Below are 57,671 nucleotides of genomic sequence, written 5' to 3'. Positions count from 1 at the left end.
TAGAAGAAATTCCTGTGGAGCGCAACTTGGCTCAATTAACTGGTTGGACAGAAGGCGCCCCTGTTTGGCGCTTAGTCCGGCAACGGGAGATTGAAGGGGAAGTCGATATTTTAGATATTGACTACTTGATTAAAGAGATTGTCCCAGAACTGCCGAAGCACCGTGCCGAAGATTCGATTTTCGATTATCTGGAAAACGACCTTGGCTTGGCGATTAGTTATGCTCAGAAAGAAATTACCGTGGAACCGCTCACAGAGATGGACAAGCAGCTGATTGGTGAAGTCGAAGGCAATCATGTCGTGGTGGTCCGCAGTATCATGAACTTGGAAGATACGCGCTGTTTTGGCTATACGGAATCCCGTCACCGCTTAAACAAATTTAAGTTTGTGGAATTCGCCCGTCGTCGCAAGTTGTAAGTCTTGGCGACTAGCAAATGCAAAAATGGCTGTCATTAAATGGAAATTGACGATTTTTTCGCCGAAATCGCGGATAAATTTATAAGATTTTAAAAGAAAACGTCAAAAAGTAAGAGTCGAACCCTTACTTTTTGACGTTTTCTTGCTGTTTATTAATCGATTTTGCCGTGAAAATCATTAAATAACACTTTCGAATGTCGAAAAGTGTTGAAATTTATGTTTAAAACTAAGGGATATCGTTGATATCAAAAGAATTGTTGATTTTTTCTATGCACGGTTAAATATTTAAAATCACAGACACAGGGGAATCTTGTATAATTAAGACCATAGCTTCAGAAAGGCATTCTGGAAATTCTTGAACAAAGGAGGCATACATAGATGAAAAAGAAATTATTTGCAAGCTTACTCGTTGGTAGTGCAGTCGTTGGGGCAAACTTGGTGCCTCTTTCGGCACAGGCTGTCGCAACAGGAAATACACCAGTCCAAGTAGAATTTGATGGGGGGAAATTAGCAGATCAGGGAGATAATACTGGCGCAATCGTAGATCCCGATCCGACGAAACCGAATACGAATTTTGACTTATTAGCCATTCCGAAAATTTTTGATTTTTCTCCAGTAAAAATTGGCGAAGATTTAACCGCCATTAAGCCCATTTCAACTAAGCCAAAATCGATCATGGTGGGTGATGTCCGCGGAACCAAAGAAGGTTGGCATGTCACTGGCGAAGTAGTGAGCATGAGCAATGGCACAGATACATTAGATGGACAGATTACTTTTGGGATGACACCATACTATGCCATATTCAATGAAAGTACGAGTTCTTACGGGGGCTTCAACACTCTGAATGGCATGAATATCGCTAATGATCCAACGGCCCCAAACTTTGACGGTGCGAGCCTTAAGATTGGTGGCGGCGCTACGGCTTTAATTAACGCCCCTCTAGGAAAAGGGCAAGGGACTTGGTCAGGTCGTTTAGATAACTTAACGTTAAATGTAACGACACCAATGCAACAACTGAAAAAAGGCGCGTATACAGGCAATGTCACTTGGAACCTTGTGGCAGGACCAGCAATTTAAACGTAAACAGAGGTAAACAATAGCGGACGGAAGAGCTGTTTAAATGGTCTTCCGTCCGTTATTAAACAATCAATAAAAAAAGAGAGGTATGTAAAATGAAAAAGAAATTACTCGCAAGTTTGTTGGTAAGTAGCGCAGTGGTTGGTGCTAGTTTAGCACCGCTTTCGGCACAGGCTGTGACCACTGGGAATACACCAGTGCAGGTGGAGTTTGGTGGGGGAACGTTGCCAGATGGGGACTCCGATGGGGAAAATACAGTAAGACCTGACCCGGGTGCTACAAATACTGATTTTGATTTGCTTTATATTCCTGAAAAGATTTCATTTGCTAAAACGGCTATCTCTGATGACCTATCTGCCATTTCTTCTGAAGACATTACCCGCTATGGAGTAGGTGATTTAAGAGGGACGAAAGAGGGCTGGCATGTTACTGCCACAATTCCTGAAATGACTAACGGTGAAGAGACCTTGACAGGCACATTCTCTTTTACTCAAACAGGCTATGCTTTAACTTATAATGAAGTATCAAATAAATTTTCTGTATTAAAAGAGGAAATTTTCACGAATGATCCTTCTGCTCCTGAATTTCTAGCTACCAGTAGTATTACGATTGGCGGTGGTGCCGCATTAGTGGGGAATGCAGTGAGTGGAAAAGGCCAAGGAATGTGGAATTCTTATTTGACCGAAAAATATTTAAACATCACGACCCCTTATCAACAAATTAAAGCAGGTACCTATACAGGTAACATCACTTGGAACCTCGTGGCAGGACCATCAATTTAAACATAAACAGTTAAACAATAGCGGACGGAAGAGCTGTTTAGATAGTCTTCCGTCCGTTATTAAACAATCAATAAAAAAAGAGAGGTATGTAAAATGAAAAAGAAATTACTCGCAAGCTTGTTGGTAAGTAGCGCAGTGGTTGGTGCTAGTTTAGCACCGCTTTCGGCACAGGCTGTGACGACTGGGAATACGCCAGTGCAGGTGGAGCTTGGTGGGGGAACGTTGCCAGATGGTGGCGGGATTCCGAATACAGTAAGACCTGATCCAGATGCTACAAATAGCAACTTTGATTTACTATTTATTCCTAGAGAATTTGATTTTGGCAAATTATCGATTTCGGATGATTTAACTAAACCGATTCCTAATAAAGCAGATAAAGAGAGTAGCGGAACTATATATACAGAAAGCGTGGGTGTAGGCGATATACGAGGAACCAAAGAAGGTTGGCACCTGACTGCTCAATCCACGGGCATGAAGCTAGGTAATGAGAATTTAGAAGGCAGTATCACAACTAGTGGAATTAATTTGTATCCATTAATTTATAATGAGGAAACTAAAACGTATGATGCTCAATCCTCTAGTCTTGTCGACCCAGTGTCCAAACCTGAAATTGTGAATGCAAAATCTTTTTCAATTCCTTTAGGCGGAGATGCCGCACTTTTTGCGAATGCCACGGCAGGAAAAGGGCAAGGCTTGTGGCATTTTTCAATGTTTGAGACAGCTTTAAACATCACAACTACAGCTTACAATATCAAAGCCGGGAACTACACAGGTAACATCACCTGGAACCTCGTCGCAGGACCATCTATCTAAGACCAAACAAAAAAGTCATCCCTTCAGGATGACTTTTTGCTTATTTCTCTGTGAAGGTGCTATCTGTTTTGACAGTTTCAGCAGGCGGTGTTTGCGCCGCTAATAAGTCGCGAATTTCTTTTAAGTAATCTTCGCTCGTTGGTACCACTTCTTCTTCTGCCGCTTCTTCTTTTTTGCCACGGTTTTTCATTTTGTTGGCCGCTTTGACAATCAAGAAGAGGACGAAGGCCGTAATTAAAAATGTAATAAGTGCACTAATCACGCTACCAATATTGAATTCAACGCCTTCGACTTTATAAACAAGGGCACCCAATGCATCGTCGGCACTCTTTTTCCCAGTCGTCAAGACAAAAATTAGACTAATTAACGGGGTAATCAAGCCTTCCACCACTTGTGTCACAATCGCTGTAAACGCGCTACCAATGACAACACCAACGGCTAGGTCTAAGACACTCCCGCGCATGATAAACTCTTTAAATTCTTTAATCATTCTTTTTTCCCTCCTCACTTTAAAAACAGTATACCGAATCTTCTTGAAAATTTGAACTGAAAAACTCTTATCATTCAGAAAGCACCTGAAGCTGTGTTATAATGGAGCTATTGGAAAAAACATTAAAAAATGCTTTAGAATTTACACGATACATATATTTCACAGCATTCTTTAGGTAAGATGAAGCAAATGAAGGAGCGATGCGGCAATGTCTGTTCAATTAGTTAAAGGCGTGAATTTACACGTCATTCCTACAGAAAAATATAAAACGGTGCGTCTTTTAGTCCGCTTTAATACACGATTAAATCATGAAACCATTACAAAAAGAACGCTGTTGTCCAGTTTAATGGAAACCAACAGCTTGAATTACCCGAATCAAGTCAAGTTAAGTGAGCGTTTGGCGGAACTTTACGGCGCCAGCTTTGGGATTGGCGTTTCCAAAAAAGGCAATCAACACTGGTTTAATATTTCTATGAACATTGTCAATGATCATTATTTACAGGATAGTCAGGTGCTTGCCGAAGCGGTGGACTTTTTGAAGGAAATTATTTTTGCCCCCAATATTCAAGCGGGCCAATTTGAGGCGGAAACCTTCCAACGGGAGAAAGAGAACTTGAAAGCGTACTTGGAAAGTATTGTGGAGGATAAGCAAACCTATGCCTCTTTGGCGCTTCAAAGTGTCTATTTCAATCAATCGGAGGATCAAAAAATCCCTAGTTTCGGGACCGTTGCGGCGTTAGCTGAGGAAACGGCGGCGTCATTAGCGGCATATTATCAAAAAATGCTGGCGGAAGATCAAGTGGATATTTTTGTTTTAGGCGATGTCAATGAGGCGGAGCTAGTGCCGTTATTCAAGCAATTACCGTTTACGCCTCGTGAAGAAGGCAAAGCCGCGATTTTCTACAATCAATCGATTCGCAACGTGATTGAAGAGCGGACCGAGCGTGAGGTGTTAGCCCAATCGAAATTAAACTTGGCTTACAACACGGATATTTATTATGGCGATAGCTATTATTTTGCGTTGCAAGTGTTTAATGGAATTTTTGGCGGTTTCCCGCATTCTAAATTATTTATGAATGTCCGTGAAAAAGAGCATTTAGCGTATTATGCTTCTAGTAGTATCGACACCTTCCGTGGCTTCATGACGGTTCAAACAGGGATCGATGGCAAAAATCGGAATCAGGTCTTGCGTTTGATTTCGACAGAATTGGAAAATATTCGCTTAGGTAAGATTAGCGAATTAGAAATTGAACAAACGAAAGCAATGCTAAAAAATCAGTATATCTTAGCGTTAGATAATGCAGGCGCGTGGCTGGAAAAAGAATACTTGAACGAATTAATGCCGCAGACGATGCTGACGGCGGAGGAATGGATTGCGCGGATCAATGCCGTGACCATTTCAGAAATCCAAGAAGTAGCCAAGCGCTTGGAACTTCAAGCGATCTTCTTTTTGGAAGGAGAAACGGAAAATGATTAAAAAAGACTATGCACAAATTAAAGAAACATTGTATACAGAAACACTGGCGAATGGGTTAAAGGTTTACCTATTACCGAAAAATGATTTCCAAAAAACGTATGGCTTGTTTACGACCGATTATGGTTCAATTGACAACACGTTCGTGCCAATTGGTCAAGAGGAAATGATTGAAGTGCCTGACGGAATCGCCCACTTTTTAGAACATAAAATGTTTGAAAAAGAAGATGGCGATGTCTTCCAAAAATTTGGGCAACAAGGGGCTTCAGCGAATGCCTTTACCAGTTTTACGAAAACGAGTTATTTGTTTTCAACGACGGATCAAGTGACACAAAATCTAGAAACGTTGCTTGATTTTGTGCAATCGCCGTATTTCACGAAGGAAACGGTCGAAAAAGAAAAAGGCATCATCGGACAAGAAATTCAAATGTATTTAGATGATCCTAACTGGCGCTTGTTCTTTGGGATTTTAGGCAACCTTTATCCGAAACATCCATTGCACATTGATATTGCCGGCACAGTGGCAAGTATTGCGGAGATTACCGCAGAGGATTTGTATACATGTTACAATACGTTTTATCATCCAAGTAATATGACCTTATTCGTGGTAGGGAAAATGGACCCTGAAGCGTTAATGGCCTTCATTCGTGAAAACCAAGCGGCGAAAGAGTTTCCTGCCGCCCAACCTATTCGTCGGCATTTTCCTGAAGAAACAGCTGCTGACATTGTCAAAGAGAGCGCCATTGAAATGGCGGTCACACGGGCAAAAGTGCTTGTTGGTTTGAAAGGCTTAGATGAAGTGCCAACAACGGGTCGTGACTTAATGAAATATCAAGTCACCGTGAATTTGTTGTTACAATTATTGTTTGGTAATACCTCTCAAAACTATTTGGCTCTTTATGATGAAGGCTTGTTAGATGATAGTTTTAGTTATGACTTTAATTTAGATCGCAGTTTCCATTTTGCGGATATTGGCGGCGATAGTGAGCAACCAGAAGTCTTAGCAGAACGAATTGAAGCTATTTTATTATCTGCCACAACAAGTCCAGAATTAACGGAAGAAAATTTGTCCTTATTGAAGAAAAAAATGATTGGTAAATATTTCCAATCCTTAAACTCTTTAGAGTATATCGCCAACCAATTTTCACAATCATTGTTTGGGGAAACCACGCTGTTTGATAAGATTGAAGTCATTGAAAGCATTCAATTAGCCGACGTCCGCCAAGTAGCAGAGACCTTTATTCGTGAAGAAGGATTGAGCCGTTTCTACATGTATCCTAAAGGAGAAACCGAGCAATAAACCAACTGTTTAAGAAAAAGAAAAATCTTTGAAATCTTTCAATTTTGTTATCCTCAGTTGGCTTCTTTTGTGGTATTCTTAAAGGACGGGAATGTTTTCCTTGGCAATTGAAAAAGACTGATGAGACAATCGATAAATTAACAAAATAGACTGGAGAAGATGGACGAGTGGCCAGCGTAAATATTGGAGAAACACTAAAAGAAGCAAGATTGCAGAAGAACATCTCAATTGATGAACTGCAACAAATGACAAAAATTCAAAAAAGATATTTAGAAATTATTGAACAAAACGATTTTGAGTCCTTACCAGGCACCTTTTATGTGCGGGCGTTTATCCGCCAATATGCAAGTGCGGTCGGCTTAGATGGCAATCAATTGGTAGATATCTATGATGGCAAAGAGCCAGCAATTGTCGAAGAACCCAAGCCAGTGTATGAAGAGCTTGAAGGATCACGTAAGCAATTGCATGACGAAGAAAAGCAATCCAGTTGGTTACTGCGGAACTTACCAGCCATTGCCTTTTCGTTAATTGGTTTAGCCATTGCGGTCGTAGTGCTGTACATTATGTGGCAAGATCAAAAAGCCGAACCGATTATTCAAACACCGGCAACTAGTGCCAGTGTAGAAAAAACCAAAGAATCAAGTCAAGCCCCAGAAAGTAGCACACAAAGTAGTACACCGCCGTCTTCTTCAAGCGAACCAGAGAAGAAAACAGCTGTGGCTGTGGTGAGTGATGCCAACAATCAAGTAACTGCAACGGTTAAAGATGCGAATAGTCCAATCAACATTACCTTTAAAGGCACTGAAGGCTCTTGCTGGATTGGCGTGATGGTCGATGGCAACTATACGTACCAACACACCCTGCAAGCAGGAGAGACCCAAACAACAGCTTTACCTGCAAATACCGCCAACGCGACACTGATTTTAGGCGCTTCAAATAACGTCGCCATTCAAGTAGATGGCGCCGATTTAACACTGGAAAAAACGCCAGTTTTAATTCGTAAGGATGTTACATTAGGGATTACGTATCGTTAGAAGAGGATAAAAAATAGGCTCTTTGTCAAATAATGTTGGTAAAGAAAAATTGTAGAATTATGTCGAGTCCAGAGGAGAAAATCCTCTGGATTTTTCAATACATATAAAAAGGTGTTGTTAAAAATACCAGCATCAGAAAATATAGAGCCAAAAAGCGTAGCTAGCACCTTTTGAATCCTACCATGATGACGTATACAAGAGTAACATGCAATGACAGCCGACACGTTTGTCAAAAATACTGCCTTTAATAGATGATGCGATATTACGACATTCTCAACTGGACGATTTAGTGAGTTATTTATTTTGATGAAATTACCTTTAATAATATCCAAATAGCTCATTTAATATTTCTCTTTATGCTCAAACTGTTAGATGGTACAATGATGAAGATAGTTTCACAAAAATAGAACACATATAGGAGTAGATATACATGCCTAATGAAAAAACAAATGTTGATCAATGGGTCAGACGAGAGATAGAAAAACTAGACATTGATTACACTGAACAAACATCTTCCATTAAGGAAGTTAAAACCGCTCTGAAAAATGCAAGTAAGCAAGGTGGTACAGGTTCAGGAAAACCTGAATTTGTTTTTTTAGTAAACGATACATTAGTTGTTGTAGAAGATAAACCTTCTACTTCTAATCTAATCTTATTAAACGAGCAAGATGAAGTAGACTTGTCTGTCCCTAAAGCAACTGCTAACTATGCAGTAAATGGAGCTGTTCACTACGCAAAACACATCGTTGAAAAGACAACAAACTTTAAAGAAGTTATTGCAATTGGGGCAACTGGCACTTCTGATGCTAAAGGGGTACTCGTCTATCTTGTATCAAATGACGGAGAAAATACTACTATTAAAAGTGTAGGTTCACTTTCTGATTGGCAAGTTCTTTCTCCGATTAACTTTGATGAGTGGTATGGTGTAAACGTCTTAGGTAACTTATCTAAAGACCAAAAAGACGAGTTAGAATTGAAAAAAATTGCAGCACAACTTCATGAAGATTTAAGAAATTACGCTAGCTTAGAAGGAGAAAATAAAGCAACTGTTATCAGTGCTATTTTACTAGCTCTTAATGAGCCATCTTTTAATATCAACAGTCTCACAGGAAGAAAAAAACCAACAGATGGACGAATAATCTATCGGGCAATTGACGACTACATGACAAATAACGAGATTTCTCCAGAATTTAAAGTAGAAGTAGTTATGAATAAGTTTAGATTTATTCAAACAAATGTTGCATTAAATGAAAAAAGAAAAGACTTAGGAATGACTCCCCTTCGTTATTTTGCTTCAATTTTGCAAGAAGATGTACTAGATCATTTTAAAAACAATACAGAATTTGACATTTTAGGCAACTTTTATGGGGAATTTGTTAAATATGGAGATAGTGACGGAAATGGATTAGGTATTGTTTTAACGCCTAAGCATATCACTAGCCTCATGGCTGAACTCATCCAAATTGGGAGAAATGATTATGTTCTTGATCCTACAGCTGGAAGTGGTGCTTTTCTTATTAGTGCTATGAATCGAATGATGAAAGAGCCATTAGCTGAAGATTCGCTAAACACTGATGCCCATATTAAGCAACATCAATTATTCGGTATTGAAATGCAAGAAAAAATGTATACCGTTGCAACAACTAATATGATTCTTCGTGGAGACGGAAAATCTAATCTAATGTTAGCTAATATGTTCTCAAAAACAGCAGACGATTTTATCAGTGATGGAGATAAAGTACCTATTACAAAAGTATTGATGAATCCGCCTTACAGCCAAGGTTCAAAAGGTAACCCTGATTTATATGAAATCAACTTTATAAAACACGCATTAGATATAAGTGCACAAAATGGTAAGCTAGCGGTAATTGTTCCACAATCTACAATGACAGGAAAAAGTAAAATTGAAAAAGAAACAAAACAAGCTATTTTGGAGAATCACTCACTAGATGCAGTCATTACACTTAATCCAAGTACTTTTCATGGTCAACGTGCTGGTGTACAACCTGTTATTGCTTTGTTTACAGCAAAACAGCCACATCCTGAACAAAAGCAAGTTAAGTTTATTAACTTTAAAGATGATGGATGGGTTGTCAAAAAACATTTGGGATTACAAGACGATGGGACTGCTTCTCTCAAAAGAAAACAGTTAGTGGATGCCGTACTCTATGACGTGCCATCTGAAACATCTTTTATGGTGAAATCATCGGTCACATCAGAGGATGAGTGGTTACACAGCTACTTCTACTTTAACGATTCTATCCCAACACCGGAAGCATTTGAAAAAACTGTGCAAGATTATTTAGCTTTTAAATTTGATCAGACAGTTCATGGTAGAGGATACTTATTTGATGAAGAGGTAGAATCCACAAAAAAATAGATCCCACTCTGCCAAAGCTAAACGAGGTAGAGTGGGGAGAATTTACTACTCATGAAATTTTTGACATTCAAAATTCTAAACCCTATCACAAAAATGACTTAACTGAAAGTAATAATAAAGGAATTCCATATGTGACTAGGACATCCAAAAACAACGGATTAGAGTGTCTAGTTCTACCAGACAATAACTTTTTAAAATGCCCTAAAAATGTTGTCACATTCGGTGCAGAATCCGTTTGTTTTTTTTCACAACCATATGAATTCATCACTGGTAATAAAATGTATTATTGTATTAGAAAAAATAGCACTGATTTATCCATTGAACAATGTTTATTTTTACAAATAGCATTTACAAACTCTTTAAAAGGAACAGAATATGGATACGGAATGGGTTTGACTGGAACAAGATTCTCTAACCGTAAAATTTCTTTACCTTTATCAGATGACAAAACGCCTAACTGGGACTACATGGAACAATACATTATAAATATAATGAAAACCATTGAAGTTCCTGAACTAGTGCCTATCCAATCAACTAGTATGGACTTGAACTCGGTTAATTGGCTTCCAGTACAGCTTGGAGATTTATTCATACCAAGGCGAGGAAATTCTGGTCCGAAAAATAAATTGAAACCTGGAGAAACAGTTCTTATAAGTGCTAGAAAAATAGATAATGGATTTGATAGTATGGTTACTCCCCCTGAAAAATCTACTATTTATAGTGACATATTAACTGTAAATAATAACGGTGATGGTGGGGCTGGAATTGCATACTATCATCCTTATAAGTTTATTGCTACTCAGGACGTAACTCTTCTAATACCCAAATTTAAATTATCTAAGTACAGCAAACTATTTATTTCTTTAGCTATTACTAGTCAAAGAGAAGGAATGGGTTTTGGTTTTGGAAATAAATTAAATGGTTCTCGTTTAGAACGCCTTTCTATTATGCTTCCTGTAAAACTAGATAAAAGTCCAAATTGGCAATTCATGGAAGATTATGTTAAGTCTATCTCAAATTCGAGGTTACTATAATGAATATAAATATAGAAAAATATACGGTTGAAAACTTGTTTGGACGAAATCCTAACAACTCATTACTAGAAAAAAAGTATATTTTGGCAATCCCTCGTTTTCAGCGATTATACAGTTGGCAAGATGAACATTGGATTATTTTTTTAGAAGATGTATTGCGCTCTTGGAAAAAACGAGATTTAAATACTGATTTTTGGGGCTCTATCCTATTATGCAAAAAAGATAATATCTATGAAATAGTAGATGGGCAACAACGAATAATTACTCTGTTACTTTTGCAACTTTCTCTTGGGGCTGAAATTGAAGTAGATGGTAAATCTCCCTTGTTACTCTCTGATAATGAACAAAACGAGATATTTATGAAATTAGTAGAAAGAAAAAAGCTGTCTTCTACCCAAAAAAGAAATAATATGTTTAGAGCTAAACAATATTTTGACAATAAACTTAAAAACCAAGATAAACAAAGCATACTCAATTTTTTAAATAAAACCATTATTTCTGTTATTATTGTAGATGACGAAGTCGAAAGTAACCTGTTGTTTGGTCGTTTAAATACGAGAGGGCTTAAATTGAATCAAGTAGATTTAATTAAGTACTGGATTTTTTCACAGGTAGAGAAAAACGCTGGAAAACAAAATAACGATATAGCATTACAAAAGTGGGGTGCGTTACAAGAAGTATCATCTTCAATTAACTTTAGCATAGAACGTTTTATTACCATATGGTGGAAAAGTCACTATCCTTGTTCCACTAGCGATTTACTTTTTGAGAGTTTCAAAAATACAATACCTAATGACTATATTAATTTTCTAGATAAAGTACTCGATACAGCAAATAACATAAATATCCTTAAGAATAATAATGACGGAAATGATAATGGTATTGGAAGAAACTTAAAGTGGTTTTTAAAATTTGCAGATGATAGTGCTCTAGTCGTCCTAATAAGTGTATTGGATACGGCTTTCTCTAAAAAAAAGAAAAAAAAGCTAATTGAAATTCTAACAGTTTATGAATTTATGAGATCTTTAGTCACACACAATATAAATAATAGTATAAATCCTTTAAAAATAAACTTCGATTTTGAAGTAATAAATAGTGCTTACATTGCTTTTTCAAGCGCAATAGTTAATTCATCAATCGAAGCGACTATTGACCAAGCAATTAATAATTTAAAGGAAATAATGTTTAGTAATTTACCTAGTTCCGATGATTTTCAAATATTATTTACAAATTTAAGACATTGTGAAAAAAAAGATCTTTTATTTGAACGAGAAAAAATGTTAAGTACTTATGCTGTTTTTACGCTAGCTAATTGGCTGGATGACCTGACACGAGGTACAGCTACACTCGTAGAAAGAACAACTGAAGATGACGAATATAGTATAGAACATATTGTTCCAAAGTCTAGGGCATTTGACGATACTAGCAACGAGTACAAGATTGGTAACTTGATGGTTTTGGAGAAGACAATAAATAATGGTCTAGGAGATATACCTGTGAAAGATAAAATATCTAGTTACAAGAAATCCTCATACCCACAAGTAAAACAATTTTTGTACAAAAAATATAGACGAACTTCAAGATGGGGAGGGGGAAACACATGGGTCGCTATCGAATTTGATACACAAAATATTAACTTACGAGGAGAAGCTCTTGCACAGGAGTTCTATAAACATATGATTGAACTATTAAAATAATACTAAGTGAACCGTTCTTGATATAATGGCTCTTTGTTAATAAGGATTGTCTCGAGCTTAAAACCTGATAAATGTCGGGAACAGAAGCAACTTTTCCAGAAATTCCTTCTTGTTTCTAGGAGCTGAACATTTCTACCCAGATCTTCCATAATCATTAAATTTTTGTCTATTAATCTTACCCTTTGTTGATAGAGTTATTCATATAGCATATCGTCCTCTGAGTGGTTTATTTTGTCGTGATTTAATTATGCTAGTGAATGATATGTTAAAATGAAGATTGCATTGAAAGATCCACTCTGATTCATTAGTTCAATGCATTCTAGAGCTAAAAATGGCTGGTATCGTTTCTCTATTTGCTATGAAAAAGTTAAGATTACATGCTAGAAAAAGACGACAATAATAATTCAAGAGAGAAGGGGTTATCAATGCTTAAAATAGTTAATAAAAAATTTAATCTTATCACCATATTTTCAATCGCTCTGTTGGTCATGGGCTTCTTGATTGTTGGCTTACAACTGTATTTCTACTTTATCTATGGTTCTAAATTTTTAGACAGTATCACATTGATTGGAATGATTAATTTCGGTTTAGGCTATTACCAGCTCTTTCTAAAAAAAGGCAAGAATATTTCTGAATAAACGGTCAAACGGCAATTATTCCAGATTCTTTTCTTTTTTTCGTGACACTGCCAGCAAGATAACGTAAAATAGAACAGGAGAAGGAAGGGGCAATTGAAGTGAATTTACCAAATAAATTAACAGTTTTAAGAATATTTATGATTCCGATTTTTATTATTATTGTGTCAGTGCCAATGGACTGGGGAACGATTAGTTTTGGCGACACAACGTTAGCCGTTACCCAATTAGTGGGCGCGATTATTTTTGCAGTTGCTAGTTTTACAGACTGGTTGGATGGCAAAATTGCCCGTGCGCAAGGCTTGGTGACGAACTTCGGAAAATTTGCGGACCCATTAGCGGACAAAATGCTAGTGATGACCGCTTTTATCGTCTTAGTTGGTCAAGGCAAAGTACCCGCTTGGATTGTAGCAATTATTGTTTGTCGTGAATTGGCAGTAACTGGTTTACGGTTGTTATTAGTCGAACATGGCGAAGTAATGGCAGCAGCTTGGCCGGGAAAAGTAAAAACAGCTACCCAAATGGTTGCAATTATTTTACTATTCATTAACAACATTCCATTTTCAGCACTCCATCTACCACTAGATCAAATCATGCTATATGCCTGCTTGATTTTCACCATTTACTCTGGTGTTGATTATTTTGCTAAGAATAAAGATGTTTTTAAAGGTTCGATGTAAAGAGAGAATCAAAACGCTTGGCTTGTGCCAAGCGTTTTTTTAGTATTCATGATTGAATGGACAAATAAACTGTGCTTGTTTAAAGGGAACAAGGAAGGGTACACTGCTTTAATGACCGATAGCTTTTCAGCGCTATGGAATGGAACAGGAGGAGATAATTATGAAAAAAATCGGGTATCTTTGTTGTATTATTTTGTTCATATTTTTAACGGGGTGTAGTCATAATGAAAAAGAAAGCGGACATCTTTTAGATAACAATTCGTTTCCATTGATACTTACCACGATCACTGAACAGGAAGAAGACCTAACAAAAGGTTCAATTTTTTTTAATAAGGATAAAACCATGACGTTTGAAAAAGAATATTTGGTTAATCCAAATAATGAAGACACACTAAAAACAAGTAGAACAGAAAAAGAGGTGTATCAAAATATTAAAATAAAAGAAAATAGAGATAGTTATGAAATTACTGGTCAGTTGGACAAGAAAACGAACACAATAACGTTTAAAAAAGTTGATAAAGGAAAACGTCTATCTGATGCAGAAGGAAATGTGTATGGCGATTTCGGTGGTAAATAGAAAAATGGTCAGAAGTTTTAAAGGGCAAATATAATACAATTCCGTTTTAATTGAAACTAGATATTTTAACAATTGGCTGCCGCTTAATTAGTATTTCAATGTGAGATACTAGTTAAGCGGCAGCCAATTTTTGTCACCGACTTTCCTTTACGACAAATAATGCGGATCGGTCTTAGTCGTGCTAATGTTATCACGGATTTTTTTCAAGGAATCGGCATTTTGATCAAAATTGTGATACATCGTATTTGTGTATAAAATATCCATTACCGTTAAGTAACTAATCCGTGAAGCCAAGGATTCCGCACGAAACAAGCCTTCTTCGGTGACGACAATAATTGCTTCGTCGGACAAGCCTGCCAACTCTGAACCGCTGTTACCAGTTAACGTAATCATTTTTGCGTTGGTTTTTTTAACTTGTCGTGCTAGGTTGATTGATTCTTTAGTTTTGCCTGAATGGGAAAAAATAAACACACAATCTTCACTGGTTAATTTTGTGACAAAACTTAACTGCATGTGGTAATCAAAAATGTAGTTGCACCGATAGTTAGTCCGAATGAATTTATGGAAACTATCAAAAGCCACAATCGAGGAGCCGCCTTGCCCAAAAAAATGAAGCGTTTTGGCAGAGTACATCAAAGCCAACACGTTATCTAACAGCTCTTTTGTTAAGAACTGTGTGGCGTTACTGAGGGAATAAATATTGGCTTGTAAGACTTTTTTAGCAATCGTAATACTATCATCATCTGGTGAAATATCATCGGCGCCATTCACGCTATTGACGTTTTGAAAAGTCGGCTGATAATTAGAATTTCTGGCGATATCAATTTTAAATTCTTGGAACCCAGAATAGCCAATCTTTTTTACAAATTGATACACGGAAGATTGGGAGACGCCAATTTCGTTGGCAAGACTTTCTAACGTCATTTGTGTCAATAATGATTCAGAATGAACAAAGTAATCGGAAATTTTCTTTTCTGTGAGGCTCAAATTCGGTTTTTTGATCCGAATCCGTTGATCCAAATAGTGGTTTTTCATTAACACGTTCCTCCAATCTTATTTTTTTAAAATAGAATGAATGCCTTTTCATTGTTGGTATAGACTGATTATAGTGGAAAAAGAGGACAAATACAATTTCTCTTTTTCTCCACAAAAAAGAAATTCTTTAAAAAAAGCCCAAAAAAATAAATAATCTTTTTTCTGAAAAATGAAGGGGTCTTGAAAAGACTTCTCACAACTAAAGAAAGTAGCCAGTAAAAAGAACGTGATACCAAGAGATTTACTTGTGTTTTTTGTATGAAAGCTCCTTAAAAATAAAAACGTTTTACCTTTTGAGCAGGCAAGATTTTTGCTAAAAAATAAAAAATATTTTTTAATTAGTGTAATCGTTTACATTATTTTTTTTATCCTTTATGATTGAAGTATCAAAAGAGGCAGGTGAAAGAAAAATGGACATTGGCTTTATTGGACTTGGGAAAATGGGTTTGAACATGGCATTAAATGTTCACGAACAAGACTGGCCCGTTATTGGCTTTGATGTAACAAAGGAAGCAAGAGCGACTGCTAGAGAGCAGGGGCTTTCCGTTGTAGATTCGTTGTCAGAATTATTGAAAGCGCTTAACAAAAGGAAGGTGATTTTTTTAAGTACCCCCGCTGGTCAGATTACCAATCAATTAGTGGCAGAATTGGTAGAGCAATTAGCACCAGAGGATATCATTGTGGATAGTGGCAATTCAAATTTTCATGATAGTGTCGCGAATGCTCAGCTTGCTAAGGAAAAAGGAATTTATTTTATTGATTGTGGTACTTCTGGTGGCATCAAAGGAGCGCGGGAAGGAGCGTGTTTAATGGTTGGCGGTGCGCCTGAAGCTGTCAAAGTGTTAACCCCATTTTTTGAAGATTTAGCTTGTGAACAAGGATATCTTTATGCTGGGAAATCAGGAGCTGGTCACTATTTGAAAATGGTGCATAACGGGATTGAGTACGTCATGATGCAAGCCATGGGCGAAGGATTCAATTTATTAGAAGCCGCCGAATATGATTTTGCGTTGGAGAAAGTAGCCGATGTGTGGAATCACGGCTCGATTATTGAAGCTCGCTTGATGGGCTTAGCGAAAGAGGTTTTTGCAGAAAATCCTACGTTAGCCAATTTAGAAGGGAAAGTTGCAGCAAATGGCGAAGCCAAATGGATGATTGAAGAAGCATTGCGTTTGGAGATGCCCGTCCCAACGACAGCGTTGTCCTTATTTACTCGAAATGAAAGTATGCTAGCAAATCATTTTTCAAACAAAGTGGTCGCTTCTTTGCGACAAGGATTTGGCGGGCATGAAGTCGTAAAAAGTCAGTAAAGGAGTTTAGTCATGTTAAAAAAACAAAAAATTGCCATAGTGAATTCCAGTAGTTTTGGTCAAATTTTTCCTGAACACTTGACGCGCTTAGAAAAAATAGGCACCGTGAAGCATTTTACAGTCGACAGTGAAATTGGTGGCAAAGAGTTAGCGGAATGTTTACAAGGATATACGATTATTATTGCTAGCGTGACGCCATTTTTCACGAAAGAATTTTTTGAACATAAAGATGAATTATTGCTGATTTCTCGCCATGGCATTGGGTATAACAACATCGATTTAGACGCTGCAAAACAGCATGACACAATTGTTTCCATCATCCCAGCTTTAGTAGAACGAGATGCCGTGGCGGAAAACAATGTCACAAATTTACTAGCTGTTTTACGGCAAACCGTGGCTGCAGATGCCAGCGTTAAAGCAGATCAATGGGAAAAACGAGCGAATTTTGTCGGTCGGACATTATTTAACAAAACTGTGGGTGTCATTGGTGTTGGGAACACAGGAAGTTGTGTCGTTGAGACGTTACGAAACGGATTTCGCTGTGACGTGTTAGCGTATGATCCCTATAAATCCGCCACTTATCTGCAAAGTTATGGAGCCAAAAAAGTAGACTTAGATACGTTGCTAGCTTCAGCAGACATCATTTGTTTATGTGCCAATTTAACTGAAGAAAGTTATCACATGATTGGCTCGGCGGAAATTGCCAAGATGAAAGACGGCGTCTATCTTTCCAATAGCGCACGAGGCGCCTTGATTGATGAAGAAGCCATGATTGCCGGCTTAGAATCGGGCAAAATTGCTGGGCTTGGGACAGATGTTTTAGAAGAGGAACCAGGTCGGAAAAATCATCCTTATCTTGCGTTTGAAAATGTAGTAATGACGCCGCACACCTCCGCTTATACCAGGGAATGCCTGCAAGCGATGGGAGAAAAATGCGTGCAAGATGTGGAAGACGTGGTGCAAGGTATTTTACCTCAACGGGCAGTGCAAGAAGTCAGTCGTTACGTTAGTTAAGAAGGAGGAGGAGCATGTTAACTGATTTAAAAGTGAAAGTTGGACCGCAATTTTATCGTTACCACGAAGGCGCCTTAGCTTCGGTGCCGTCACTTTTCAAGGAATATCACGCCCAACGAATTTTGGTGGTGCATGGCACCGTATCCTTTGAAAAAGCTCAGCCATTTTTGCCCTTCTTGGCAGATTCAGAGTATCAATTCTTCTATCACACTTACACAGGAGAATGTAGTTATTTTGGCGCCGAACAAATTTCACAGCAAATAAAGGAACACCAGATTGACTTTCTTCTGGGAGTCGGCGGCGGTAAGTTAGCCGATTTAGTGGGCTACAGCGCCCATTTAAACAATCTGAATTTTGGCTTGGTCCCTACTTTAGCTAGTAACTGTGCGCCGTGGACACCGTTAGCTGTGATGTATCAAGAAAATGGCGCGGCCGAAGGCAAAACGGAACATTTCTTTCGCCAAGCTGCGTTTTTAATCACTGATCCTAAGTTGCTTCTTGATGCGCCCCGTGATTATTTTGTCGCTGGTTTAGCTGATACGTTAGCGAAATGGTATGAATCAGAGACCATTTTACGCCAAGCCCATTTGCAAGGGGAACCCTTTTTACAATTAGCGGGAGCGACCGCCAAGCTTTCGCAAGAAGCGATTATGCGGGACTCAAAAGCAGCCTTAGCAGCGATGGACGAGGGCAAACTCACGCCTGAATTTGTCCATCTTTCAGAAATTGTTTTCGCCGTTTCCGGATTAGTCGGCGGCTTCGGCGACAAATACGCCCGCAATGCAGCAGCACACGCCATGCATGATGCTATGAGTAAATTTTTACCAAAAAGTCATGACTATTTACATGGCGAAAAAGTAGCTTACGGCATCTTCTATCAATTAGCATTGGAAAAAAGGTGGGCCATCATAGACGCATTAATCCCCTTTTATCAAGAGCTAAACTTGCCCATGTCGTTACGACAAATGGGCCTTTACCCAGAAGAAGCAGTACTCGATGCAATGGTTCAATTTATTGATTCAAAAGAAAAGGTTCATTTAATTCCTATTGAGATTTCGGAAGAACGTTTACGTCAAGGGATTGAAGAGCTAGAAAAGTATATCCAAAACCAAGGATAAGAAGGAGGAACTATGGAAACGTTAAGTGTTTTACAAAGTTTGATAATGGCGCTTTGGGTGGCGGCAATTATGTCCAGATGGCTTGGAGGAGGAGCAACGTTAACGTTGCGTTTCTCGCCCTTAATGACAGGGTTAGTAGCAGGTTTAGTGATGGGCGATGTCCCGAAAGCGATGATTGTCACCGCAGCATTACAAATGATTTACATGGGTGTTTTTTCACCAGGTGGCTCTATGCCAGCAGAACCATCAATTGCGGCAGCGATTGCTGTGCCAGTTGCGTTGCTAGGGAATTTGAAGCCGGAAGCGGCTATCGCCGTAGCGGTTCCTGTCGGTCTTTTAGGAAGTTATTTATATCAATTCCGTTTCTTTATTAACACGTTTTTAGGGAAGTATACCGATCGTGCGGTGGCTGAACTAAATTCTAAAAAAATTGCCCGCTCAATTATCTGGTATCCAACGATTGCCTCATTTATTTTATTCGTTCCATTAGTCTTTTTTGCTCTTTATCTAGGGGCACCAGTCATTGCCGATATTATTAAAGCATTAGAAGGAACCGTTGTGATTCACGTGTTAGAAGTAGTCGGTGGTGGTTTAGCCGCAATTGGGATTGCGACAACGGTCTATGTCATTGGTCGAAAAGATTTCTTGGTTTTCTTTTTCCTTGCATACTTCATGAGTATCGTCTTTAAGTCATTGGAAATTACCATGGTAACGTATGCCATCTTTGGCGTAATTATTGCGTTAATTTTTGTGCAAGTCCAAAAAGGCAAACCTGTAGCAGAAAGTGCTAGTTCCGCCAGTGCCACCACTGATTTTGATGATGATGACGATTACGATGACGGGTTTTAAAAGAAAAAGGAGGAACTGAAATGACGGAAACAACAGAAAAAGTTGTGCCGAAAACAACGAATTTAGCACCAGAAGAAATTACCAATAAAGATGTTACAAAAGCCTATCTCCGTTGGCATTTTGCCAATGAAATTCCCCATTCCTTTGAACGTTACTTGGCGCCTTCGTTATTGTACGCAATGATGCCACTTTTAAAGAAATTATATAAAGACGATGAACAATTAAAAGCCGCTTATATGCGTCAACTGCTGTTTTTCAATACGCAATTAAGTTGGGGTGGCGGGGTCATTACTGGGTTGATGGCTTCTATGGAACAAGAGCGGGCCAAAGAAGAACATGAAGGCCGCGAAATCATGATGCAAGATGATTTAATGTATAACACCAAAGCTGGCTTGATGGGCGCGTTAGCTGGGATTGGTGATGCGATTGACTCAGGCACGGTTCAATATATTTTTATTGCGATTGCGGTGCCGTGGGCGCAACAAGGTAGCGCATTAGGCGCGATTTTCCCCTTTGTGGCGTTTGCCCTTTATCAAGTACTGTTAGGTGTGTTCTTTGCGAGACAATCCTTCAAAATGGGGCGGAATGCTACAGGCTTAATGCAAAGTGCGGGGATTCAAAAAGCCATTGAAATGTTATCTGTTTTAGGGTTGTTCATGATGGGAATTTTAGCTGGTAATTATGTCAAAGTTTCTTCAACCCTTCAATTTAAACTTTCTGGCCGTGAGTTTGTGGTCCAAGATATCCTTGATCAGATTGTCCCAGGACTCTTGCCGCTAGCTGTCGTAATGGGCGTGTATTGGTTCTATACGAAAAAAGGCTTGAAAGTTACGCAAGCATTATTGTGGTTAACAGGTATCTTAATTGTCTTAGCAACAGTCGGTATTTTATAAAAAGAAAAGGACGTGAATCAGATGGGCGTAGTAAATTTAGCAAGAGTAGATGAACGATTAATTCATGGACAAGTGATGGTGACCTTGTCTCAAAAAAGTGGCGTTAATTCCATTTTCGTTGTCGATGAAGTGGTGGCAAAGGATAAATTTATGCGTGATTTATACAAAAGTGCAGGCAGTCGGACAGGACAAAAAACCATCGTCATTACGCCGGGAAAAGCCAAATTTTATTGGGATGAATACCAATTCAAAGAGTACAACTGTATTTTAATCGCTAAAACCGTCTCTGTAATTTATGACTTAGTAAAACACGGAGTCCCTATGAAGGAGTTAAACATCGGCGGTATTGCACAGAAGAATCCGGAAAAAGATTTATTAGTAACCAAATCTGTTTATTTAAACAAAGAAGATGCTGAAAAATTAAAAGAACTACATGAGGTGTACGGCGTAGAAGATATTTATTTCCAAGCAACGCCTTCTGCACCAAAAACTAGTTTAAAAGAGGTTCTAGGCAAATTTAATTTATAAAAAGACCAGTCGCTTGAGTCATTGCATGACTGTTTGAAGTAATGACTCAAGCCACTGAATTGAAGGAGGAACTTTTATGTTAGGGATTGTGATTGCTACACACGGTGCACTAAGTGACGGTGCGAAAGACGCAGCTACCGTGATTATGGGCGCAACCGAAAATATCGAAACCGTTAATCTAAATAGTGGAGACGATGTCCAAGCACTAGGCGGACAAATTAAAACAGCGATTGAGAACGTCCAACAAGGGGATGGCGTGTTGGTCATGGTTGACTTATTAAGTGCGAGTCCTTACAATCAGGCAGTTTTGGTGATTAACGAACTCGAACCAGCACTACAAAAGAAAATCTTTGTGGTGAGTGGTACCAACCTACCAATGGTCTTAGAAGCGATAAACCATCAATTATTAGGCACACCGATTGCTGAAGCGGCGCAAGCGATTGTTGCGCAAGGCAAAGAAAGTGTGCAAGCATGGGATATTTCTATGACTTCCTTTGAGGACGAAGAGGATGAGGACGATGATTTTTAAGAATGTAGTAAAGGGTGAAAGCAATGAAATGGGGATTTAGATGGTACGGAGCGGCAGGCGATGCCATTCCGTTAAAACACATTCGACAGATTCCAGGAATTACTGGCGTTGTCGGTACCTTGTTAAATAAACTACCAGGTGATGTTTGGACAGTAGCCGAAATTCAGGCACTTAAACAATCGGTGGAACAAGAAGGATTAGCACTTTTAGGAATTGAAAGTGTCGCTATTCATGATGCCATTAAAGCGGGAACGGATCAACGAGACCACTATATTGATAATTATCGCCAAACGTTACGTAACTTGGGGAAATGTGGAATTTCCTTAGTGTGCTACAGTTTCAAGCCTATTTTTGGTTGGGCTAAAACGGACTTGGCGTATGAGAATGAAGATGGCAGCTTATCGTTGTTATTTGATCAAGCTGTGGTAGAGAACATGCAGCCAGAAGACATGTATCAATTAATTCACAGTCAGTCAAAAGGATTCCGGTTACCAGGTTGGGAAGAGGAGCGTTTGCAACAATTTCAAGAATTGAAAGCCATGTATGCCGGCGTAACGGAAGAAGATTTGGTCGAAAATTTGCGCTACTTTTTAGAACGTGTGATTCCTGTATGTGAAGAAGAAAATATCAAAATGGGGATTCACCCCGATGATCCACCTTGGGAAATTTTTGGTTTGCCAAGAATCACTAAAAATTTAGCGGATTTAAAACGGATCCTTTCCTTGGTGGACTCACCAGCAAATGGGATTACATTTTGTACAGGTTCCCTCGGTGCGGACCCGACGAATGATTTGCCTACTATGATTCGTGAAATAGGTCACAGAATTAATTTTGTTCATTTCCGCAATGTGAAGTATTTAGGTGAGCATCGTTTTGAAGAAACGGCGCATCCGAGTGTCGCTGGTTCGTTAGATATGGCGGAATTAATGCAAGCACTGGTAGACGTAGGGTATGAAGGCGTTATTCGCCCTGACCATGGGCGGGCAATTTGGGATGAAAAAGCGATGCCTGGTTATGGTTTATACGATCGAGCAATGGGGTTGACCTATATTCAAGGACTGTACGAAGCAACCAAAGCCAAACAAAATAGGAAGTGACAGAATGGAAACAAAAGTTGAAAAAAATCAACTGTATCAACAATTAGCGACATGTAAACTTTTACCACTATACACTGCAACAGATTTACGCTATTTGCCACAAGTAGAATCAGTCTTAGTAGAAAACGAATTACCGTTTATTGAAGTCACTTTTCGGAGTCAGCTGGCCTTGCCTGCCATCAAACAACTTGCTGCTTCAGGGAATTTAATTGTGGGCGCAGGAACTGTTAGAACCTTGAAAGAAGCCCAAGAGGCAGTAGCGAACGGTGCACAGTTCATTGTTTCCCCAGCAATTGTTCCAGAAGTCATTGATTTTTGTCTGGCAAACGAGGTGCCTATTTTTCCAGGAACAGCTACGCCTGGGGAGATTCAGCGAGCGCTGGTGTATGGCTTACGAGTGGTTAAATTTTTCCCAGCCGATATTTATGGCGGGTTAAAAGCCATTAAAAGTTTAAGCGGTCCGTTTTATGATGTTCAATTTTTACCAACTGGCGGGATTGATGAAACAAACTTTATAGAGTATGTGGAAGCCAAAGAAGTATTAGCAGTGGGCGGCTCCTTTATTTTATCGGAAAAGATGCTTCAAGAAGATGAAGCTTCGGCACGCCAGCATGTTCAATCTTTACTCACGAAAATCAAAGAACGACAAGCAAAATAAAAAGATGGGCTAAGTTTTGTTACTTAGTCCTTTTTTTTCTGTCCAAATGTTACTGACATTATTTTAGTTTTCATTTTGTAAAAATAGTATAGGAGAAAAGCAATCAGTTATGTATAATTAGTGAAAGAAGGTTGCGTGAATGAAGTAAAAATAAAAAGGAGAGCAAAGGATGTTAAAAAATGTAGAAGTGTTTTGGCAAAACTTTTTAGATAAACATGAATTAGATATGTTGATGCCCGATGTGTGGATGTTTGGTGATGGCTCTTCTGAGATGGGTAATCGTTTGGGTCAATTGGTTGTTTCTGGTCGTAAGACAGCGACATGTTCTTCTTTAGATATTTATAAAATGGAAGAAGAACAACTCCCTAAAGCTGGTCAATACGACATAATTTTAGATGGTCAGTCTCAACCGCTGGCTATTATTCGAACAACCAAAGTTGAAATTATGCCCATGAATAAGGTCTCAGAATCTTTTGCACAAGCGGAAGGTGAAGGAGATTTGACGTTGGATTATTGGTATGAAGAGCATGCGCGGTTCTTTAAAGAAGAACTGGCCCCCTATCAGCTACAATTTTATCCCGACATGCTGTTAGTTTGCCAAAGTTTTGAAGTAGTGGATCTTTATACAGAAAAAGAATAGACAGAGAAGCGGTGACTGACACGATTGAAACGAGCAGTTGTCGCTTTTTTTACTGATTTTTTGAAAAAGTTGCGTATGTTTATATAGACAGGGTGATAGAAAAGAGATGTGTATTTTAAGTGTCGAGGAAAAGATGGTACAATAACCTAAGGAATACTAACAAGGAGTGAATGTTATGAAAGAAGAATTTTCATATGAAATTTTAGAAGAAGTCGCTGTGTTATCTGAGAATGCTCGTGGCTGGCGTAAAGAATTGAATTTAATTAGTTGGAATGGTCGTCCACCAAAATTTGATTTGCGTGAGTGGGCCCCTGATCACGAAAAAATGGGTAAAGGCATCACCTTAACCAACGAAGAATTTGCTGAATTAAGCAAAACAATTAAATCCATGTAAAAGGAGCACCCTGTCAATGAAAAGTATGACTGGATTTGGAAAAAAGACCATTCAAAATGAAAATTATCAATTGGATATCGAAGTCAAAAGTGTCAACCAGCGGTTTTTAGATATTCAATTGCGTATGCCAAAGGAACTGAATGCCTATGAACTGGTGATTCGGCAAGTAATCAAACGCACGTTAAAACGTGGACGTGTGGAAGTCTATGTAAATCTCCAAAAAATCGGCAACAATCAAAAAGAAGTGCGCGTGCAGTGGGACTTAATTGATCAATTATTAACTTCGGTAGATCAACATTTAAAGGAAAACTATCCGGAAGCAACGTTTGATGCAGGGGACACGGTCAACCATTTACTAAAGCAAAATGATTTTGTCGAAATAGTGGAAGCAGAAATTGCTGATCAGACATTTGAACCATTTCTTGTTCAAGCATTTGAAGCAGCCATCGCTAGTCTTGACCAAAGCCGTGTGCAAGAAGGAACGCAAATTAAACAAGTCCTGCTTGACTATGTAGCAGTGTTGACCCAATCAATTCAAGAACTGCAAGCGTTTGTGGGCGTTTTTGAACAAGAATACCGTCAACGTTTTGAAGCGAAATTAAACGAATGGTTAGGGAGCCAAGTGGATGAAACACGCTTATTAACAGAAATGGCCATTTTATTGGAAAAAGGCGATATTCATGAAGAATTGGATCGTTTGGATATCCATATTGATAAGTTGCATCAGTTGCTTGATGAAACAGAACCAGTGGGCCGAGAACTAGATTTCTTAATTCAAGAAATGAACCGTGAAGTCAATACGATTGGTTCGAAATCAAGTCCAATTGAAATAAAAAATAGTGTCGTTCAAATGAAAACAACCTTAGAAAAGATTCGTGAACAAATTCAAAATGTCGAATAGAGAAAAGGGTTTCGTGTTTTTCCAGAAAACGCTATAATATAGAAGTAACGAATAAATGACAGAGGTGAAAGCAATGACTAAATTTTATGATGTAACCTTTCAAGAATTAAGTGGTCGTTCTGTGGTAAAAACAGAAGTCGCTTCAGACAGAGAACCATTTGACGTCTGGCAAGATGCTTGTGCAAGCTATTCTGAAACAGAATTAAATATCCAAATTAACGAAGACACGTTTGTAACTTTAAATCGTCACTTTGTTGTTCGCATTGACGTGAAAGAAGTTGACGGCCCTGTCGACAAACAAGTTCGTCGTCGCGATGAATTGATGAACGTGGTCAATACGCTTTCTAATATGGGCTTATAAAAAATACCACCAAGCATTTCACGCTTGGTGGTATTTTTTTAATTAGAATAAAAGAAACAAGCCAACGGCGCATAGGAAAGAAAGAACTGCGGCACTTAAAAAGATTGTCCGCATGGATGCAGTTTTACTGCTTTCTTTGCCGTGTTTTTTCTGACGTTCTAAACGTTTTTGAAGCTGACGGGTAATTACTGAGAAAATCAGCCCGAAAAGGACTAAAACACTTGTGGCAATCGATTTGGGAATAAAATGATTCGGTTCTGCAACGGTGGTATCCCCAGAATGTTCGTTTGATTCTTCCGCAGCTTCAGCTGTTGTTTGTTTTGGCTTAACTTCTTGGTAAGCCACTTTAGGCGCTTGAACAGTACTATTTAACAATGTCAACGGCGTGTCGACTTGCACCTGCCCTGCTACTAATTTAAAAGTAGGCTGACTGCCTTTGGGAACGACACCGTATAAATCGTTAGCCAAAGTGACTTTTTTGTGATCAATGGTTTGTGGTCCTTTGTCTAAAAGTTTTTTGCGTTCGTATGTCGTATAGGCATAGTCCAGCAAAGCATTCCCAGCCACATGACGTTCGTATTCACCATCTTGGTTTTGCCAATTACCAACGCCTAAAATGACTTCAATTAAACGGAAATCCCCTTGTTTGACAGTCGCAATATAGTTAAAGCCACCTGTTGGACTAGAGCCTGTTTTTAAACCATCCACGCCTTGGTAGCCATACTTAGCGCCTGGCAAAGAATAATTGTACGCTTCAAAAGTTTCCTCGTAAGGCGTGCCGACCATTGTTTTCACCACTGGTTTATTGGTGATTTCTAAAATTTCTGGATAATTTTTCAGAAAATGATAGGTTAGTGAAGCTAAATCTCTAGCTGTAGAGACGTTATCGCCATTTGGGTCAATTCCTTGCATTTGATACAGGCCGTTAAAGGCACTTGCTTGCGCCCCACTGCAGTTGTAATAGGTAGTATTTGTCATCCCTAGTTCAGCCGCTTTTTGATTCATTAAATGAACAAAGTCAGTAGGCTGGTTCCCTGAAATTAAGTTTGCCAACATGAGAGTCGCCACATTAGAAGAGGGGACAGCAATCATTTTTAACAGTTCACGGACTGGATAAGCCACACCTAACGTAATTTTGTTATTACTAATGGCATATATTTTAGAAATATCGACATCTTTTTGCGTAGCAGTCACAGTGGTATCCATTGTAAATTTTCCTTGCTCCATTGCTTCAAAGGCCAAGTACATGGTCATCACTTTGGCAATACTGGCAGGATTCCACGCTAAATCTGGTTGCTGCGACCAGAGAATTTCTCCTGAATCAGCATCAACAACGATGGCTGCTTTGGGAATGCCATCCGCTTTCAGAGTCGTCCCCATTTTTTTAGCAATCGCGGTAATATCTTCTTCTGCGTGAGTCACAGTAGGTTGGGCAAAAAAGGCCCCATAACTGACAACTAAGCCTAGCAGAAACAATGTAAATGGTTTAATTCGTGCGATGTTTCTCAGTCCTTTCTTATTCACGTTTTTTCATCCTAAAGGAGTCATCACTTCATTTTACTTAAAAAATGGCTGCCTGTATAGGAATTCTAGGTAATTTGTTTAAAAAAAGAACAAGTTATGAAAGCCAAATTAAAGAAGAAATGTTATTTTTTCAGTGAATCTCCAAGAAAGTCTTGAAAATTGCAGAAAAAAAGTGCAAAATAGAACTAATACTGTGAAATTATGTTTTGAAAGGAAGTCGTTATGTCAGAGCGCGGGTTATTAATCGTATTGTCAGGTCCTTCAGGAGTGGGGAAAGGGACTGTAAGAAAGGCTATTTTCGACAGTGAAGAAAATGATTTTCAATATTCAATCTCAATGACCACTCGGAAACAGCGAGAAGGCGAAGTGGATGGAGTAGATTACTATTTCCGTTCAAGAGAAGAATTTGAAGCGATGATTGAAGCTGGAGAAATGTTGGAATATGCGGAATATGTTGGTAACTATTATGGGACACCATTAACGTATGTTAACCAGACGCTAGATGAAGGTAAAGACGTCTTTTTAGAAATCGAAGTCCAAGGGGCTAAACAAGTCAAAGACAAAGTGCCTGATGGCGTATTTATCTTTTTGACACCCCCCGATTTAGCGGAATTAAAATCAAGAATTATTGGCCGTGGAACAGACGAAATGTCTGTGATTGAAGAACGAATGGCTGTGGCCAGAGAAGAAATCGAAATGATGGCGCTGTATGATTATGCGGTAGTGAATGATGAAGTTCCTTTAGCCGTGCAACGAATTAAAGACATTATCGCGAGTGAGCACTTCCGTGTTGACCGTGTAATTGGAAAATATATTAAAATGTTAGAGGAGATGTAGCCTTATGATGTTAAAACCGTCAATTGACTCATTGTTAAAAGAAGTCCCTTCAAAATATTCTTTGGTTATTTTAGCAAGCAAACGTGCGCATGAATTAGATGAAGGCGTTCAACCAACCGTTGAATCCTTTGATTCTGTAAAAAGTGTGGGTCGTGCGTTAGAAGAAATCGAAGCAGGAACAGTGATCAGTGATCCAAATCCTGAAGAAAAACGCGAACGTCTACGCATTGAACGTGAAGAACGCAAACGCCAACGTGAACAAGAGCAAAAAGAATTAGAAAACCGTTTACGTGACGAAAAAAATTAATTGAATGATTGTCAACGAATGGAGAAAGCCGTCTGTCTATTTCAGAGGCTTTCTCTTCGTTTATTCTGAAAGGTGCCAACGAGACACACAAGACAAATCAGTCAATCTTTAGTACAATAGGCAAAGAGAATTTACATAAAAAGGAGGATGCACCATGCAAAAAGTAGCCAAAGTTATTGTGGATGTACCAACGATGCAAACCGATCAACCATTCACTTATTTAGTTCCTGAAAATTTAAATGAGCAATTGGCTGTCGGCATGCGTGTAGAAGTGCCTTTTGGTAACGGTAATCGGCATGTTCAAGGGTTTGTTCTAGCCATTGAACCAATGGCTGCAACGGTTCTTGACGAAGCCAACGTTCAGTTGAAAGAACTAGTGGCGGTGTTGGATTTAAAACCTGTCTTAAATACAGAAATGTTGGCTTTAGCTGATTATATGAAGGAAAAAACGTTTGCCTTTAAAATCACTTGTTTGCAAACCATGTTGCCTAGCGTAATGCGTGCCGATTACCAAAAATATATTTATTTAACGGATGAGCTTTCTGAAGAATTACAAGATCAGTTATTTTATGGTTTAGAGGAAATTTCGTGGGACCAAGCGCAAGAACGTGGGATTTTGCCTCAACTAATGGCGTTGCGTAAACAGCAAAAAGTCGATATTCGCTACGAAGTTACGACGAGAAATAAAGTCAAAATGGTCCGCTTCATTCAAGCCGCTAAGGAATTTGAACAACTAGAGGAAATTCGTTTGGGTTTACGCAAGGGAGCTAAGAAGAAAGAGCAACTTCTTTACTATTTACAACGCTTGGGCACTGAAAAAGTCACCGCTGTGAAGGAAATGAAAGAATTAGGTTTCAGTACCGCGCTTTTAAATGAAGCGGCCAAAAACGGCTGGTTAACGTTCATTGAAAAAGAAGCGTATCGTGATCCGTTTGCTAATCAGACGTTTGAAAAAACGACTGCGTTATCTTTGAACGCAGAACAACAGGTGGCTGTGGAAACAATCTTACAATCGGTCCAAGAACAGCAAAGTCAAACCTATTTATTGGAAGGTATTACAGGAAGCGGGAAAACAGAAGTTTATCTACAGGTCATTGCAGAAGTTCTTAACCAAGGCAAAACAGCCATTATGCTTGTTCCTGAAATTTCTTTAACTCCACAAATGGTGCAACGCTTTAAAAGTCGCTTTGGCGAACATGTTGCTGTAATGCATAGTGGCTTATCGCAAGGTGAAAAATACGATGAGTGGCGGAAGATTGAACGAGGAGAAGCGGAAGTGGTGGTTGGCGCGCGTTCTGCCATTTTTGCGCCAATCGAAAACATCGGTGTGATCATTATTGATGAAGAACACGAGGCAAGTTATAAACAAGAAGAAACCCCCCGCTACCACGCGAGAGATTTAGCGATTTGGCGTTCGGAGTATCATCATTGCCCTGTTGTTTTAGGCAGTGCCACGCCATCCTTGGAATCACGCGCTCGTGCGCAAAAAAACGTTTATCAGCGGTTACGATTAACACAGCGTGCCAATCAAGCGGCAACCTTGCCCACGATTGATGTAGTGGATATGCGTCAAGAAGTAGAAAATGGCAATGTCTCTTCTTTTTCCATGTCGTTGCAAGAAAAACTCCAAGAACGCTTAGAGAAAAACGAACAAAGTGTTCTCCTGCTTAATCGCCGTGGCTATTCGTCATTTGTGATGTGTCGCGATTGTGGCTATGTGTTGCCGTGTCCGAATTGTGATATTTCCTTAACTTTGCATATGGATAGCAAAACAATGAAATGTCATTATTGTGGGCATGAAGAGCGGATTCCTTATCGCTGTCCTAACTGTGGCCAAGATAAAATTCGTTACTACGGAACAGGCACACAAAAAGTAGAAGAAGAATTACAAACGTTGTTACCAGACAGTCGTATTCTCCGAATGGATGTTGATACGACCCGTCGCAAAGGTGCGCATGAAAAGATTTTGCGAACATTTGGTGAAGGACAAGCGGATATCTTATTAGGCACACAAATGATTGCCAAAGGACTGGACTTTCCAAATGTGACGTTAGTCGGTGTCTTAAATGCTGATACCGCCTTGAATTTACCCGATTTTCGTTCCAGTGAACGGACCTTCCAATTATTGACACAGGTCAGCGGCCGCGCTGGTCGCGCTGAAAAACCGGGAGAAGTCATCATTCAATCTTTTAACCCCGAGCATTATGCGATACAATTGGCAAAAGCCCAAGATTATGAAGATTTTTATACAAAAGAAATGTATATTCGTCATCGTGGGAATTATCCGCCGTACTATTTTACGGTCCAAATTACGGCCAGCCATCCTGAAGAAAATGAAGCAGCGAAACAAATGTTTCAAATTGCAACGAAATTAAAACAAGGCTTATCGCCGCAAGCTATTTTGTTGGGACCAACGCCCAACGCAATTATGCGTGTCAATAATCGGTACTTTTATCAAGTGATTATCAAGTATAAACAAGAACCAATGCTTCAACCATTATTGAAAGAAATTTTAACCGATACACAACGAGCAACGGCTCGTGGTTTAAAACTTTCCATTGATGCAGAACCCATGAATTTTATTTAAAAAATACAGCTTTGAAAGGAGCACTTATGCGCTATCCAGTTGTGATTCACCCGAACGAACACTTAAAAATGAAGGCTCAACCTGTGACGATTATTACCGATGAAATTGTGCATTTACTAGAGGACATGTATGAAACAATGCTGGCCCATGATGGGATTGGCTTAGCAGCCCCGCAAATTGGGAAAAATTTGCAAATGGCAGTGATTGAAATCGATGAAGAATCTGGTCGTTTTGAACTAATTAATCCTGTGATTATTGAAAAAAAAGGAACCAGTATTGATGTGGAAGGCTGTTTAAGTATTCCAGAAACATATGGAACCGTTGAACGAGCAGATGAAGTGACTGTCCGTTATTTTGACCGTGAAGGTGAAGAAATGGAAGTTACGGCTTACGGCTATTTAGCTCGAGCTTTTCAACACGAAATTGATCATTTGAATGGCGAGTTATTTATCGACAAAATGATTGAGAAAATTGCACCAGAAGATTTAGAAGCGTATATGGAGGAACATTTTGATGACTAAAATTGTATTTATGGGCACACCAGCCTTTTCTGTTCCGATTTTAGAAAGTTTAATCGAGGCAGGCTATGACGTTCAAGCGGTTGTCACGCAACCAGATCGACCAGTTGGCCGAAAAAAAGTGATTACCCCAACGCCTGTCAAAGAAGCAGCTTTAAAACATAACTTATTAGTCTTACAACCAGAGAAAATTTCAGGTTCTCCTGAAATGGAAAAAGTGATTGACTTAGCACCAGATGTAATTGTGACAGCAGCCTTTGGGCAATTTTTACCAGAGAAAATTTTAAAAGCGCCCAAACTAGGTGCGATTAATGTCCATGCCTCACTTTTACCAAAATATCGTGGCGGCGCACCTGTACATTACTCGATTATTGAAGGAGAAAAAGAAACAGGCGTCACGATTATGGAAATGGTGAAAAAAATGGATGCTGGCGCGATTTTATCGCAACGTGCAATTCCGATTACGAAACAAGATGATGTAGGCACTATGTTTGAAAAATTAAGCATTCTAGGAAAAGAACTTTTATTAGAGACGTTACCTAAGCTAATTGCTGGCGAAATCACGCCTATTCCACAAGTGGAAGAAGAGGCTACTTTTTCACCAAATATTACTCGAGAACAAGAACGAATTGACTGGCAAAAAACCGCTGAGGCAATTGATAACCAAGTGCGTGGTATGCGTCCTTGGCCAACAGCGTTCACAACCTACCAAGGGACCAACTGGAAAATTTGGGCAGTGACACCACTGACTGAAACAACAACCAGCGCCCCAGGAACGATTATCCAACGTAGTAAAAAAGCGCTGTGGATTGCTTGTGGTGAAGGGACAGTCCTTCAAATTGATCGCCTGCAACCAGCAGGTAAAGGTCAATTAACGATTCAAGAATTTTTAAATGGCGTTGGTCAAAATGTCGCAGAAAAAGATAAGGTGGACTAACAAAAATGGCTGAAAAAATCCCCAAGAAATTAAAACGTTCTGTTCGATACGTTGCTTTAGAAACCATCGAACGTGTGGATAAAGGTGGGGCGTACTCCAATCTTTTACTTAATGAAATGATGACAAAATCAGAACTAAGCGAGAAAGATGGCCGCTTGTTTACAGAACTTGTCTACGGCACAATTAGTCGCAAATTATTGTTGGAATACTACTTAACACCATTTGTTAAGAAACCGCAAAAAGTCGATAATTGGGTGAAAAATTTATTGATTTTATCGTTATATCAATTACTTTATTTAGATAAAGTGCCCGATCATGCAGTCATTAATGAAGCGGTTGAAATTGGCAAACGTCGTGGCAATCCTGGGATTGGTAAATTCGTGAATGGCGTGCTGCGGGCGTTCCAACGAAATGGAGCACCTAGTTTGGCAGCAATTAGCGATCCAGTTGATCGTTTAGCCACGGAAATTAGCATGCCACGTTGGTTAACAGAAAAATTACTTGCCCAATTAGGCGAAGAAGAAACACGGCAGTTAGGTTTGTCATTATTTGAAAAAAGTCATGCGAGTGGTCGAGTAAACACGCGGTTTATTTCACGAGAAGAAGCGCTGGAAGAATTACAAGAAACAGGGATTGCCGCGAAGGAAAGTCAACTTTCCCCTTATGGTGTTGTCGCTGAAAAAGGCTACTTAGCTGGCAGTGAACTGTTTATTAACGGTTGTTTAACCATTCAAGATGAAAGCTCTATGCTCGTGGCTCCAGCGATGCAAATTGAACCGCATCATCGTGTCTTGGATGCTTGTGCGGCTCCTGGTGGCAAAACGACTCATATCGCAACTTTTTTAGAGGCTGAAGCAGGTGGTCGTGTGACTTCTTTAGATATTCATGCGCACAAAATTAAGCTAATTAATGAAAATGCGCAACGCCTCCATGTGGCGGATGTCGTCCAAGCAGAAAAGCTTGATGCGCGACAAGTGGCCGAAGAATTTCCCGCAGAAACCTTTGATCGGATTTTAGTTGATGCACCATGTTCAGGCTTAGGGCTAATGCGCCGTAAACCAGACATTAAATACCATAAAACGGCCAGTGATTTTCAAAATTTACCTAAAATTCAGTTAGAAATCTTAGAAAGTGTTGCCCCAACACTAAAACAATGGGGTATAATGGTCTATAGCACTTGTACTATTACGCCAGAAGAAAATCAGGAAGTAGTGGCAGCCTTTTTAGCCAAACACCCTGAATTTGAAAAAATTGAAATTGTTGCAAATGAAAACGTCCAAGCAGTAGTAAAAGAGCAAGAACTGGTTCTGTATCCCCATCAATACATGACAGATGGCTTCTTTATTTGCTGTATGCGGAAAGTTAGTTCAAATGAGGTGAAATAATTTGGAAATCAACGTTCAATCAGATGTCGGTCGCAAAAGAAATACGAACCAAGATTATGCCAACGTTTTTGAGAACCAACAACACATAACCTTTGCTGTTTTAGCAGATGGCATGGGTGGCCACCAAGCAGGTGATGTCGCTAGCCAAATGGCAGTCAATAATTTAGGTGAGAGTTGGTCCAATGCGTCTGTCGACTCAGCTGAAAAATCTGCACAGTGGTTAATTCAAGCAATTCAAAAGGAAAATGAAAAAATTTATGAATGCGGACAATCGAAACCAGAGTATTTAGGAATGGGGACAACCGTGGTTGGTGCCATCCTTTTACCGGATTCATTTGTCTTAGCAAATGTGGGGGACAGTCGTGCTTATTTAGTTCGTGACCAACACATGTTACAATTAACAGAAGATCATTCTTTAGTGAATGAACTAGTAAAATCAGGGGAGATTACTCGTGAGATGGCTGCAAATCATCCACGAAAAAATGTCCTAACACGTTCTTTGGGAATGCCTGGCACTGTCGAAGTCGATGTAACCAATCATGAATGGCTGCCTAATGACTATTTATTGTTATGTTCGGACGGCTTAACCAATATGGTTCCTGAGACAAAAATTTTAGAAATTTTAGAGACGTCAGATCCCTTAGAATCCAAATTAAGCCAACTCGTTGCCCAAGCAAATGAAGCGGGTGGTTTAGATAACATTACCGTGTTAGTGATACACTTTGACGAACAGAAGGAGGAAAACCAATGATAGAAATCGGCAAGAAGCTGAATGGTCGATATCACATTATTGGCAGCATCGGAAGCGGCGGCATGGCCAACGTCTATTTAGCACACGATTTAATTTTAGACCGAGACGTTGCAGTAAAAGTCTTGCGCTTTGACTTCCAAAACGATCAAGCCGCCATCCGACGTTTTCAGCGTGAAGCACTAGCCGCAACTGAGCTGGTTCACCCGAATATCGTCAGTGTGTACGATGTAGGCGAAGAAGATGGACTACAATATTTAGTCATGGAATATGTGAAAGGAATGGACTTAAAACGTTACATCCAAACGCATTTCCCAATTCCTTATTCCACAGTTGTGGACATTACGCAACAAATTTTATCTGCTGTCGCAATGGCACATGAACATAGAATTATTCACCGGGATTTAAAACCGCAAAACATTCTGATTGACGAACACGGCACAGTCAAAATTACTGACTTTGGGATTGCGATTGCTTTGTCAGAAACGTCAATTACGCAAACGAACACAATGTTAGGTTCGGTGCATTACTTATCGCCAGAACAAGCGCGCGGAAGCATGGCGACTAACCAATCAGATATTTACGCTGTGGGAATTATTCTCTATGAAATGTTAACGGGGAATGTACCGTTTGATGGTGAATCAGCCGTAACGATTGCCTTAAAACATTTTCAAGAAGAAATTCCTTCTGTCAAAATGTTTGATCCAGGGATTCCTCAATCATTGGAAAATGTGGTTCGTCACGCAACCGCAAAAGACCCAAGCGATCGCTACAAAACAGCGAATGAGATGGCAGAAGACTTATACACGTCCTTGTCAGCCAGTCGTTTAAACGAACCTGCGTGGGAACCAACGGCTTTATTAGGAGAAACGAAAGTATTAACTCCGATTCCCGAAGACATCGCTGAACCGGAAGAGACAACGCCTGTCGAAGTTCCAGAAGATATCGCAGATGACATTTTAGCTGAACAACCACCGAAGAAAAACCGCAAAAAATTGTGGATTGGCTTAGCAATTGCGGCATTAATTGCTTTAGCAATAGGTGGCTTAGCCTTTGCAATGTCGGGCGGTAAAGACGTTGAAGTTCCTGATGTTACAAATGAAACGAAAGCGGCCGCTTCACAAGCGCTACAAAGTGCCGGGCTGAAAGTCGATAGTGAAACCAAAAAAATTCCCGACGATAAGATTGAAGAAGGCAAGGTGGTCAAAACAGACCCCGAAGCAAAATCATCTGTGAAAAAAGGCCGATCTGTTACTTTATATATCAGCTCTGGAACAGAAAAAATTGAGATGGCCGATTATACAAAGGAATCGTATGAATCTGCTGTCGAAGCCTTGAAAAAACTAGGGTTTTCAGAAGACCAAATTACAACGAAAAAAGAATACAGTGATTCTGTGTCTACAGATAACATTATTAAACAAAAACCAGCTGCAGGTAAAAAAGTTGATCCGAAAAAAGACAACGTCACTTTAACGGTCAGTGAAGGACCAGAAGCGGTTACTTTGCCTAGTTACGCCGGTTATTCTTACACAAATGCAGTAAATGCACTGGCACAATTAGGTATTTCTGAATCTCAAATTACGCGTGTCGACCAAGCAAGCGATACGGTAGAACCAGGTTTAGTCATTACGCAAGACCCCGCACCAGGGGGCACCGTAGTACCTAAAAATGGTCAAGTGACATTATATGTAAGTAAAGGTAGCGACAAAGTGACACTTTCTGATTATAGCGGAATTTCTTACGATAATGCGGTAAGTCGCTTAATTGCTTTAGGTATCCCAGAATCTCAAATTAAACGAGTGGACGAAGAAAGCGACAAAGTTGAAAAAGATACCGTGATTAGTCAAGAACCAGCTTCTGGTACCGCTGTTGATCCGAAAAATGACACGATTACTTTACATGTCAGCAAAGGCAGCGACTCAGTAACTGTTCCTGATATTTCAGGTTATTCGCCAAAAGCTGCAGAAGACAGCATCAATAACGCTGGCCTTAAAATCAATGAACAAGGATTATCTGGCTCTGGCGATGGCCAAGTCGTTGAACGAACTAGCCCATCCGCTGGTAGCAAAGTCAAAAAAGGCGACGCTGTTACGGTTTATTATTCAAAAGCAAATGATTCAAAAAGCACCACTAGTGAAAGTAGTACGAGTAATTAAGACAAGAGGTTGGGACAGGAGTGTTTAGCTTCAAGAAATAAGAAGAAATTTCCGAAAGATGCTTTTCGTCTTTCGAGGAATTTCGGCTTATTTCTGAAGAAGCTGCTCCTGTCCCGCCGTTTATCTTAAGATTTAAGTCTAGGAAGGTAAGTCATTTCGACTTATGTCCTAGGCTCTTTTTAATTAATAGAATCGAGAGGCTCCCTTGATTTCTCTGCCACTATCCTGTATATTCGAAAGTAGTTAGGAGTGGTTTATCTGAAAGGTCAAATCAGAAAAGCGTTAAGCGGTTTTTATTATGTATACGCAGATGGAGAAACATATCAAACAAGAGCGCGAGGGAATTTTCGTAATCGAAAAATTACGCCACTCGTGGGAGATGAAGTACTTTTTGAAAGCGATAATTTAACAGATGGTTATGTGTTGGAAATTTTACCAAGACGAAATGAATTAGTGCGCCCGCCTGTTGCAAATGTGGATCTAGGTGTGGTTGTCATGAGTATGGTTTCGCCAAATTTTTCGTTTAATTTGTTGGATCGTTTCTTAGTCAGCTTAGAGTATAAGGATATAGAACCAGTTATTTATTTAACGAAAGTTGATCTATTAGATGAGCCGCAACGTCAAGAAGTCACTGAAATTAAACAGATTTATGAAGCGTTAGGTTATGCGGTGATCGCTTCGGAAGACGTAGAAGCCACCAAAGAATTAGAACGCTTTTTCCCAGAACGGTTGACTGTTTTTATGGGACAATCAGGCGCTGGAAAATCAACATTGTTGAATCAAATTTCACCAGAATTACAACTAGCAACTGCGGAAATTTCCCAATCTTTAGGACGGGGCAAACATACGACCCGTCACGTGGAATTGATTCCGTTATACGACGGTTTGGTTGCTGATACACCAGGATTTAGTGCCATCGATTTCTTGGAGATGGAAGCAGTGGAATTACCAAAGCAATTTCCTGAATTTGTTGCCGCGGCCTCTCACTGTAAGTTTCGTGAATGTATGCACCACAAAGAACCTGGTTGTGAAGTGAAACGCCAAGTGGAAGCGGGAACCATTGCGACGAGTCGTTACGAAAATTATTTACAGTTTTTAATGGAAATCGAGAATCGACGACCTGTTTATAAGAAAAAATCATAGCAAATATAAAGGGAGCGAGCCAAATGAAACTAGCACCATCCATTTTAAGTGCCGATTTTGCCAATTTAGAAAGAGATATCCGTTTAGTAGAAGAATTAGGAGCAGATTATATTCATGTTGATGTCATGGACGGTCAATTTGTGCCCAACATTACCTTAGGACCGAATATCGTTTCAGCGATTCGTCCAGTGACAAAACTACCATTGGATGTTCATTTGATGATTGTACAACCTGAAAATTATATCAATGCCTTTGCGGAAGCCGGTGCGGATATTATTACTGTCCATCAAGAAGCAACACCCCATATTCATCGTGCCTTACAAATGATTAAAAATGCGGGTGTGAAAGCTGGTGTAACCATCAATCCTGGGACACCACTTTCGATGATCGAAAATGTATTAGACTTGGCAGATCAAGTCTTGGTAATGACTGTCAATCCAGGCTTTGGCGGACAATCATTTATTGAAAACTCACTAGAAAAAATTGCTCAATTAAAAGAATGGAAAGAAACAAAAGGATACACCTATGAAATTGAAGTCGATGGCGGGATTGTTCCTGAAACTGCCGCACGCTGTAAAGAAGCTGGTGCGGAAGTGTTTGTTGCAGGCTCCTACATTTATAATGCTGAAAATCCTCAAGAACGAATCGATGCACTGAGAGCAGTGCTAGACAAATGAGTCGTGTCTTACTGGTAGCTGGCGGCGAGCCAAGTGATTGGCCAACCATTGAACCAGCTACGTATGATTATTTTGTAGGTATTGATCGCGGCTGTCTCCATTTATTAGAGGCCGATTTACCGTTACAATTAGCAGTGGGCGATTTTGATTCATTATCACGAGAAGAATACCATTTTGTCCAAGAAACTGCCGAAACACTCATCCAAGCACCTGCTGAAAAAGATGATACAGACACACAATTAGCGCTTCAAGAAGCTTTACAACGATTTCCACAAGCAGAGATGACGATTATCGGTGCGACAGGGGGCAGAATTGACCACCTGTTAGCCAATCTTTGGTTACCCTTTGAACCACGATTTCAAGGTGTACTTCGCCAAATCCGTCTATGCGATCGTCAAAATAGCATCCAGTATTACGCCCCTGGTTCGTATATCGTACAGAAAGAGCCAGATAAAGAATATCTGGCCTACTGCTGTTTGACGCCTGTAGAAAACTTGACGCTACGACGCAGTAAATATTTATTAACCAATCAAGATGTTCCTTACCCAACATCGTATGCAAGTAATGAATTTATCGAAGAAGCCGCTGCTTTTTCCTTCGATGCAGGGATGATTGCAGTTATTCAAAGTAAAGACAAGTAAAAAGAGGTTGGACCTTCAGCACTTTGCTGAAGGTCCAACCTCTTTTTTTTGCAATAAAAAAAGCCGAACAACGAACGTCCAGCTTTGCTTATTTAAGTTTATTAAACACGTTCGATTTTACCAGATTTCAAAGCACGAGTTGACACCCAAACTTTTTTAGGTTTACCATCGATTAATACGCGAACTTTTTGTAAGTTAGGTTTCACAGTGCGTTTTGTTGAGTTCATCGCATGTGAACGGTTATTACCACTTGAAGTCTTACGACCAGTGAAGTAACATACTTTTGCCATTTTAAGTTTCCTCCTTTGCCTTGATCTTGGAGCGATAATATTCAGCTCATACTAACTTAATTTATCATATTAGGCACTGATTTGCAAGAAGATTTTTAGTTGATAGTGATAAAATTAGCTTTTCAACAAACCACAAGTCTAGAACAAAGTTGACAGGAAATTACTAATTAGATTAGAATTTGATTAGAAACGTGAAAGGAGAACTGGAATGATTGAAATAATTATTTGTGAAAAACAAAAAAGGCGCAGAGAATGGCTGGAGAAATGGATTCCTCGTTTGATACTGATAGAAAAGTTTGAAATGAAAATCGTCTTATCTGTTAATGAGGGCTCCGAAGTCATTACTTATATTCAAAAAAATCCTCTAAAACCGAGGCTGATTTTTTGGGGAATTGAAGAGAATGAAGATGTACATAGTTTAGAAGCAGCGATAGCAGTTAGACAATTGGATGATGGTTTCAGTAAATTAGTATTTTTAGCAAGTAATCCTTGTTTTCTAAGGAAATCCTATGATTATAAGCTAGAGGCAATGGATTTTATTACAGAAACGGAAAAAGAACGATTGAAAAAAAGGGTGCATGAGTGCATAAGAGTCGCAAATCAACGTTTTAAACAAATAAATTTATTCAGAGGAACAGTTCAGTTAATAGAAAAACATCAAATAAGAACTGTCGATTTATCAGAAATATTATATTTAGAATCTTCTGATATTCCGCATAAAATAGTTATTCATCGAGCAACTGAGTATTTTGAAATTTATGGAACCTTAAGGGACTTTGAAAAAGAGTTTGAAATCCTATGTAGATGTCATCAATCTTTTCTGGTTAATTTAAACCATATAAAACAAGTATCAATAAAAGACCGATTAGTTAGAATGAGCAACGAGGATATTTGCTTAGTCTCGGTACGAGGAATGAAACAATTAAAACTAAAATTAATAGAACGGAATATAAAATACAAGTAGGCTGTTTTAGTAGTCGTTTAAGAAAAAACGGGTATTTTATTTAAGAATTATGCTAAGTTTATTCTAAGAGCTGATAGTAATTAGGAGGAAAGTCTATGAAAAGAAAACAACTTAAAATAATTGTTGCGATGTTCTTATTGGTAGGTTTGAGCTTGTTTTATTCTGGAAGAAAGGTAGAAGCTGCTTCAATGGCTACTACAGTGAAGAGCTCAATGGTCTATAATTATAATTTGGCTGGAAATATTTTTCGTATTGATAACTATTGGCGAACAATTTATTATAATCAATATTGTTATCGCAGTGGTCAAGGCACATATTGGGGTTCGAACGGAATCTATAAAACGAAAACAACTGCTTATTATTACAGCTACAGGTAGTGATAGGAAAAAATCAGCTCTCAGGATACAGGATTTTTTAAACTATTCTGTATCCGCTTACATAACGTTTTGGTGGAGGCTAATAAAATGATTGAACTTGATAACATAAGCAAGCGTTACGGAAATAACGAGGTTTTAAAAAATGTGACACTATCTATTGATAAGGGGAAACTGATATCATTTGTGGGGCCAAATGGTGCTGGGAAAAGTACCTTACTGAAAATAATTGCAGGGATGGCCCCCGTGGATGAAGGAACTGTTCATTTGGCTGGGACCAAAGTCAGCAATACCTTCGATGTCGTAGGCAAAGTTAGTTTCTTTTTGAATGATACAATTTTAGTGGATGGATTAAGTGGAGAAGAACATCTTTTATTATTAAATGAAACGCAATTACAAAAAGCGTATGAATTACTTGCTTATTATGCTGTACCAGAGATATTAAAGAAAAAAGTGGGTAACTATTCTTTAGGAATGCGTCAGCTCTTGCTGATTGTTTTAGCAGTGAGTTTGGATACGCCAATTATTATCTTCGATGAAGTGATGAATGGCTTAGATCCAATAAATAGAAGAAAAACGATTCAATTAATGAAAAAGTTGAAAAAAACTAAACTTGTTTTAGTGTCCTCCCATCAATTATATGATGTCCGTGATATATCAGACAGGATTGCCTTTGTTTATGACAAGAAAGTAGAAATTTATAGCAACAAATCAGAATTAGATTTGAATCAATTATATGAAAACTTGATAGAGGGGGGAGCCCATGAAATTTGAATTGTTGAAAAGTTTGAAAAATAAAAAAAATAGCATCCTTGCAATTGTTTTTTTCTTATTATGTACCTTGCAATTATTTTCGGCAATGAGAATGGTGGGAACATTTGCAATAAATAGTGAAAATAGCATAAAAGAAAATATTACTATTCTATCAGAAGAGATAAAAACTGCTAAAAATGATGAGCAACAAGCTTCGATTGATCATAAGACAAAACAATTTATTCAAGAATATATTGCATCGACAGAAAAAATACTAAATCTTTTAGAAAAACAGTTAGATAGTTTGGCAACAAAAAATTACAAAACTTATTGGAATTTGGAAAGTAAGAAGAAGGATATCCTTTTAAATTCACAATCTGTGCAAGGGCAAGATTCTTTACAAGAAAGAATTCGTTTGGAAAATGATCAGCTTTTAATTACAGAATTAAATAAAAGAAAACTGGACTTTGAAACGGACCTTGGATTGCCGATTAGAGCTTTTCCTTTTTTAATCGGGTTATGTCAGTTTCTCTCATCGGTCTTAGTTATTATTTTATTTATCGTTTTAATGGGTGACAGCCTTTCACGAGATTTTGAAAATAAAAGTTTTTATCTCTATGCTCCCGTGTTGCAAGGTTTTAAACAACTGATTTTAAAAAAGAATCTCAGTAATACGTTCCTAAGTTTTGCTCTTTTACTGGGGAGTGCAGGACTTGTTTTTCTAGTTGCTGGAATTCTCAACGGTTTCAATACAGGGGATTATCCACTGATTATTGGTAATGAACAATTAGGCTATTCTACGATAACTGTCTGGGAATTAATATTTCGCTTTATTCCTTACTATTTAATGGTTATTTTTTTTCTGAGTTCTTTCCTAACAATGATTAGTGCTCTCGTCAAAAAATCGCTAGCATCAATAGGAATTGTAATTATTTCCTATTTTGGTTATACATTAGTGGCACAAAGCGAACTACTTACTAATGTGAAAAAATTTATTCCTTACAGCTATATCGATATATTTAAAGTTGTTACATTACAAGAATTACAGATGCCACAGAACGTCTATTTAGTTGGTTTTATTATATTAGGCGCCTGTGCGATGGCATTTAATTATTTGACAGCTGTTTTTTTAAATAACGTAAAGATTTTTGAAAGGATGTAATAAATTCCTAGGCTTACTTAATTTACAGTTGAAACAAAATCAGCAGACAAGATTCAATGTACCAAGTCGAATCTTGTCTTTTTCTGCATTGACAATGCACGACAAACGTTGTAAATTGTACAAATGTTGGTAATTATGAGGAAGGGTCTAGAATATCTGACGAACTTCCTTTTAATTAAAGGCTGGATATGATAAAATGTTATGGAAGAAAATAGGGCGAATGTGCTCTTATAAGGAGGCTTTCATCAATGGCTGTAAAAATTCAAACACCCGCAGGTACCATTGAGATTACCAATGATGTGATCGCTACAGTAGTTGGCGGAGCTGCGACAGATATTTACGGAATTGTCGGAATGGCAAGCAAAAATCAAATTAAAGATAACTTAAACGATATTTTACGTCGTGAGAATTACTCACGTGGTGTCGTTGTTCGTCAAGAAGACAACGGAATCGCAGTGGATGTCTACACGATTGTTAGTTATGGTACAAAAATTTCTGAAGTTTCTCGTAACGTCCAAGAAAAAGTAAAATATAATCTTGAAACATTATTAGGTGTCACTGCGAATTCAGTTAACGTTTTTGTTCAAGGAGTTCGTGTATTACCGGATTAGAGGTAGTGTACTGTCAACGATGCAATTGCACAAGGAAGTCGTGTGTTGCCGTTAGCGGTAAATCTGAAGGAGGATTTTTTAGGTGAATGTAACAGAAATCAGCGCAGGTCAGTTCCAGGAAATGGTCCAGGCAGGTGCGACTCGTCTGCACACAAATGCAGAATATGTCAACTCATTAAACGTTTTCCCTGTACCCGATGGTGATACAGGAACAAATATGAACTTATCAATGACCAGTGGTGCAAAGGCTGTGGCCGATTCTCGCTCTGAAAAAGTAGGAGAATTAGCAGGTGCGTTATCCAAAGGGTTATTAATGGGTGCTCGTGGAAACTCTGGGGTTATTTTATCTCAATTATTCCGCGGCTTCTCAAAACAAATTCCTGAGGTTACAACATTAAATGCCAAAGACTTGGCCGCTGCCTTTACACATGGTGTAGAAACAGCGTATAAAGCAGTGATGAAACCCGTTGAAGGAACAATCTTAACAGTTTCTCGTGAAGCGGCGCGTTCTGGTGAACGTAAAGCGAAAGAAACAGATGACTGTATCGAAGTTATGACAGCTGTTGTAGCAGGCGCTAAACGTGCCTTAGCGAAAACACCTGATTTATTACCTGTCCTAAAAGAAGTCGGCGTTGTAGATAGTGGGGGTCAAGGACTACTATTTATCTATGAAGGATTTTTAGAAGCGCTTAGTGGCGAATTTTTACCAACTGAAACGTATGAACCAAGCCCTGCCGAAATGGACGAAATGGTTAATGCTGAACATCACCGTGGTGTTAGTGGCCACGTTGCGACAGAAGACATTAAATTTGGCTATTGTACAGAAATTATGGTTCGTATCGGCGAAGGCCCAACCGTGGACAGCGCTTTTGATTATGAAACATTCAGAAACTACTTAAATGAACTAGGCGATTCTCTATTAGTCGTTAACGATGACGAAATTATCAAAGTTCACGTACACACTGAGCATCCAGGTGAAGTGATGAACTACGGCCAAAAATTTGGTTCGTTAGTAAAAATAAAAGTAGACAATATGCGTTTACAACATGAAACGTTAGTTGAACGCGATGCTCAGCAAGAAGCGTTGACTGAAAAAGTTCGCGTACCGTTTGCTGTGATTGCTATTGCAGCCGGTGAAGGCGTTCAAGAATTATTCCGAAGTTTAGGTGCAAGCTACATTATTAGTGGTGGCCAAACAATGAACCCAAGTACGGAAGATATTTTAAAAGCAGTTAAAGAAGTGAATGCAGAGCAAGTCATTATTTTACCAAACAACAAAAACATCTTTATGGCGGCTGATCAAGCAGCAGAAGTTGCCGATGTACCAGTAGCGGTTGTTCCATCTAAAACCATTTCTCAAGGAATGACAGCAATGTTAGCTTTCAATGATCAACAATCATTAGAAGAAAACAAAGCAAGTATGACGGAAATGTTAGACAGCGTTGTGAGTGGTCAAGTAACCACAGCTGTTCGTGACACAACCATTGATGACGTTGAAATTAAAAAAGATGACTTCTTAGGAATGATTGATGGTAAAATCGTCGTTTCTGAAGCAGATCGTTTTAATGCATCATTAGACACGTTGAACCGCATGATTGATGAAGACACTGAAATCGTGACAATTATTGTCGGCGAAGATGGTTCAGTTGAAGAAGCTGAAAAGCTAATCGCTATTTTAGTTTCTGAAAACGATGAACTAGAAACAGAACTTCATGAAGGTGGACAACCTGTGTATCCATACTTATTCTCAGCAGAATAGGTTTTCGTGATGAAAAAATAAAAACGAATAGGCTGGTTCATTAGTTAGGGCTAATGAACCAGCCTATTTAATGAATGATCCATTTTTTTGCGTATATTAATGAGGAGGGGATTTTATGGACATCACAGATTTAGTCAGCGTATTGCCCGGTGTTGGCCCAAAACGTGCTGAAAATTTACAAGAACTGGGGATTGCTACAATTGAAGACTTATTGACGTATTATCCCTTCCGCTACGATGATATCCAAGAAAAGGATTTAAGTGATATTCAGGATCAGGAAAAAGTTACGCTAAAAGGGCTAGTGGTTTCGGAAGCAGTCGTTAGTCGGTACGGTTATAAGAAGAGCCGGTTAACGTTTCGAATGATGCAAGAACATGCGGTCATTAATGTTTCCTTCTTCAATCAACCTTTTTTAAAAGACAAAGTAGTTCTTTCCGAAGAAATTGCTGTTTATGGCAAGTGGGACGCCAAGAGAAAATCATTAAATGGCATGAAAATCTTAGCTTCTAAAGGAGACAATGAAGATTTCTCCCCCATTTATCATGTGAATAAAAAAGTCCGCCAAAGCACGTTGGTTCAGTTAATCCGCACTGCTTTTGAAGAGTATGGTTCGCTGATTGAAGAGATTTTACCGAATGATTTATTAGAAAAGTACCGCTTGATGCCTAGAAAAGAAGCAATGTGGGCGATGCATTTTCCCAGTAATCCAGAAGAAAGCCATCAAGCTAAACGGCGAGTAGTCTTTGAAGAGTTTTTCCTTTTCCAACTTAAAATGCAAGGATTGAAGAAACAAGAAAAAGCGGAAAAAAATGGCTTAGCCATTCAATATGACGTGGATCGCTTAAAAACGTTTACCCAAGGACTGCCGTTTGAATTGACAGGCGCCCAAAAAAAAGTGACCAATGAAATTTGTCGAGACTTGCGAAGTCCGAAGCATATGCAACGATTGCTTCAAGGTGACGTGGGGAGTGGGAAAACGGTAGTGGCTGCGATTGCGCTATACGCCACCATGACCGCTGGCTTTCAAGGGGCGTTGATGGTTCCGACTGAAATTTTAGCGCAACAACACATGGAAAGCTTACAGCAGTTGTTTGATCCATTAGAAGTGCGAACGGCCTTATTAACAGGTTCCACCAAAACGAAAGAACGTCGTCTAATTCTCGAAGAACTGGCCAATGGCGAGATTGACATTGTGGTAGGAACCCATGCTTTGATACAACAAGATGTCAGTTTCCATCAATTAGGTTTGGTAATCACCGATGAGCAACATCGTTTTGGTGTGAATCAGAGAAAAATATTAAGAGAAAAAGGCTTAAAACCAGATGTTTTATTTATGACGGCCACTCCGATTCCTCGAACGCTAGCCATTACAGCCTATGGCGAAATGGATGTATCAATCATTGATGAAATGCCAGCTGGACGGATTCCAATCGAAACACGTTGGATTCGGCCGCCGCAGTTAGATACTGTTTTAGAATGGATGGAAAAAGAGTTGGCTCGAGGACATCAAGCCTATATTATTTGTCCCTTGATTGAAGAATCGGAAGCCTTAGATGTGAAAAATGCAACAGAAATTTTTGAACATATGCAAAGCTTTTATTCCCCAAGATATCAAGTGGGATTACTACATGGTAAAATGAAAAACCAAGAAAAAGATGACATTATGCAGGAGTTCAAAGACAATCAGCTACAATTACTGGTTTCTACCACCGTTATTGAAGTTGGCGTGAATGTACCAAATGCCACGGTGATGTTAATTATGGATGCGGACCGGTTTGGGTTAGCACAGTTACATCAGTTACGGGGCCGTGTGGGGCGTGGCTCCAGTGCATCTTATTGTATTTTAGTGGCCAATCCGAAAAATGAAATGGGCGTTGAGCGTATGAAAATCATGACAGAAACCACCAATGGTTTTGTCTTGAGTGAGCGTGATTTGGAACTTCGCGGACCTGGGGAAGTGTTCGGTGCACGGCAATCAGGGGTGCCTCAATTTGCGGTAGGAGATATCGTGACGGACTTTAATATTTTAGAAGTTGCGCGCCAAGAAGCAAGTGCCCTATGGCAAGTGAAAGAGTGGTGGCAATATCCTGCTTATCAAGCCTTAGCCAATCGAGTGAAACCCCAAGATGAGGCGGCCCAATTTTTCGATTAGAAGAGGTAATTTTTGAAGCCAGAAAGTAAAAGCCAATGCGTATTTCTTTGAAAAAAATATGTTATACTTGTTAGGAAACAAAAAAGTAGGAGGGAATCACTCATGAAAATTGCTGTAGATGCAATGGGTGGAGATAACGCCCCACAAGCGATTGTTGAAGGGGTTATGCTAGCCAAACAAGACTTCCCAGACATTGAATTTCAATTATATGGAAAAGAAGCCGAAATAAAAAAATACATCACCGATGAAAAAAACATTACGATTATTCATACCGATGAAAAAATTGCTAGTGACGATGAGCCAGTGAAGGCAATCCGTCGTAAGAAAACTGCTTCCATGGTTTTAGCAGCGCAAGCAGTTAAAAATGGGGAAGCCGATGCGATTTTTTCTGCAGGCAACACCGGAGCGCTATTAGCAGCGGGTCTGTTCATTGTCGGCCGCATCAAAAATGTGGAACGTCCCGGTTTGATGTCAACTTTACCTGTCATGGGAGAACCAGACAAAGGGTTTGACATGTTAGATTTAGGAGCCAATGCAGACAATAAACCAGAACATTTGGTTCAGTATGCCGTTTTAGGTTCATTCTATGCTGAAAAAGTTCGGAACGTTCAGAATCCTCGTGTCGGTCTATTAAATAACGGAACTGAGGAAACAAAAGGCAGTGAATTAACGAAAAAAGCCTTCGAATTGTTAGCAGCAGATGAAACGATTAATTTTGTCGGAAACGTTGAAGCACGAGAATTATTAAATGGCGTAGCTGACGTGGTGGTGACAGATGGCTTCACAGGGAATGCCGTTTTAAAATCCATCGAAGGCACAGCTATGAACATGATGAGCTTGCTGAAAACAGCGATTCTTTCTGAAGGTGTCAAAGGAAAAATGGGTGCCTTATTATTAAAGAATGCGTTGCGTGGCATGAAAGACGAAATGGACTACTCAAAACATGGGGGAGCGGTTTTATTTGGCTTAAAAGCGCCAGTCATTAAAACGCATGGGGCCACGGGTCCTGATGCCGTCCGCTACACCATTCGTCAAATTCATACAATGTTAGAAACCCAAGTTGTCCCACAATTAGTGGAATATTATGAAGGCAAAGCAGAGTAATTTGCAATTGTCTTGACATCAGTTTGTTACTCAAATGAAAAAAAGATGGACAAATACCCAAATTGTGAGTACAATGTATCTTAGCGTTTTAGTAAAAGAAAGAACCTTTTTTCAAAAGCAGTGGAGGTGAATACAGTTGACTCGTGAAGAAGTACTTCAAAAAGTAGCGAAGATTATCTCAAACCACTTTGATATTGAAGCGGATCAAGTAACAGATCAATTAAACATTAAAGATGATTTGAACGCTGACTCAATTAGCGTAATGGAGTTTGTTTTAGAACTTGAAGATGAATTTGGAACAGAGATTTCAGATGAAGATGCAGAAAAAATTGAAACAGTTGGTGCCGCTGTAGATTATATTGTGAGTAATTCATAAAAAATAATAAGACAAAGTCGATTAACATTCCTGTTAATCGACTTTTTTTGCGTACATAATGGTTATTTTATTAAGCAATAAGGCTATTTTTACACATATTTTTGTAAAAAAAATCATACATGTAAAAAAATAACTGCGAAAAAAGTTATTTTATCTTGCTTTTTATGGAATAATTCTATAAAATTATGAAAAAACAATGAGCTGTAAGTTAACATTAATAAAAATTAGAAAGTGCTATCATTAAATATTAGTTAATTTATATAATGTTTTTGAAAGGACGTAAGGGGTGCGTATGGATGCAAGGAAATGAACAATTACTAGAGGTTTCAGGATTAGAAACAGCATTTAGAATCAAAGATGATTATTATAATGCCGTCGATGATGTTTCATTTGAATTGAAGAAAAATGAGATTCTGGCAATCGTCGGAGAATCTGGTTGTGGAAAAAGTACCTTAGCAACAACGATTATGGGTTTACATGATCCCAATCATACCAAAATTACTGGGGAAATTTTATACAACAATTTAAACTTAACTACGTTTAATGAAACATTGTACAACAAAGTCAGAGGAAACGATATTGGGATGATTTTCCAAGATCCGTTGTCTGCACTGAATCCGCTCATGCGAATTGAAGACCAAATTAAAGAAAGTCTCACGTATCATACCAAAATGACCGCACAACAAAAACAAGCACGGGCCATTGAACTGTTAGATCAAGTGGGGATTCCCAACCCAGAGCGTGTCGGGAAACAGTATCCTCATGAATTGTCTGGCGGCATGCGCCAACGGGTGATTATTGCCATTGCAATCGCGTGTAAACCACCGATTTTAATTGCAGATGAACCAACAACGGCCTTAGACGTTACCATTCAGGCACAAATTCTCGATTTGTTAAAAGATTTGCAAGAAGAAACAGGGAGCGGCATTATTTTAATTACCCATGACTTAGGTGTAGTTGCGGAAATGGCTGATCGTGTAGCGGTTATGTATGCGGGTCAGTTTGTAGAAGTAGCCACTGCTGAAGAATTGTTTAGTCATCCGAAACATCCATATACACGTTCCTTACTTCAGTCCATTCCCCAAGAGAATTCCGATGAAGAAGAACTTCATGTGATTGAAGGGATTGTTCCTTCGTTAACCAAATTACCTAGAAAAGGTTGTCGGTTTGCCCCACGAATTCCTTGGATTGATGCATCGGAACATGAAGAAAATCCAACATTACATGAAGTTGCACCGAATCATTTTGTTCGTTGTACATGTTATAAACATTTTCATTTTAGAGACGGGGAAGGGGAAGCGTAATGACAGAAATTATTCAAATTAAAGATTTAAAAGTTCATTATCCAATTCGCAGCGGCTTCTTCAATCGAATCACTGATCATGTTTTGGCGGTTGATGGTGTGGATTTCATGATTGAACAAGGTAAAACGTATGGGTTAGTTGGTGAATCGGGTTCTGGAAAATCAACAACAGGAAAAGCAATTATTGGTTTAGAAAAAATTACAAATGGTGAAATTATTTATCAAGGACAAGATGTAACCAAGCCGCGAAGTCGAAAAGCGATTGGATACAACAAAGATGTCCAAATGATTTTCCAAGATTCGATGTCAAGTTTAAACCCTAAAAAACGAGTACTAGATATTATCGCCGAACCAATTCGAAATTTTGAACGGTTAAGTGACCAAGAAGAAAAGAAAAAAGTCAAAAGTTTGTTGGACATTGTGGGGATGCCAGAAGATGCGTTGTACAAATATCCTCATGAATTTTCTGGTGGGCAACGCCAACGTTTAGGCGTCGCCCGAGCGGTGGCTACCAGCCCCAAATTAATTATTGCAGATGAACCTGTTTCAGCACTGGACTTATCTGTGCAAGCACAGGTATTGAATTTTATGAAAAACATTCAACAGGAATATGGGTTAAGTTACTTATTTATTTCCCATGATTTGGGCGTAGTTAAACATATGTGTGACAACATTGCCATTATGTACAAAGGCCGTTTTGTAGAAATCGGTACACGCCAAGATATTTACACTAATCCACAACACATTTATACCAAACGCTTACTTTCAGCAATTCCTAAAATTGACGTAGCGAACCGAGAAGCTCATAAAGAAGAACGAAGAAGAGTTGAGCAAGAGTATCGGGAAAATCATAAAGACTATTATGATGAAAATGGGCGGGTTTATAACTTACATTCGATTAGTCCAACCCACCAAGTAGCGTTAAAAAATGGAGGTGCTGAATAATGTGGAAAACAATTTTACGCCGTTTGTTATTGATGATTCCGCAAGTGATTATTTTAAGTGTCTTGATTTTCCTGTTGGCTAAAATGATGCCTGGTGATCCGTTTACAGGATTGATTAATCCGAACCAAGACCCGAAAGTGATTGAAGCCATGCGCGAAGCTGCCGGGTTAAATGATCCTTGGTACGAACAATATTTCCGTTGGATTGGCAATGCCTTACATGGAGATTTTGGTCATAGTTTTATCTTTAAATTACCTGTGTCCACGCTCATTGCTGGTCGGGTGGGGAATACGATTGCATTGGCCGCTGTGTCAGTTATAATCACGTATTTAATCGCCATTCCTTTCGGTTTAATTGCTGGCCGTTACCAAAATTCATGGTTTGACAAAATGGTGGTTATCTACAACTTCTTCAGTTTTGCCGTACCATTATTCATCTTTGCCTTGATTATGCTCTTTATTTTTGGGTATCGCTTAGACTGGTTCCCAACGAGTGGAACCGTGACTGTTGGTTTGGCTGAGGGAACGTGGCCGTATTATTTAGATAAACTGAAGCATTTAATTTTACCAGGGGTCACTCAAGCGTTGCTAGGGACAGCGGTCACTATTCAATATTTGCGCAGTGAAGTGATTGATGTTAAAAACATGGACTTTGTTCGTACTGCTCGTTCAAAAGGAGTGCCAACGAATAAAATTTTTAATCGACACATTTTTAGAAATGCAGCATTACCAATTGCCTCTCAATTAGGTTATGAAATTACTGCTTTGATTGCCGGATCAGTCGTTATTGAAAAGATTTTTGCTTTCCCAGGAATTGGAAAATTATTTATTGATAGTATCATTCAACGTGACTATTCCGTTATTACCGCTCTCGTGTTGATTTTGGGATTGGCAACCCTTATCGGAACCTTAATTTCTGATATTGTAATGAGTATTGTTGATCCAAGAATTCGAATTCAGTAGAAAAAACACGAAGAAAGGGTGATAAAAATGGAATTGACAGAAGAAAAAAGAGAAGAAGTCTTACAAGAAAGTATTCCACCAATGGGCTTTCGGATGATTGCGCGAGAATTCGTCAAAGAAAAAATGGCGATGTTTTCTTTAATCCTTTTGGTCATTATCTTATTAGCCGTTTTTATCGGTTCGTTAGTGTTAGACCAAAGTGCCGTTATGCATGTAAGTATTTTAGATAAATATGCGGAACCAGGTACCGTTACAATGAATGGCACCAAGTTCATTTTAGGTGCCGATGAAGGGGGTCGTGATGTTTTAGGACAATTGATTATCGGGGCTAGAAACTCGATTTTAATCGGTTTTGCCATTACGATTATTACGTCTATTATCGGGGTCGGTTTAGGGATTATTTCCGGTTATTATGGAGGCATGATTGATAATATTTTGATGCGTATCGTGGATTTTATTATGATTTTGCCAATTATGTTAATTATTATTGTGTTCGTTTCCGTGATTCCTAAATATAGTATCTGGTCCTTTATTTGGATTATGTGTGCGTTTTATTGGGTTGGAAAAGCGCGGTTGTTCCGCAGTAAAACGTTATCTGAAGGGCGCCGAGATTACGTTAGTGCCTCTAAGACAATGGGAACAAGCGATTTTAAAATTATGTTTCGAGAAATTATGCCGAATTTAAGTTCATTAATTATTACGAACTTAACGATTAATTTCGCGGCCAATATCGGGATCGAAACAACGTTAACTTTCTTAGGCTTCGGGTTACCACAAAGTGTCCCAAGTTTAGGAACCTTAATTGGCTACGCCAGCAGTGGGGATGTATTAGTCAATAAACAATGGGTTTGGTTACCTGCATCAATTCTAATTTTAGTCTTGATGTTAAGTATAAACTATGTTGGACAAGCATTTAAGCGCTCAGCAGATGCACGACAACGATTAGGCTAATTAGCCAAAAAATGAGGGAGGAAAAGAGATGAACAAGAAACGGATTTTAGGTGCAATCACGTTAGCTTCTGTGTTAGTATTCGGGTTAGCTGCATGTGGTGGCGGTAATAAAGGCGGGGGCAATAAAGCAACGGAAACAGAAGACATTTCAAAAATGCCAATCGCTGTTAAAAATGATAAAAAAGCAATTGATGGCGGGACATTAGATGTCGCTGTAGTTATGGATACACAATTCCAAGGACTTTTCCAGCAAGAATTTTATCAAGACAACTATGATGCACAATACATGCTTCCAACGGTACAGCCATTATTTAACAATGATGCAGACTTTAAGATTGTCGATGGGGGTCCTGCGGATCTGAAATTAGATGAAGATGCCAATACAGCAACCATTAAATTACGTGACAATTTGAAATGGTCTGATGGTAAAGATGTGACAGCCGATGACGTGATTTTCTCTTATGAAGTCATTGGTCATAAAGACTATACAGGGATTCGTTATGATGATAACTTTACGAATATTGTTGGCATGGAAGACTACCATGATGGTAAATCGCCAACCATTTCTGGCATAGAAAAAGTCAATGATAAAGAAGTTAAAATCACTTACAAAGAAGTTCACCCAGGAATGCAACAATTAGGTGGCGGTGTTTGGGGTTCAGTTTTACCAAAACATGCCTTTGAAGGAATTGCTGTTAAAGACATGGAATCAAGCGATGCAGTTCGTAAAAACCCTGTGACTATTGGACCATACTACATGAGTAATATTGTGACAGGTGAATCTGTTGAATACCTACCAAATGAGTATTACTACGGTGGCAAACCTAAATTAGATAAATTAGTGTTCAAATCTGTTCCTTCTGCGAGCATTGTAGAAGCGATGAAAGCGAAACAATACGATATTGCATTATCAATGCCAACAGATACGTATCCAACCTACAAAGATACTGAAGGGTATCAAATCTTAGGACGTCCCGAACAAGCCTACACGTATATTGGCTTTAAAATGGGTACGTTTGACAAAGAAACAAATACAGTGAAATACAATCCAAAAGCTAAAATGGCAGATAAAAGCTTACGTCAAGCCATGGGCTATGCAATTGACAATGATGCAGTCGGCCAAAAATTCTACAACGGCTTACGAACAGGGGCAACAACGTTAATTCCACCAGTCTTCAAGAGCTTGCATGATAGCGAAGCGAAAGGCTATACGCTTGATTTAGACAAAGCGAAAAAATTATTAGATGATGCTGGTTATAAAGACGTAGACGGCGATGGCATTCGCGAAGACAAAGAAGGCAAACCACTAGAAATCAAGTTTGCTTCAATGTCAGGCGGCGAAACTGCACAACCACTTGCTGATTACTATGTCCAACAATGGAAAGAAATTGGCTTAAACGTAACGTATACAACAGGACGCTTAATTGATTTCCAAGCATTCTATGATAAATTGAAAAATGATGATCCAGAAGTAGATATCTATCAAGGCGCGTGGGGCACAGGTTCAGATCCTTCACCAACCGGCTTATATGGTCCAAACTCAGCCTTTAACTACACACGTTTTGAGTCAGAAGAAAATACTAAATTACTTGATGCGATCGATTCAAAAGCATCATTTGATGAAGAAAAACGTAAAAAAGCCTTCTACGATTGGCAAGAGTATGCCATTGATGAAGCATTTGTAATCCCAACGCTTTACAGAAATGAAGTCTTGCCTGTCAACGACCGTGTAGTTGACTTTACTTGGGCAGTTGATACGAAAGATAATCCATGGGCAACGGTGGGTGTCACTGCGGAAAAACGTTAAACAACGTTCCGCTGATTTAATAGAGATAGAACGAGGTCGGGACAGAAGTGTTTAACTCCGAGAAATAAGGAGGAGTTGCTTCTGTTCCCGCCGTTTATCAGTTTTTGAGCGTGGCGCAAAAATCCAAAGTGATTTTTGTCCCACGCTCTTTCTATCTCTTACGTAAACAAACGCTTTTATCTCAGTCATAGCTCTATTTATTTATTTTTTTCTAAAAAATAATGAGAACACAGTGAATAACAGGCTTTTTCTGAATAGAACCATTTAAAAAAAGTGAAAAAAAAAGTATAATGAAACAAGGTGTAAATAAATGTAAAGGAATGTGGAGAATGGACAATCAGTTAACAACAGAGTTAAAAGAACGTTACGGCATTGTTTTCCATGATGTCAATCTATTAGAGCAAGCTTTTACTCATTCATCCTATGTGAATGAGCATCGCTATTTAAAATTATCCGATAATGAACGTCTTGAATTTTTAGGAGATGCAGTTTTAGAATTAATTGTTTCACAATATTTGTATTTAAAATTCCCAGAACTTCCAGAAGGAAAATTAACGAAGATGCGCGCAGCCATCGTTCGGGAAGATAGTTTAGCCAAATTTGCGAAAGAATGTCACTTCGACAACTACATTTTATTAGGTAAAGGAGAAGAAGCATCGGGCGGACGAACACGTGCATCATTATTATGTGACTTATTTGAAGCCTTCTTAGGTGCCCTCTACTTAGACCAAAAAGTTGGCGCAGCCAAGAAATTTATTGAAGACGTTATTTTTCCGAAAATTGATGCCGGTGCTTTTTCACATGAGATGGATCACAAAACACAATTACAAGAAGTTTTACAACGCAAAGGCGATGTTTCAATTGAATATCGCTTAATTAAAGAAGAAGGCCCTGCTCATGACCGCACCTTTTTCACTGAAGTTTACATGAATGGTGAACTCATTGGGTTAGGCCAAGGAAAATCGAAGAAGTTAGCTGAACAGGATGCCGCTGAGCGGGCACTGAAAAGTATTCCTCAGTAAGGCTGGAAGGAGCAATATTCGTGTATTTAAAACGAATTGAAATTACAGGATTTAAATCATTTGCAGATAAAACCATTATTGAATTTGAAGATGATGTGACAGCAGTGGTTGGTCCGAATGGAAGTGGGAAAAGTAATATCACGGAAGCCGTTCGCTGGGTATTAGGTGAACAATCTGCGAAAAACCTTCGCGGTGGCAAAATGAACGACATTATCTTTGCCGGTTCGGAAGGTCGTAAGCCGCTAAATATTGCGGAAGTTACCGTGACGTTAGACAACAGCGACCATTATTTAGCATTGGATTATAGTGAGATTAGTGTCACCCGTCGTTTAAAACGAACGGGCGAAAGTGACTTTTTTATTAATAAACAAGCGTGCCGTTTAAAAGACATTCAAGATTTATTTATGGATTCAGGGTTAGGCAAAGAATCTTTTTCAATTATTTCACAAGGGAAAGTTGAAGCGATTTTTAATAGTAAACCTGAAGACCGTCGAGGGATTTTTGAAGAAGCAGCGGGCGTTTTAAAATACAAACAACGAAAGAAAAAGGCTGAACAAAAGCTTTTCGAAACCGAGGACAACTTAAGCCGTGTCCAAGATATCATTTACGAGTTGGAAGACCAATTAGTTCCTCTAGCCGCCCAAGCAGATGCGGCTAAAAAGTATTTAGCTTTGAAAGAAGAACTTACCGAAATTGATGTCAATTTAACTGTGACCGAAATTCAAGAAGCAAAAGCTATTTGGGAAACGAAAACGCAAGAATTAACAGCCATTGAAGAAAAGTTAGCTGACGCAAGTAAGCAAGTCCATGACTTAGAAGGCAAATTGGTACGTTTACGCAGCAAGCGCAATCGTTTAGATGAACAAATTGAAACGGAACAACAACAATTATTACAAGTGACAGAAGCGTTGAAACAAGCAGAAGGACAAAAAAATGTTTTAATTGAACGTTCCAAACACACCTCCCAAACGGCAAGCGAATACGAAGAGACATTGGCAGAAACGGCCGAAAAAATTGTTCGTTATCGAGAAGAATTGCAGACGCTGGAAACAGCAATTGCAGAAAAAACGGCACAACGTCAGACGTTAAAAGAAGCATTGGCTTTGGCAACGAAAGATGTGGAAAAATATAGTAAGTCTTCTAAAGAATTGATGGAGGAATTGCGCAGTCAGTATGTGGAAGTCATGCAAGAACAAGCCAATACAGCCAATGACTTAAAATATTTAGAACGACAATATCAACAAGAAACAGCTAAAAATCAACAATCGCTAGCAAAACACGAAGCGCTAGAAGAACAGATGGTTGAAGCTCTCGCAATGAAAGAAACGCTAGAAAAAGAGCAAAAAGTCGCAAAACAAGGCTTACAAGAACAACTGAAAGAATACACCGCGTTGAAAGCAACGCTTGAAGCTAAGCGTGAACGATTAGCACAGCGTCAAAACGATATGTACCAAGCGATGAATCAAGTGCAACAAGCGAAGGCACGCCAAAAAAGTTTGCAAGAAATTCAAGAAAATTACGCTGGCTTCTATCAAGGTGTGAAAGCTGTATTGCGTCACAAAAACCAATTAACTGGGATTGTTGGCGCAGTGGCTGAGTTAATTGAAGTGCCTAAAGAATATACGTTGGCGATTGAAACGGCCCTAGGTGGTGCGGCACAACATATTGTTGTGGAAAATGAGAAAGATGGTCGAGCAGGCATTACCTTCCTAAAACAACAACACAGTGGCCGAGCAACCTTTTTACCATTGACCACCATTAAGCCGCGCTCTGTATCGGCGATGGTTCAGAATCGTTTGGCTGGTGCACCGGGCTTCGTGGGGATTGCCAGTGAATTAGTTCGTTATCCAGAACAAGTACAAACCGTTATTCAAAATCTCTTAGGCGTCACGATTTTAGCGGCAGATTTAACGAGTGCCAACCAGTTAGCAAAATTAGTCAATTACCAATATCGCGTTGT

At 39.0% G+C, this 57,671-nt stretch carries 57 protein-coding genes (2 of these 57 cut by a window edge); 53 read left to right on the top strand and 4 right to left on the bottom strand.

Annotated elements, in window-relative coordinates; translation table 11 throughout:
• The 4 genes from treR to IGJ52_RS12645 form a co-directional block, all read left to right on the top strand.
• On the top strand, positions 1–416 hold the 3' portion of the coding sequence (treR, locus tag IGJ52_RS12660; RefSeq protein WP_002354877.1) for a trehalose operon repressor. It extends 298 nt beyond the left edge of the window; 416 of the gene's 714 nt are visible here — the last part of the coding sequence; the start codon falls outside the window, past its left edge; it ends in the stop codon at positions 414–416.
• 378 nt (positions 417–794) lie between these two features.
• Entirely contained in the window at positions 795–1,493 is a 699-nt protein-coding gene (locus IGJ52_RS12655; RefSeq protein WP_438792157.1) for a WxL domain-containing protein, read from the top strand.
• A gap of 95 nt (positions 1,494–1,588) precedes the next feature.
• A complete protein-coding gene (locus IGJ52_RS12650; protein ID WP_368015328.1) occupies positions 1,589–2,275 on the top strand; it encodes a WxL domain-containing protein in 687 nt (228 codons plus the stop codon).
• A gap of 93 nt (positions 2,276–2,368) precedes the next feature.
• The gene (locus IGJ52_RS12645; RefSeq protein WP_368015327.1) at positions 2,369–3,088 is read left to right on the top strand and encodes a WxL domain-containing protein; all 720 of its coding nucleotides are present in this window, start codon (positions 2,369–2,371) and stop codon (positions 3,086–3,088) included.
• Between the two features lie 40 nt (positions 3,089–3,128).
• On the opposite strand, the gene mscL is transcribed toward IGJ52_RS12645, so the two are convergent.
• On the bottom strand, positions 3,129–3,578 hold the full coding sequence (gene mscL, locus IGJ52_RS12640; RefSeq protein ID WP_002354883.1) for a large conductance mechanosensitive channel protein MscL: 450 nt from the start codon (positions 3,576–3,578) through the stop codon (positions 3,129–3,131).
• A gap of 208 nt (positions 3,579–3,786) precedes the next feature.
• Here mscL and yfmF point away from each other — a divergent pair, with 208 nt between their 5' ends.
• From yfmF to IGJ52_RS12595, 9 genes are all read left to right on the top strand, one after another.
• Positions 3,787–5,055 carry an EF-P 5-aminopentanol modification-associated protein YfmF gene (gene yfmF / locus IGJ52_RS12635; protein ID WP_438792156.1) on the top strand — a complete coding sequence of 423 codons (1,269 nt, stop codon included), beginning with the start codon at positions 3,787–3,789 and terminating at the stop codon, positions 5,053–5,055.
• Complete coding sequence (gene yfmH, locus IGJ52_RS12630) at positions 5,048–6,352, top strand: EF-P 5-aminopentanol modification-associated protein YfmH (protein WP_002380969.1); 1,305 nt, start codon at positions 5,048–5,050, stop codon at positions 6,350–6,352. Before yfmF ends, yfmH begins: the two co-directional genes overlap by 8 nt.
• 167 nt (positions 6,353–6,519) lie before the next feature.
• Complete coding sequence (locus IGJ52_RS12625; RefSeq protein WP_438792155.1) at positions 6,520–7,386, top strand: RodZ domain-containing protein; 867 nt, start codon at positions 6,520–6,522, stop codon at positions 7,384–7,386.
• Between the two features lie 430 nt (positions 7,387–7,816).
• Positions 7,817–9,766, top strand: coding sequence for an HsdM family class I SAM-dependent methyltransferase (locus IGJ52_RS12620; protein ID WP_438792154.1), 1,950 nt, complete (start codon positions 7,817–7,819; stop codon positions 9,764–9,766).
• Positions 9,751–10,800: a restriction endonuclease subunit S gene (locus tag IGJ52_RS12615; protein WP_438792190.1), complete on the top strand. Its 1,050-nt coding sequence runs from the start codon at positions 9,751–9,753 to the stop codon at positions 10,798–10,800. The genes IGJ52_RS12620 and IGJ52_RS12615 overlap by 16 nt, the downstream gene beginning before the upstream one ends.
• The gene (locus IGJ52_RS12610; RefSeq protein ID WP_010824257.1) at positions 10,800–12,497 is read left to right on the top strand and encodes a DUF262 domain-containing protein; all 1,698 of its coding nucleotides are present in this window, start codon (positions 10,800–10,802) and stop codon (positions 12,495–12,497) included. The genes IGJ52_RS12615 and IGJ52_RS12610 overlap by 1 nt, the downstream gene beginning before the upstream one ends.
• A 425-nt stretch (positions 12,498–12,922) precedes the next feature.
• On the top strand, positions 12,923–13,135 hold the full coding sequence (locus IGJ52_RS12605) for a hypothetical protein (RefSeq protein ID WP_002360993.1): 213 nt from the start codon (positions 12,923–12,925) through the stop codon (positions 13,133–13,135).
• Between the two features lie 98 nt (positions 13,136–13,233).
• Positions 13,234–13,812, top strand: coding sequence for a CDP-diacylglycerol--glycerol-3-phosphate 3-phosphatidyltransferase (gene pgsA, locus IGJ52_RS12600; protein ID WP_002365382.1), 579 nt, complete (start codon positions 13,234–13,236; stop codon positions 13,810–13,812).
• A 160-nt stretch (positions 13,813–13,972) separates the two neighbouring features.
• Positions 13,973–14,389 (top strand): hypothetical protein, encoded by a 417-nt coding sequence (locus IGJ52_RS12595; RefSeq protein ID WP_025188648.1) that lies wholly within the window; start codon positions 13,973–13,975, stop codon positions 14,387–14,389.
• Between the two features lie 147 nt (positions 14,390–14,536).
• On the opposite strand, the gene IGJ52_RS12590 is transcribed toward IGJ52_RS12595, so the two are convergent.
• The gene (locus IGJ52_RS12590; RefSeq protein ID WP_002383224.1) at positions 14,537–15,424 is read right to left on the bottom strand and encodes a MurR/RpiR family transcriptional regulator; all 888 of its coding nucleotides are present in this window, start codon (positions 15,422–15,424) and stop codon (positions 14,537–14,539) included.
• Between the two features lie 374 nt (positions 15,425–15,798).
• On the opposite strand from IGJ52_RS12590, the gene gnd reads away from it, so the two are divergent.
• From gnd to IGJ52_RS12525, 13 genes are all read left to right on the top strand, one after another.
• Positions 15,799–16,734 (top strand): phosphogluconate dehydrogenase (NAD(+)-dependent, decarboxylating), encoded by a 936-nt coding sequence (gnd, locus tag IGJ52_RS12585; RefSeq protein ID WP_016614241.1) that lies wholly within the window; start codon positions 15,799–15,801, stop codon positions 16,732–16,734.
• Between the two features lie 12 nt (positions 16,735–16,746).
• The gene (locus tag IGJ52_RS12580) at positions 16,747–17,748 is read left to right on the top strand and encodes a D-isomer specific 2-hydroxyacid dehydrogenase family protein (RefSeq protein WP_033600541.1); all 1,002 of its coding nucleotides are present in this window, start codon (positions 16,747–16,749) and stop codon (positions 17,746–17,748) included.
• A 14-nt stretch (positions 17,749–17,762) separates the two neighbouring features.
• On the top strand, positions 17,763–18,866 hold the full coding sequence (locus IGJ52_RS12575) for an iron-containing alcohol dehydrogenase family protein (protein ID WP_002401114.1): 1,104 nt from the start codon (positions 17,763–17,765) through the stop codon (positions 18,864–18,866).
• Positions 18,867–18,878: 12 nt separating this feature from the next.
• Positions 18,879–19,715: a PTS mannose/fructose/sorbose/N-acetylgalactosamine transporter subunit IIC gene (locus tag IGJ52_RS12570; RefSeq protein ID WP_002372794.1), complete on the top strand. Its 837-nt coding sequence runs from the start codon at positions 18,879–18,881 to the stop codon at positions 19,713–19,715.
• Between the two features lie 20 nt (positions 19,716–19,735).
• Positions 19,736–20,608: a PTS system mannose/fructose/sorbose family transporter subunit IID gene (locus IGJ52_RS12565; RefSeq protein ID WP_002354903.1), complete on the top strand. Its 873-nt coding sequence runs from the start codon at positions 19,736–19,738 to the stop codon at positions 20,606–20,608.
• 21 nt (positions 20,609–20,629) lie between these two features.
• A complete protein-coding gene (locus IGJ52_RS12560) occupies positions 20,630–21,136 on the top strand; it encodes a PTS system mannose/fructose/N-acetylgalactosamine-transporter subunit IIB (protein WP_438792153.1) in 507 nt (168 codons plus the stop codon).
• A 76-nt stretch (positions 21,137–21,212) separates the two neighbouring features.
• Complete coding sequence (locus tag IGJ52_RS12555) at positions 21,213–21,665, top strand: PTS sugar transporter subunit IIA (protein ID WP_002354905.1); 453 nt, start codon at positions 21,213–21,215, stop codon at positions 21,663–21,665.
• Positions 21,666–21,688: 23 nt separating this feature from the next.
• Complete coding sequence (gene uxuA, locus IGJ52_RS12550) at positions 21,689–22,762, top strand: mannonate dehydratase (RefSeq protein WP_002388613.1); 1,074 nt, start codon at positions 21,689–21,691, stop codon at positions 22,760–22,762.
• 4 nt (positions 22,763–22,766) lie between these two features.
• On the top strand, positions 22,767–23,420 hold the full coding sequence (locus tag IGJ52_RS12545) for a bifunctional 4-hydroxy-2-oxoglutarate aldolase/2-dehydro-3-deoxy-phosphogluconate aldolase (protein WP_173975431.1): 654 nt from the start codon (positions 22,767–22,769) through the stop codon (positions 23,418–23,420).
• A 169-nt stretch (positions 23,421–23,589) separates the two neighbouring features.
• Entirely contained in the window at positions 23,590–24,060 is a 471-nt protein-coding gene (locus IGJ52_RS12540; protein WP_002354908.1) for an ASCH domain-containing protein, read from the top strand.
• 175 nt (positions 24,061–24,235) lie between these two features.
• Positions 24,236–24,454 (top strand): YdbC family protein, encoded by a 219-nt coding sequence (locus tag IGJ52_RS12535; RefSeq protein ID WP_002381076.1) that lies wholly within the window; start codon positions 24,236–24,238, stop codon positions 24,452–24,454.
• Positions 24,455–24,470: 16 nt separating this feature from the next.
• Positions 24,471–25,355 (top strand): YicC/YloC family endoribonuclease, encoded by an 885-nt coding sequence (locus IGJ52_RS12530; protein ID WP_002383232.1) that lies wholly within the window; start codon positions 24,471–24,473, stop codon positions 25,353–25,355.
• A gap of 55 nt (positions 25,356–25,410) precedes the next feature.
• Positions 25,411–25,716, top strand: coding sequence for a hypothetical protein (locus IGJ52_RS12525; RefSeq protein WP_002383233.1), 306 nt, complete (start codon positions 25,411–25,413; stop codon positions 25,714–25,716).
• A 42-nt stretch (positions 25,717–25,758) separates the two neighbouring features.
• Here the strand turns inward: IGJ52_RS12525 and IGJ52_RS12520 are convergent, their stop codons facing one another.
• Positions 25,759–27,240 (bottom strand): DUF1958 domain-containing protein, encoded by a 1,482-nt coding sequence (locus tag IGJ52_RS12520; RefSeq protein WP_438792152.1) that lies wholly within the window; start codon positions 27,238–27,240, stop codon positions 25,759–25,761.
• Positions 27,241–27,462: 222 nt separating this feature from the next.
• Between IGJ52_RS12520 and gmk the strand changes: the two genes are divergently transcribed.
• The 11 genes from gmk to IGJ52_RS12465 all read left to right on the top strand — a co-directional run bounded on the left by gmk (position 27,463) and on the right by IGJ52_RS12465 (position 39,176).
• A complete protein-coding gene (gmk, locus tag IGJ52_RS12515; RefSeq protein ID WP_002354915.1) occupies positions 27,463–28,077 on the top strand; it encodes a guanylate kinase in 615 nt (204 codons plus the stop codon).
• A gap of 4 nt (positions 28,078–28,081) precedes the next feature.
• Complete coding sequence (gene rpoZ / locus IGJ52_RS12510; protein WP_002354916.1) at positions 28,082–28,384, top strand: DNA-directed RNA polymerase subunit omega; 303 nt, start codon at positions 28,082–28,084, stop codon at positions 28,382–28,384.
• Positions 28,385–28,538: 154 nt separating this feature from the next.
• Positions 28,539–30,971, top strand: coding sequence for a primosomal protein N' (priA, locus tag IGJ52_RS12505; protein ID WP_108120311.1), 2,433 nt, complete (start codon positions 28,539–28,541; stop codon positions 30,969–30,971).
• A 26-nt stretch (positions 30,972–30,997) separates the two neighbouring features.
• Complete coding sequence (def, locus tag IGJ52_RS12500; RefSeq protein WP_438792151.1) at positions 30,998–31,492, top strand: peptide deformylase; 495 nt, start codon at positions 30,998–31,000, stop codon at positions 31,490–31,492.
• Entirely contained in the window at positions 31,485–32,426 is a 942-nt protein-coding gene (fmt, locus tag IGJ52_RS12495) for a methionyl-tRNA formyltransferase (RefSeq protein WP_002383238.1), read from the top strand. Before def ends, fmt begins: the two co-directional genes overlap by 8 nt.
• Before the next feature lie 5 nt (positions 32,427–32,431).
• Positions 32,432–33,811, top strand: coding sequence for a 16S rRNA (cytosine(967)-C(5))-methyltransferase RsmB (gene rsmB / locus IGJ52_RS12490; RefSeq protein ID WP_033625858.1), 1,380 nt, complete (start codon positions 32,432–32,434; stop codon positions 33,809–33,811).
• 1 nt (position 33,812) lies between these two features.
• Positions 33,813–34,562: a Stp1/IreP family PP2C-type Ser/Thr phosphatase gene (locus IGJ52_RS12485; RefSeq protein WP_010816832.1), complete on the top strand. Its 750-nt coding sequence runs from the start codon at positions 33,813–33,815 to the stop codon at positions 34,560–34,562.
• Positions 34,559–36,715, top strand: a complete 2,157-nt coding sequence (gene ireK, locus IGJ52_RS12480; RefSeq protein WP_010824012.1) for a serine/threonine protein kinase IreK — start codon at positions 34,559–34,561, stop codon at positions 36,713–36,715. Before IGJ52_RS12485 ends, ireK begins: the two co-directional genes overlap by 4 nt.
• Positions 36,716–36,964: 249 nt before the next feature.
• On the top strand, positions 36,965–37,858 hold the full coding sequence (gene rsgA / locus IGJ52_RS12475; RefSeq protein ID WP_002359046.1) for a ribosome small subunit-dependent GTPase A: 894 nt from the start codon (positions 36,965–36,967) through the stop codon (positions 37,856–37,858).
• Between the two features lie 23 nt (positions 37,859–37,881).
• Complete coding sequence (gene rpe, locus IGJ52_RS12470) at positions 37,882–38,535, top strand: ribulose-phosphate 3-epimerase (protein ID WP_002354925.1); 654 nt, start codon at positions 37,882–37,884, stop codon at positions 38,533–38,535.
• Positions 38,532–39,176 (top strand): thiamine diphosphokinase, encoded by a 645-nt coding sequence (locus tag IGJ52_RS12465; RefSeq protein WP_033600674.1) that lies wholly within the window; start codon positions 38,532–38,534, stop codon positions 39,174–39,176. The genes rpe and IGJ52_RS12465 overlap by 4 nt, the downstream gene beginning before the upstream one ends.
• A gap of 101 nt (positions 39,177–39,277) precedes the next feature.
• Here IGJ52_RS12465 and rpmB read toward each other — a convergent pair whose 3' ends face one another.
• Positions 39,278–39,466, bottom strand: a complete 189-nt coding sequence (gene rpmB / locus IGJ52_RS12460; RefSeq protein WP_002354928.1) for a 50S ribosomal protein L28 — start codon at positions 39,464–39,466, stop codon at positions 39,278–39,280.
• 208 nt (positions 39,467–39,674) lie between these two features.
• On the opposite strand from rpmB, the gene IGJ52_RS12455 reads away from it, so the two are divergent.
• From IGJ52_RS12455 to smc, 16 genes are all read left to right on the top strand, one after another.
• A complete protein-coding gene (locus IGJ52_RS12455) occupies positions 39,675–40,430 on the top strand; it encodes a LytR/AlgR family response regulator transcription factor (RefSeq protein ID WP_002383243.1) in 756 nt (251 codons plus the stop codon).
• Between the two features lie 95 nt (positions 40,431–40,525).
• Complete coding sequence (locus tag IGJ52_RS12450) at positions 40,526–40,807, top strand: hypothetical protein (RefSeq protein WP_002367429.1); 282 nt, start codon at positions 40,526–40,528, stop codon at positions 40,805–40,807.
• A gap of 87 nt (positions 40,808–40,894) precedes the next feature.
• Positions 40,895–41,578, top strand: a complete 684-nt coding sequence (locus IGJ52_RS12445) for an ATP-binding cassette domain-containing protein (RefSeq protein ID WP_010713717.1) — start codon at positions 40,895–40,897, stop codon at positions 41,576–41,578.
• 85 nt (positions 41,579–41,663) lie between these two features.
• The gene (locus IGJ52_RS12440; protein ID WP_002415997.1) at positions 41,664–42,719 is read left to right on the top strand and encodes an ABC transporter permease; all 1,056 of its coding nucleotides are present in this window, start codon (positions 41,664–41,666) and stop codon (positions 42,717–42,719) included.
• Positions 42,720–42,967: 248 nt separating this feature from the next.
• Positions 42,968–43,330 (top strand): Asp23/Gls24 family envelope stress response protein, encoded by a 363-nt coding sequence (locus IGJ52_RS12435; RefSeq protein WP_002354933.1) that lies wholly within the window; start codon positions 42,968–42,970, stop codon positions 43,328–43,330.
• 82 nt (positions 43,331–43,412) lie between these two features.
• Entirely contained in the window at positions 43,413–45,089 is a 1,677-nt protein-coding gene (locus tag IGJ52_RS12430) for a DAK2 domain-containing protein (RefSeq protein ID WP_002354936.1), read from the top strand.
• A gap of 115 nt (positions 45,090–45,204) precedes the next feature.
• Complete coding sequence (recG, locus tag IGJ52_RS12425) at positions 45,205–47,241, top strand: ATP-dependent DNA helicase RecG (protein WP_438792150.1); 2,037 nt, start codon at positions 45,205–45,207, stop codon at positions 47,239–47,241.
• 102 nt (positions 47,242–47,343) lie between these two features.
• Positions 47,344–48,345, top strand: a complete 1,002-nt coding sequence (plsX, locus tag IGJ52_RS12420) for a phosphate acyltransferase PlsX (protein ID WP_002354938.1) — start codon at positions 47,344–47,346, stop codon at positions 48,343–48,345.
• Between the two features lie 136 nt (positions 48,346–48,481).
• The gene (acpP, locus tag IGJ52_RS12415; protein WP_002354939.1) at positions 48,482–48,721 is read left to right on the top strand and encodes an acyl carrier protein; all 240 of its coding nucleotides are present in this window, start codon (positions 48,482–48,484) and stop codon (positions 48,719–48,721) included.
• 263 nt (positions 48,722–48,984) lie between these two features.
• Positions 48,985–50,025: an oligopeptide ABC transporter ATP-binding protein Opp2D gene (gene opp2D, locus IGJ52_RS12410; RefSeq protein ID WP_002365359.1), complete on the top strand. Its 1,041-nt coding sequence runs from the start codon at positions 48,985–48,987 to the stop codon at positions 50,023–50,025.
• Positions 50,025–50,969, top strand: a complete 945-nt coding sequence (gene opp2F / locus IGJ52_RS12405; RefSeq protein WP_002415658.1) for an oligopeptide ABC transporter ATP-binding protein Opp2F — start codon at positions 50,025–50,027, stop codon at positions 50,967–50,969. Before opp2D ends, opp2F begins: the two co-directional genes overlap by 1 nt.
• Positions 50,969–51,931, top strand: a complete 963-nt coding sequence (opp2B, locus tag IGJ52_RS12400) for an oligopeptide ABC transporter permease Opp2B (RefSeq protein ID WP_002354943.1) — start codon at positions 50,969–50,971, stop codon at positions 51,929–51,931. Before opp2F ends, opp2B begins: the two co-directional genes overlap by 1 nt.
• 27 nt (positions 51,932–51,958) lie before the next feature.
• Positions 51,959–52,882, top strand: coding sequence for an oligopeptide ABC transporter permease Opp2C (opp2C, locus tag IGJ52_RS12395; RefSeq protein WP_002365358.1), 924 nt, complete (start codon positions 51,959–51,961; stop codon positions 52,880–52,882).
• Between the two features lie 28 nt (positions 52,883–52,910).
• Positions 52,911–54,689: an oligopeptide ABC transporter substrate-binding protein Opp2A gene (opp2A, locus tag IGJ52_RS12390; protein WP_002408275.1), complete on the top strand. Its 1,779-nt coding sequence runs from the start codon at positions 52,911–52,913 to the stop codon at positions 54,687–54,689.
• A 329-nt stretch (positions 54,690–55,018) separates the two neighbouring features.
• On the top strand, positions 55,019–55,711 hold the full coding sequence (rnc, locus tag IGJ52_RS12385) for a ribonuclease III (RefSeq protein WP_002354946.1): 693 nt from the start codon (positions 55,019–55,021) through the stop codon (positions 55,709–55,711).
• Positions 55,712–55,731: 20 nt separating this feature from the next.
• Positions 55,732–57,671: the 5' portion of a chromosome segregation protein SMC gene (gene smc, locus IGJ52_RS12380; protein ID WP_438792149.1), read on the top strand. It continues 1,639 nt past the right edge of the window; the window shows 1,940 of its 3,579 coding nt (coding positions 1–1,940); the start codon lies at positions 55,732–55,734; its stop codon lies off the right edge, out of view.

It is taken from the genome of Enterococcus sp. DIV1758, from assembly GCF_051711985.1.
Taxonomy (GTDB): Bacteria; Bacillota; Bacilli; order Lactobacillales; family Enterococcaceae; genus Enterococcus; species Enterococcus faecalis.
The sequence above is the reverse complement of the archived record's forward strand: the minus strand, read 5'-3'. Positions and strand labels throughout refer to the sequence as shown.

What these genes read in the sequence shown, in the direction of transcription:
- IGJ52_RS12655 (WP_438792157.1), top strand. Translation starts at nt 795, where the DNA reads ATGAAAAAGAAATTATTTGCAAGCTTACTCGTTGGTAGTGCAGTCGTT.
- IGJ52_RS12650 (WP_368015328.1), top strand. Translation starts at nt 1,589, where the DNA reads ATGAAAAAGAAATTACTCGCAAGTTTGTTGGTAAGTAGCGCAGTGGTT.
- IGJ52_RS12645 (WP_368015327.1), top strand. Translation starts at nt 2,369, where the DNA reads ATGAAAAAGAAATTACTCGCAAGCTTGTTGGTAAGTAGCGCAGTGGTT.
- mscL (WP_002354883.1), bottom strand. Translation starts at nt 3,578, where the DNA reads ATGATTAAAGAATTTAAAGAGTTTATCATGCGCGGGAGTGTCTTAGAC.
- yfmF (WP_438792156.1), top strand. Translation starts at nt 3,787, where the DNA reads ATGTCTGTTCAATTAGTTAAAGGCGTGAATTTACACGTCATTCCTACA.
- yfmH (WP_002380969.1), top strand. Translation starts at nt 5,048, where the DNA reads ATGATTAAAAAAGACTATGCACAAATTAAAGAAACATTGTATACAGAA.
- IGJ52_RS12620 (WP_438792154.1), top strand. Translation starts at nt 7,817, where the DNA reads ATGCCTAATGAAAAAACAAATGTTGATCAATGGGTCAGACGAGAGATA.
- IGJ52_RS12610 (WP_010824257.1), top strand. Translation starts at nt 10,800, where the DNA reads ATGAATATAAATATAGAAAAATATACGGTTGAAAACTTGTTTGGACGA.
- IGJ52_RS12605 (WP_002360993.1), top strand. Translation starts at nt 12,923, where the DNA reads ATGCTTAAAATAGTTAATAAAAAATTTAATCTTATCACCATATTTTCA.
- IGJ52_RS12595 (WP_025188648.1), top strand. Translation starts at nt 13,973, where the DNA reads ATGAAAAAAATCGGGTATCTTTGTTGTATTATTTTGTTCATATTTTTA.
- IGJ52_RS12590 (WP_002383224.1), bottom strand. Translation starts at nt 15,424, where the DNA reads ATGAAAAACCACTATTTGGATCAACGGATTCGGATCAAAAAACCGAAT.
- gnd (WP_016614241.1), top strand. Translation starts at nt 15,799, where the DNA reads ATGATTGAAGTATCAAAAGAGGCAGGTGAAAGAAAAATGGACATTGGC.
- IGJ52_RS12580 (WP_033600541.1), top strand. Translation starts at nt 16,747, where the DNA reads ATGTTAAAAAAACAAAAAATTGCCATAGTGAATTCCAGTAGTTTTGGT.
- IGJ52_RS12575 (WP_002401114.1), top strand. Translation starts at nt 17,763, where the DNA reads ATGTTAACTGATTTAAAAGTGAAAGTTGGACCGCAATTTTATCGTTAC.
- IGJ52_RS12570 (WP_002372794.1), top strand. Translation starts at nt 18,879, where the DNA reads ATGGAAACGTTAAGTGTTTTACAAAGTTTGATAATGGCGCTTTGGGTG.
- IGJ52_RS12565 (WP_002354903.1), top strand. Translation starts at nt 19,736, where the DNA reads ATGACGGAAACAACAGAAAAAGTTGTGCCGAAAACAACGAATTTAGCA.
- IGJ52_RS12560 (WP_438792153.1), top strand. Translation starts at nt 20,630, where the DNA reads ATGGGCGTAGTAAATTTAGCAAGAGTAGATGAACGATTAATTCATGGA.
- IGJ52_RS12555 (WP_002354905.1), top strand. Translation starts at nt 21,213, where the DNA reads ATGTTAGGGATTGTGATTGCTACACACGGTGCACTAAGTGACGGTGCG.
- uxuA (WP_002388613.1), top strand. Translation starts at nt 21,689, where the DNA reads ATGAAATGGGGATTTAGATGGTACGGAGCGGCAGGCGATGCCATTCCG.
- IGJ52_RS12545 (WP_173975431.1), top strand. Translation starts at nt 22,767, where the DNA reads ATGGAAACAAAAGTTGAAAAAAATCAACTGTATCAACAATTAGCGACA.
- IGJ52_RS12540 (WP_002354908.1), top strand. Translation starts at nt 23,590, where the DNA reads ATGTTAAAAAATGTAGAAGTGTTTTGGCAAAACTTTTTAGATAAACAT.
- IGJ52_RS12535 (WP_002381076.1), top strand. Translation starts at nt 24,236, where the DNA reads ATGAAAGAAGAATTTTCATATGAAATTTTAGAAGAAGTCGCTGTGTTA.
- IGJ52_RS12530 (WP_002383232.1), top strand. Translation starts at nt 24,471, where the DNA reads ATGAAAAGTATGACTGGATTTGGAAAAAAGACCATTCAAAATGAAAAT.
- IGJ52_RS12525 (WP_002383233.1), top strand. Translation starts at nt 25,411, where the DNA reads ATGACAGAGGTGAAAGCAATGACTAAATTTTATGATGTAACCTTTCAA.
- gmk (WP_002354915.1), top strand. Translation starts at nt 27,463, where the DNA reads ATGTCAGAGCGCGGGTTATTAATCGTATTGTCAGGTCCTTCAGGAGTG.
- rpoZ (WP_002354916.1), top strand. Translation starts at nt 28,082, where the DNA reads ATGATGTTAAAACCGTCAATTGACTCATTGTTAAAAGAAGTCCCTTCA.
- priA (WP_108120311.1), top strand. Translation starts at nt 28,539, where the DNA reads ATGCAAAAAGTAGCCAAAGTTATTGTGGATGTACCAACGATGCAAACC.
- def (WP_438792151.1), top strand. Translation starts at nt 30,998, where the DNA reads ATGCGCTATCCAGTTGTGATTCACCCGAACGAACACTTAAAAATGAAG.
- fmt (WP_002383238.1), top strand. Translation starts at nt 31,485, where the DNA reads ATGACTAAAATTGTATTTATGGGCACACCAGCCTTTTCTGTTCCGATT.
- rsmB (WP_033625858.1), top strand. Translation starts at nt 32,432, where the DNA reads ATGGCTGAAAAAATCCCCAAGAAATTAAAACGTTCTGTTCGATACGTT.
- ireK (WP_010824012.1), top strand. Translation starts at nt 34,559, where the DNA reads ATGATAGAAATCGGCAAGAAGCTGAATGGTCGATATCACATTATTGGC.
- rpe (WP_002354925.1), top strand. Translation starts at nt 37,882, where the DNA reads ATGAAACTAGCACCATCCATTTTAAGTGCCGATTTTGCCAATTTAGAA.
- IGJ52_RS12465 (WP_033600674.1), top strand. Translation starts at nt 38,532, where the DNA reads ATGAGTCGTGTCTTACTGGTAGCTGGCGGCGAGCCAAGTGATTGGCCA.
- rpmB (WP_002354928.1), bottom strand. Translation starts at nt 39,466, where the DNA reads ATGGCAAAAGTATGTTACTTCACTGGTCGTAAGACTTCAAGTGGTAAT.
- IGJ52_RS12455 (WP_002383243.1), top strand. Translation starts at nt 39,675, where the DNA reads ATGATTGAAATAATTATTTGTGAAAAACAAAAAAGGCGCAGAGAATGG.
- IGJ52_RS12450 (WP_002367429.1), top strand. Translation starts at nt 40,526, where the DNA reads ATGAAAAGAAAACAACTTAAAATAATTGTTGCGATGTTCTTATTGGTA.
- IGJ52_RS12445 (WP_010713717.1), top strand. Translation starts at nt 40,895, where the DNA reads ATGATTGAACTTGATAACATAAGCAAGCGTTACGGAAATAACGAGGTT.
- IGJ52_RS12440 (WP_002415997.1), top strand. Translation starts at nt 41,664, where the DNA reads ATGAGAATGGTGGGAACATTTGCAATAAATAGTGAAAATAGCATAAAA.
- IGJ52_RS12435 (WP_002354933.1), top strand. Translation starts at nt 42,968, where the DNA reads ATGGCTGTAAAAATTCAAACACCCGCAGGTACCATTGAGATTACCAAT.
- recG (WP_438792150.1), top strand. Translation starts at nt 45,205, where the DNA reads ATGGACATCACAGATTTAGTCAGCGTATTGCCCGGTGTTGGCCCAAAA.
- plsX (WP_002354938.1), top strand. Translation starts at nt 47,344, where the DNA reads ATGAAAATTGCTGTAGATGCAATGGGTGGAGATAACGCCCCACAAGCG.
- opp2D (WP_002365359.1), top strand. Translation starts at nt 48,985, where the DNA reads ATGTTTTTGAAAGGACGTAAGGGGTGCGTATGGATGCAAGGAAATGAA.
- opp2F (WP_002415658.1), top strand. Translation starts at nt 50,025, where the DNA reads ATGACAGAAATTATTCAAATTAAAGATTTAAAAGTTCATTATCCAATT.
- opp2B (WP_002354943.1), top strand. Translation starts at nt 50,969, where the DNA reads ATGTGGAAAACAATTTTACGCCGTTTGTTATTGATGATTCCGCAAGTG.
- opp2C (WP_002365358.1), top strand. Translation starts at nt 51,959, where the DNA reads ATGGAATTGACAGAAGAAAAAAGAGAAGAAGTCTTACAAGAAAGTATT.
- opp2A (WP_002408275.1), top strand. Translation starts at nt 52,911, where the DNA reads ATGAACAAGAAACGGATTTTAGGTGCAATCACGTTAGCTTCTGTGTTA.
- rnc (WP_002354946.1), top strand. Translation starts at nt 55,019, where the DNA reads ATGGACAATCAGTTAACAACAGAGTTAAAAGAACGTTACGGCATTGTT.